45 protein-coding genes and 2 pseudogenes (1 of these 47 cut by a window edge) are annotated in these 50,817 nt (G+C 66.2%); 38 read left to right on the top strand and 9 right to left on the bottom strand.

Annotated elements, in window-relative coordinates; genetic code table 11:
- Nucleotides 1–206: pseudogene (locus tag ACQ3DC_RS09225) on the top strand (pyridoxal 5'-phosphate synthase lyase subunit PdxS); the annotation flags it as partial.
- 139 nt (nt 207–345) lie between these two features.
- Here the strand turns inward: ACQ3DC_RS09225 and ACQ3DC_RS09220 are convergent.
- Complete coding sequence (locus tag ACQ3DC_RS09220; RefSeq protein WP_430752049.1) at nt 346–2,358, bottom strand: M3 family metallopeptidase; 2,013 nt, start codon at nt 2,356–2,358, stop codon at nt 346–348.
- A gap of 75 nt (nt 2,359–2,433) precedes the next feature.
- On the opposite strand from ACQ3DC_RS09220, the gene ACQ3DC_RS09215 reads away from it, so the two are divergent.
- Both ACQ3DC_RS09215 and ACQ3DC_RS09210 read left to right on the top strand, forming a co-directional pair.
- Entirely contained in the window at nt 2,434–3,744 is a 1,311-nt protein-coding gene (locus tag ACQ3DC_RS09215; RefSeq protein ID WP_430752048.1) for a CapA family protein, read from the top strand.
- 33 nt (nt 3,745–3,777) lie between these two features.
- Nucleotides 3,778–5,115 (top strand): ferredoxin reductase family protein, encoded by a 1,338-nt coding sequence (locus ACQ3DC_RS09210; RefSeq protein WP_430752047.1) that lies wholly within the window; start codon nt 3,778–3,780, stop codon nt 5,113–5,115.
- Nucleotides 5,116–5,137: 22 nt separating this feature from the next.
- On the opposite strand, the gene ACQ3DC_RS09205 is transcribed toward ACQ3DC_RS09210, so the two are convergent.
- Both ACQ3DC_RS09205 and ACQ3DC_RS09200 read right to left on the bottom strand, forming a co-directional pair.
- Nucleotides 5,138–5,899 (bottom strand): type 1 glutamine amidotransferase, encoded by a 762-nt coding sequence (locus tag ACQ3DC_RS09205; protein ID WP_430752046.1) that lies wholly within the window; start codon nt 5,897–5,899, stop codon nt 5,138–5,140.
- Complete coding sequence (locus ACQ3DC_RS09200; protein ID WP_197432502.1) at nt 5,896–7,188, bottom strand: Mur ligase family protein; 1,293 nt, start codon at nt 7,186–7,188, stop codon at nt 5,896–5,898. The genes ACQ3DC_RS09205 and ACQ3DC_RS09200 overlap by 4 nt, the downstream gene beginning before the upstream one ends.
- Before the next feature lie 90 nt (nt 7,189–7,278).
- On the opposite strand from ACQ3DC_RS09200, the gene pdxT reads away from it, so the two are divergent.
- The 9 genes from pdxT (at nt 7,279) to ACQ3DC_RS09155 (ending at nt 17,190) form a co-directional block, all read left to right on the top strand.
- Nucleotides 7,279–7,989: a pyridoxal 5'-phosphate synthase glutaminase subunit PdxT gene (pdxT, locus tag ACQ3DC_RS09195; RefSeq protein WP_157242055.1), complete on the top strand. Its 711-nt coding sequence runs from the start codon at nt 7,279–7,281 to the stop codon at nt 7,987–7,989.
- A gap of 3 nt (nt 7,990–7,992) precedes the next feature.
- Nucleotides 7,993–8,748: a YebC/PmpR family DNA-binding transcriptional regulator gene (locus ACQ3DC_RS09190; RefSeq protein ID WP_157242056.1), complete on the top strand. Its 756-nt coding sequence runs from the start codon at nt 7,993–7,995 to the stop codon at nt 8,746–8,748.
- 31 nt (nt 8,749–8,779) lie between these two features.
- Complete coding sequence (gene ruvC, locus ACQ3DC_RS09185; protein ID WP_321213637.1) at nt 8,780–9,367, top strand: crossover junction endodeoxyribonuclease RuvC; 588 nt, start codon at nt 8,780–8,782, stop codon at nt 9,365–9,367.
- Nucleotides 9,368–9,457: 90 nt separating this feature from the next.
- Entirely contained in the window at nt 9,458–10,102 is a 645-nt protein-coding gene (ruvA, locus tag ACQ3DC_RS09180) for a Holliday junction branch migration protein RuvA (protein ID WP_430752045.1), read from the top strand.
- Nucleotides 10,095–11,180: a Holliday junction branch migration DNA helicase RuvB gene (gene ruvB, locus ACQ3DC_RS09175; protein WP_321213635.1), complete on the top strand. Its 1,086-nt coding sequence runs from the start codon at nt 10,095–10,097 to the stop codon at nt 11,178–11,180. Before ruvA ends, ruvB begins: the two co-directional genes overlap by 8 nt.
- A 211-nt stretch (nt 11,181–11,391) precedes the next feature.
- The gene (gene yajC, locus ACQ3DC_RS09170) at nt 11,392–11,793 is read left to right on the top strand and encodes a preprotein translocase subunit YajC (protein WP_157242058.1); all 402 of its coding nucleotides are present in this window, start codon (nt 11,392–11,394) and stop codon (nt 11,791–11,793) included.
- A 99-nt stretch (nt 11,794–11,892) separates the two neighbouring features.
- The gene (secD, locus tag ACQ3DC_RS09165) at nt 11,893–13,650 is read left to right on the top strand and encodes a protein translocase subunit SecD (protein ID WP_430752044.1); all 1,758 of its coding nucleotides are present in this window, start codon (nt 11,893–11,895) and stop codon (nt 13,648–13,650) included.
- Entirely contained in the window at nt 13,650–14,663 is a 1,014-nt protein-coding gene (secF, locus tag ACQ3DC_RS09160; protein WP_430752043.1) for a protein translocase subunit SecF, read from the top strand. Before secD ends, secF begins: the two co-directional genes overlap by 1 nt.
- A 133-nt stretch (nt 14,664–14,796) precedes the next feature.
- On the top strand, nt 14,797–17,190 hold the full coding sequence (locus ACQ3DC_RS09155; RefSeq protein ID WP_157242061.1) for a RelA/SpoT family protein: 2,394 nt from the start codon (nt 14,797–14,799) through the stop codon (nt 17,188–17,190).
- On the opposite strand, the gene ACQ3DC_RS09150 is transcribed toward ACQ3DC_RS09155, so the two are convergent.
- The 3 genes from ACQ3DC_RS09150 to ACQ3DC_RS09140 all read right to left on the bottom strand — a co-directional run bounded on the left by ACQ3DC_RS09150 (nt 17,071) and on the right by ACQ3DC_RS09140 (nt 20,354).
- Nucleotides 17,071–17,799, bottom strand: coding sequence for a hypothetical protein (locus ACQ3DC_RS09150; protein ID WP_430752042.1), 729 nt, complete (start codon nt 17,797–17,799; stop codon nt 17,071–17,073). The two genes, ACQ3DC_RS09155 and ACQ3DC_RS09150, sit on opposite strands and share 120 nt — an antisense overlap.
- Nucleotides 17,800–17,893: 94 nt before the next feature.
- Nucleotides 17,894–19,468, bottom strand: a complete 1,575-nt coding sequence (locus tag ACQ3DC_RS09145) for a DUF349 domain-containing protein (protein ID WP_430752041.1) — start codon at nt 19,466–19,468, stop codon at nt 17,894–17,896.
- 67 nt (nt 19,469–19,535) lie between these two features.
- Nucleotides 19,536–20,354, bottom strand: coding sequence for a peptidylprolyl isomerase (locus tag ACQ3DC_RS09140; protein ID WP_430752040.1), 819 nt, complete (start codon nt 20,352–20,354; stop codon nt 19,536–19,538).
- A gap of 232 nt (nt 20,355–20,586) precedes the next feature.
- On the opposite strand from ACQ3DC_RS09140, the gene hisS reads away from it, so the two are divergent.
- Nucleotides 20,587–21,957 carry a histidine--tRNA ligase gene (gene hisS / locus ACQ3DC_RS09135; protein WP_430752039.1) on the top strand — a complete coding sequence of 457 codons (1,371 nt, stop codon included), beginning with the start codon at nt 20,587–20,589 and terminating at the stop codon, nt 21,955–21,957.
- Here the strand turns inward: hisS and ACQ3DC_RS09130 are convergent.
- On the bottom strand, nt 21,954–23,198 hold the full coding sequence (locus ACQ3DC_RS09130; protein WP_430752038.1) for an APC family permease: 1,245 nt from the start codon (nt 23,196–23,198) through the stop codon (nt 21,954–21,956). The genes hisS and ACQ3DC_RS09130 overlap by 4 nt on opposite strands.
- 109 nt (nt 23,199–23,307) lie before the next feature.
- Between ACQ3DC_RS09130 and aspS the strand changes: the two genes are divergently transcribed.
- Together aspS and ACQ3DC_RS09120 are read left to right on the top strand one after the other, a co-directional pair.
- Nucleotides 23,308–25,086, top strand: a complete 1,779-nt coding sequence (aspS, locus tag ACQ3DC_RS09125) for an aspartate--tRNA ligase (protein ID WP_321213631.1) — start codon at nt 23,308–23,310, stop codon at nt 25,084–25,086.
- Nucleotides 25,087–25,208: 122 nt separating this feature from the next.
- Entirely contained in the window at nt 25,209–25,943 is a 735-nt protein-coding gene (locus ACQ3DC_RS09120; protein WP_430752054.1) for a GNAT family N-acetyltransferase, read from the top strand.
- Here the strand turns inward: ACQ3DC_RS09120 and ACQ3DC_RS09115 are convergent, their stop codons facing one another.
- Nucleotides 25,944–26,612: an acVLRF1 family peptidyl-tRNA hydrolase gene (locus tag ACQ3DC_RS09115; protein ID WP_157242065.1), complete on the bottom strand. Its 669-nt coding sequence runs from the start codon at nt 26,610–26,612 to the stop codon at nt 25,944–25,946. It lies immediately after the preceding gene.
- A gap of 70 nt (nt 26,613–26,682) precedes the next feature.
- Between ACQ3DC_RS09115 and ACQ3DC_RS09110 the strand changes: the two genes are divergently transcribed.
- From ACQ3DC_RS09110 to ACQ3DC_RS09005, 22 genes and pseudogenes are all read left to right on the top strand, one after another.
- On the top strand, nt 26,683–28,107 hold the full coding sequence (locus tag ACQ3DC_RS09110) for a replication-associated recombination protein A (protein ID WP_430752037.1): 1,425 nt from the start codon (nt 26,683–26,685) through the stop codon (nt 28,105–28,107).
- Between the two features lie 170 nt (nt 28,108–28,277).
- Nucleotides 28,278–28,904 carry a 30S ribosomal protein S4 gene (gene rpsD / locus ACQ3DC_RS09105; protein ID WP_066276228.1) on the top strand — a complete coding sequence of 209 codons (627 nt, stop codon included), beginning with the start codon at nt 28,278–28,280 and terminating at the stop codon, nt 28,902–28,904.
- Between the two features lie 147 nt (nt 28,905–29,051).
- Nucleotides 29,052–29,426, top strand: a complete 375-nt coding sequence (locus tag ACQ3DC_RS09100; RefSeq protein ID WP_157242066.1) for a DUF948 domain-containing protein — start codon at nt 29,052–29,054, stop codon at nt 29,424–29,426.
- A 17-nt stretch (nt 29,427–29,443) separates the two neighbouring features.
- Nucleotides 29,444–29,686: a hypothetical protein gene (locus tag ACQ3DC_RS09095; RefSeq protein WP_231754896.1), complete on the top strand. Its 243-nt coding sequence runs from the start codon at nt 29,444–29,446 to the stop codon at nt 29,684–29,686.
- 169 nt (nt 29,687–29,855) lie between these two features.
- Complete coding sequence (alaS, locus tag ACQ3DC_RS09090) at nt 29,856–32,534, top strand: alanine--tRNA ligase (protein WP_157242067.1); 2,679 nt, start codon at nt 29,856–29,858, stop codon at nt 32,532–32,534.
- Between the two features lie 6 nt (nt 32,535–32,540).
- Nucleotides 32,541–33,140: a Holliday junction resolvase RuvX gene (gene ruvX / locus ACQ3DC_RS09085; protein ID WP_430752036.1), complete on the top strand. Its 600-nt coding sequence runs from the start codon at nt 32,541–32,543 to the stop codon at nt 33,138–33,140.
- A complete protein-coding gene (gene mltG / locus ACQ3DC_RS09080) occupies nt 33,137–34,855 on the top strand; it encodes an endolytic transglycosylase MltG (RefSeq protein ID WP_430752035.1) in 1,719 nt (572 codons plus the stop codon). Before ruvX ends, mltG begins: the two co-directional genes overlap by 4 nt.
- Nucleotides 34,852–35,712: a shikimate dehydrogenase gene (locus ACQ3DC_RS09075; protein ID WP_157242069.1), complete on the top strand. Its 861-nt coding sequence runs from the start codon at nt 34,852–34,854 to the stop codon at nt 35,710–35,712. Before mltG ends, ACQ3DC_RS09075 begins: the two co-directional genes overlap by 4 nt.
- A gap of 26 nt (nt 35,713–35,738) precedes the next feature.
- The gene (aroC, locus tag ACQ3DC_RS09070) at nt 35,739–36,938 is read left to right on the top strand and encodes a chorismate synthase (protein WP_157242070.1); all 1,200 of its coding nucleotides are present in this window, start codon (nt 35,739–35,741) and stop codon (nt 36,936–36,938) included.
- Complete coding sequence (locus ACQ3DC_RS09065) at nt 36,939–37,505, top strand: shikimate kinase (RefSeq protein WP_321213627.1); 567 nt, start codon at nt 36,939–36,941, stop codon at nt 37,503–37,505.
- Nucleotides 37,502–38,593 carry a 3-dehydroquinate synthase gene (aroB, locus tag ACQ3DC_RS09060; protein ID WP_370460707.1) on the top strand — a complete coding sequence of 364 codons (1,092 nt, stop codon included), beginning with the start codon at nt 37,502–37,504 and terminating at the stop codon, nt 38,591–38,593. Before ACQ3DC_RS09065 ends, aroB begins: the two co-directional genes overlap by 4 nt.
- The gene (locus ACQ3DC_RS09055) at nt 38,593–39,111 is read left to right on the top strand and encodes a tetratricopeptide repeat protein (protein WP_321213625.1); all 519 of its coding nucleotides are present in this window, start codon (nt 38,593–38,595) and stop codon (nt 39,109–39,111) included. Before aroB ends, ACQ3DC_RS09055 begins: the two co-directional genes overlap by 1 nt.
- A 200-nt stretch (nt 39,112–39,311) precedes the next feature.
- Complete coding sequence (gene efp, locus ACQ3DC_RS09050; RefSeq protein WP_321213624.1) at nt 39,312–39,875, top strand: elongation factor P; 564 nt, start codon at nt 39,312–39,314, stop codon at nt 39,873–39,875.
- Entirely contained in the window at nt 39,875–40,285 is a 411-nt protein-coding gene (gene nusB, locus ACQ3DC_RS09045; RefSeq protein WP_311217652.1) for a transcription antitermination factor NusB, read from the top strand. The genes efp and nusB overlap by 1 nt, the downstream gene beginning before the upstream one ends.
- Nucleotides 40,286–40,443: 158 nt before the next feature.
- A pseudogene (locus ACQ3DC_RS09040) lies at nt 40,444–41,121 on the top strand (GntR family transcriptional regulator); the annotation flags it as partial.
- Between the two features lie 171 nt (nt 41,122–41,292).
- On the top strand, nt 41,293–42,294 hold the full coding sequence (locus tag ACQ3DC_RS09035) for a sugar phosphate isomerase/epimerase family protein (protein WP_430752034.1): 1,002 nt from the start codon (nt 41,293–41,295) through the stop codon (nt 42,292–42,294).
- A gap of 97 nt (nt 42,295–42,391) precedes the next feature.
- Nucleotides 42,392–44,170, top strand: coding sequence for a dihydroxyacetone kinase subunit DhaL (dhaL, locus tag ACQ3DC_RS09030; RefSeq protein WP_430752033.1), 1,779 nt, complete (start codon nt 42,392–42,394; stop codon nt 44,168–44,170).
- Nucleotides 44,167–44,685 (top strand): ribose-5-phosphate isomerase, encoded by a 519-nt coding sequence (locus ACQ3DC_RS09025; RefSeq protein ID WP_430752032.1) that lies wholly within the window; start codon nt 44,167–44,169, stop codon nt 44,683–44,685. Before dhaL ends, ACQ3DC_RS09025 begins: the two co-directional genes overlap by 4 nt.
- 2 nt (nt 44,686–44,687) lie before the next feature.
- Complete coding sequence (locus tag ACQ3DC_RS09020; protein ID WP_430752031.1) at nt 44,688–45,680, top strand: 3-hydroxyacyl-CoA dehydrogenase family protein; 993 nt, start codon at nt 44,688–44,690, stop codon at nt 45,678–45,680.
- Between the two features lie 28 nt (nt 45,681–45,708).
- Nucleotides 45,709–46,476, top strand: a complete 768-nt coding sequence (locus ACQ3DC_RS09015) for an SDR family NAD(P)-dependent oxidoreductase (RefSeq protein WP_157242076.1) — start codon at nt 45,709–45,711, stop codon at nt 46,474–46,476.
- Nucleotides 46,477–46,636: 160 nt separating this feature from the next.
- Nucleotides 46,637–47,989, top strand: a complete 1,353-nt coding sequence (locus tag ACQ3DC_RS09010) for an MFS transporter (RefSeq protein ID WP_430752030.1) — start codon at nt 46,637–46,639, stop codon at nt 47,987–47,989.
- A gap of 8 nt (nt 47,990–47,997) precedes the next feature.
- On the top strand, nt 47,998–48,807 hold the full coding sequence (locus ACQ3DC_RS09005) for a triose-phosphate isomerase family protein (protein WP_430752029.1): 810 nt from the start codon (nt 47,998–48,000) through the stop codon (nt 48,805–48,807).
- Between the two features lie 12 nt (nt 48,808–48,819).
- Here the strand turns inward: ACQ3DC_RS09005 and ACQ3DC_RS09000 are convergent, their stop codons facing one another.
- Complete coding sequence (locus tag ACQ3DC_RS09000) at nt 48,820–50,097, bottom strand: PrsW family intramembrane metalloprotease (RefSeq protein ID WP_157242079.1); 1,278 nt, start codon at nt 50,095–50,097, stop codon at nt 48,820–48,822.
- A gap of 189 nt (nt 50,098–50,286) precedes the next feature.
- Between ACQ3DC_RS09000 and pyrR the strand changes: the two genes are divergently transcribed.
- A protein-coding gene (gene pyrR, locus ACQ3DC_RS08995; protein WP_321213616.1) for a bifunctional pyr operon transcriptional regulator/uracil phosphoribosyltransferase PyrR crosses the window boundary here: on the top strand, nt 50,287–50,817 show its 5' portion. Its footprint extends 57 nt past the window's final position; 531 of the gene's 588 nt are visible here — the first part of the coding sequence; the start codon lies at nt 50,287–50,289; its stop codon lies beyond the right edge, outside the window.

Raw genomic sequence — 50,817 nt, 5'->3', positions numbered from 1 at the left:
TCGGCGCTGACGGCGTGTTCGTCGGCTCGGGCATCTTCAAGTCCGGCAACCCGGCCCAGCGCGCCGCCGCCGTCGTGAAGGCCACCACCTTCTTCGATGACCCCGACGTCATCGCCAAGGCCTCCCGGGGCCTCGGCGAAGCCATGGTGGGCATCAACGTCGACGAGATCCCCCAGCCCCACCGCCTCGCCGAGCGCGGCTGGTAACAGCTTCAAAAGCAGTACGACGGCGGCGGGTCACCCGGGAAGGTGACCCGCCGCCGTCGTTCGTTTATCCCAAGTAGGTAGCGCTAAGTGTCGTTTTGGAGGTTCAAAACGACACTTAGCGCTACCTACTTGGAAACCCTTATTCCAGGCCGCGGCGCTTCAGCAGCGGTTCCAGGCGGGCGTCGCGGCCGCGGAGGCTGCGGAAGGATTCCAGGGGGTCCCGGCTGTTACCTCGTGACAGCAGCTCCTGGCGGAAGCGCTGGCCGTTCGCGCGTGTCAGGCCGCCGTTTTCGGTGAACCAGTCCACCGTTTCCGCGTCCAGGACCTCGCTCCAGATGTAGGAGTAGTAGCCTGCTGCGTACCCTGCGCCTGCGAAGACGTGCTGGAAGTAGCCGGTGCGGTAGCGCGGCGGAATCAGGGCGTGGGCGATTCCCGCGGCAGCGAGGGCCTTGTCTTCGAAAGCCAGGGCGTCTTCCGGAACATCGCCGGCCCCGAGGACATGCCAGGCAAGGTCCAGCAAGGCCGCGCCCAGGTACTCGGTGGTGGCAAAACCCTCGCCCCACAGCCGGGATTCGTTGAGCTTTTCCACGACGGCGGCCGGCAGCGGCTCACCGGTGGCGTGGTGGCGCGCATAATTTTCCAGGACTTCGGGCCACATGATCCACATTTCATTGACTTGGGACGGGTACTCAACGAAGTCGCGGGGAACTGACGTGCCGGAAAACCGCGGGTACGTAACGTTGGAGAAGAGCCCGTGCAGGGCGTGGCCGAATTCGTGGAACGTGGTCCGCAGCTCGTCCAGGGTCAGCAGGGTTGGCTCGCCGGCCGGCGGCTTGGAGATGTTCAGGTTGTTGATGACAACAGGCTTGGTTCCCAGCAGCGCCGACTGTTCAACCAGGGAATTCATCCAGGCCCCGCCACGCTTTGACTCGCGGGTGTAGTAGTCGCCCAGGAACAGGCCCAGTCCCTCACCGTCCTCGTCCCGGACCTCCCAAATGCGTACATCAGGGTGGTAGCCGGAGAGGTCGTCCCGCTCGTGGAACGTGATGCCGTACAGGGATGTGGCGGCGAAGAAAACCCCGTCGGCCAGGACCCGGTCAAGTTCGAAATAGGGACGCAGTGCCTGTTCGTCCACCGCATACTTCCCGCGGCGGACCCTGGCGGAGTAGAAGGCCCAGTCCCAGGCCTCCAGCGGATGGCCCGCAGCCTCGGCCAGCGCCGCCGCTTCGGCGTCCGCGTTCCGCACCGCTGCCGGGGCCATGCGGCTAAGCATGGCCTGGACCGATTCGAAGTCCGGAGCAGTTTGGCGGTCCACCACCAGCTCGGCGTAGTTGGCAAAGCCGAGCAGCGATGCCTTCTCGGCGCGGAGCCGCGCCATTGATGTTGCCAGGTCCAGCACGTCGAGGCTGCCGCCGCTGCTGCCCCGGGCTACGGAGGCTTCGAAGAGCCGACGGCGGACGTCGCGGTTTTCGAGGGCGGCCAGGGCGGGCTGGTTGCTGGGCTGGATCAGCGTCAGCAGGAACTTCCCGTCATGGCCGGCCGCGCGGGCGGCCTCGGCAGCGCTGGCAATGTCATCCGCCGGCAGGCCGGCCAGATCCCCGGCATGGTCAAGCAGGATGGCGGCCGACTTCATTCCGTCCTTGACCCGCTGTCCGAACTCCGTGCCCAGCTGTGAGAGTTCGGCGTTGATAGCGCGGAGCCTCTCCTGGCCCGGGCCGTCAAGCTGGATGCCGGACTGCCGGAATTCCCTGAGGTATTCCTCCACCAGCCGGGTGGACTCGGCATCACATTGGGCCGTATCGATGGCGGCAAAGCGCTCGAAAAGTCCGCGGTTCAGGAAGATCTCGTCCTGGTGGGCTGAGAAGAGCGGGGAAAGTTTCGTTTCGAGGTCCCGGATCCGGTCCGACGCGTCCGCTGACACCAGTGTGAAGAAGGACGCGGCGGCCCGGTCCAGCAGGCGGCCGGAGCGCTCCATCGCCAGCGCCGTGTTGTCGAAGGTGGCCGGTGCCGGGGTGTCCACGATTCCCTGGATCTCGGCCAGGTGTTCGGCGAGGCCCGCTTCGATGGCTTGCTCGTAGTGGGCGGGTTCGATCCCGGCGAAGGGCGGAAGCCCGTACGGTAGGGGACTGGGCGCCAGAAGGGGGTTGGTCATGAACTAAAACCTTTCACAGCAGGCCACGCTTCTCAATGTGCGCCACGCCACGCCGCCGTCCCTACAATGGCAGCTATGGGGACCATATCCGGCAGGGGGCCGGTGCATATCCGCGCCCATGCTTCCGCTTCGGCCTTGGCCGTTTCGGTGCTCCTGGCAGGGGCCGTGGCAGGCTGCGGCCTGTTGGCGGAGCAGGACGGGTCCACGGCCCGGGCGGGAAACTCCGCTTCCGCCGGGGCGGGTCCGGCAGCGGGCGGTTCCGGCAGTTCTGGTCCCGTGACGGCCACAACCCCTGCTCCGCCGTCCACACCGACACCCACCCCGACCCCCGGCAAAGGGCCTGCCTGCCCCGTGCTCCGCTGCACTTCGGTGCTGGTCACCGGAGACATGCTGGTGCACGCGCAGCTGTGGCAGCAGGGACAGCACGACGCGGCGGCCGCAGGCAAGCCGGGAATGGACTTCGTGCCGCTCCTGGAAGGCCAGCGCAGGTACATCAACAACAGCGACCTCGCCATCTGCCACCTGGAAACTCCCGTATCCGGTCCGGACGGCCCGTTCTCGGCCTATCCCTCCTTCAACGTTCCGCCGCAGATCATTACCGCCTCAAAAGAGGTCGGCTACCAGGCCTGCACAACGGGCAGCAACCACACCATCGACCGCGGGACGGACGGACTGCTGCGAACCCTGGATACCCTGGACGCCACCGGCCTCAAACACACAGGCTCCTACCGGACCGAAACCGAGTCCCAAAAGATCCTCATTATGCAGACGGCGGCGGCAAAGATCGCTGTTGTCCAGGGAACCTATGGGCTGAACGGGCTGGTTCCGGACCATCCCTGGCAGGTGGACATGCTCGATGCCCCCACCATGATCGCCAAGGCGGAGAAAGCGCGGGCGCAGGGGGCGGACATCGTGCTGGCGGCCATGCATGCGGGGGACGAATACGCCAGTGAACCCAACGTCCAGCAGCGGGAGGTGGCGCGTGCCCTGGCGGACAGCGGCCAGTTCAACCTGGTCTACGGACACCACGCGCACGCCGTGCAGCCCATTGAAAATTACAAGGGCACCTGGATCGTGTACGGGCTGGGCAACGCCATCACGGAACTTTCCCCGTGGTATGTGGTCAACAATGAGGGCCTGCTGGTCAGGGTACAGTTCGGCCAGGACACGTCGGGCAGGTGGTCAGCCACGGACCTGGCCTGGGCTCCTTCGGTTATTGTCCGGGATCCCTACCGCTGGTGTTCGGTGGCCTCCGACGCGCCGCAGGGGCCCTGTGCCGGGCCGGAAGCCGACGCCGCGACCAGGGAGCGTACTCTGGGGGTGGTCGAGTCCATGGACGCCCCGTCCGCCGGCGCCCACGAACTCCTGGTAACGAAGGAGCCGTGATCCGTGGTGAACCCGCAGCCGGAGTCAGGAAGAGTGGCCGGGCATCCTGGCCTCCCCGTGCGGTGGACCGGGCCCGCCGGCATTATGGGCTTTTCCGCGGCCTATGCAGTCCTTTGGTACCTGATGCGGCCCGGAGGGGAGGCTGTGCCGGGCTACCTGGGACAACTCTTTGGTGGCGAGTCCATCCTGCTCTTTTCCATAGCGTTGGTCCTGATCAGTACGCTTCCGCAGGTGGAGCACATCTTCGGTGGCATTGACCACGCCGCCATCTGGCACCGCCGCCTTGCGATTACCGGAAGCCTGCTCCTGGTGCCCCACATCCAACTTGCCGCCAACCCCGCTGCCACCAGCGTGGGCAAGGCGCTGGCCGTCATCGCCGCAACCGGGCTTGCCGCCCTGGTGGTCTGGGCCGTCCTGCCTCGCTGGCGCACCATGCTGCCTGCCCCTGTCCGGCGGATGGTGCTCGACTTCCGCGAAGCCTGGCCTGTGCGGCTTCTTCGGCGCCTGCTTGGAGGCTATGAACGGTGGCGCGGCTTCCACCGCCTGACAGGACTTTTTGTCGCTGCCGGCTTTCTGCATGGCCTTTTGGACGCCAGCGCCTTCGATGCGGTACCAGGATTGCGCTGGAGCTACGTGGCCATCGGCGGCACGGGACTTGCCTTCTACGCCTACCGGGAACTCCTGGCGCGGCACTTCCTGCCCCACCACGATTACCAGGTGGAACGCGTCGACATCGTGGCGCCGGGCCTGGTGGAGGTTAGCCTCCTGCCACTGGGAAGGCCGCTGAAGTTCAAACCAGGCCAGTTCGCCATGATCTATCTGGAGACGAAGCAAGGATGGCAGCGGCATCCATTTTCGATCTCGGGCTCCGTCCGGGAGCGCCGGATACGCATCACGGTCAAGGCCCTGGGTGATCACACCGCCGGCATGCCCGACGCGGTGCTCCCCGGCATGCCGGCGGTAGTCAGCGGACCCTATGGCCGCTTCGACCGCGACGCCGGGACCGGGCACCAGGTCTGGATAGCAGGAGGCGTGGGGATCACCCCGTTCCTTAGCTGGCTGCGTTCCCTGGAAGGAAAGCTGGAGGGCACCGTCGATCTGTTCGTCACCTCATCAGGCACGTCGCCCTTTGCCCAAGAAATCGCAGGTATCGCCAGGGCCCACCCTGGCCTTACGGTCCATTTCGTGGACACGGATACGGACGGGAGGCTGACTCCTGAGATGGTCCTTGGCTCCGTAGCCGTGGAACCTCGCCGCTTGTCTGTCTTCATGGGAGGTCCGGACAAGATGCTCCGCCAGTTTGGGAAGGCTTTTCGCGCCGCCGGTGTCCGCCGGGCGAACATACACCGTGAGTACTTTAACTGGCGCTGAGCGCTGACTGTCCCGCCCCGGGTCAGCGAGGGCGCCGCGCCGCGTGTTCCCTGGCCAGTTCCGCGTAGTGGTCATCCGGATGGCCCGGAACAAAGCTGCCGTACTTGCGCTCCGCTGCCGTGCGGATCAGGAAGTCCGCGATGGCCGGATTCTTGGGCAGGAGGGAGCCGTGCAGGTAGCTGGCCACTATATTGCGGTAGCGGGCACCCTCGTGGCCGTCACTGCTGTTGTTGCCCATACCCTTCGGGGTGGAGCCCAAAGGCCGCACGCCGCTGCCAAGGGTGGTCTGGCCGCTGTGGTTCTCATAACCCAGGACTTCGCCGAACTCCGGGGTGGAGACCTTGACGTTGCCGATCAGGCGTTCGTCCGTCCCGTGGGTTTCCACGTCCAGGATGCCGATGCCCGGGATCACGGCGCCTGTGCGGGTCTTGAAGAAGTGTCCGAAGAGCTGGTACAGCCCACAGATGACAAGCATCGGCGCACCGTCCTCAGCCAGGTCCTTCAGTACTCCGGCCCGCGACTGCAGGTCGTCCTGGATCACCAGCTGGCCGCTGTCCTGGCCGCCGCCGCCCACGATAATGTCCACGCCGTCGGGGAACGGATCCCCCACGTTGTACTCGACCAGCTCCGGAGTGTAGCCGTGCCACCTGATCCGCTGCTGCAGGACCAGGGCATTGCCCCAGTCGCCGTAGATGTTCATGTCCCGCGGGTAGAGCTGCACCACGCGGAGGGTGCCCTTGCTCTCAGAGTTCTCCCGTGCGGGGTCCGCACCTGCCTGGCTCAAGAGACAACCTCCACGGTGGTGATTTTGGACAGTTCACGGCGGATGGCCAGCATGGCGGTGTAGGTGCAGAAGATGCGCTTCGGCTTTCCCCGGGCTTCCCGGATGAAGGCTGCAAGGGCCGGCGCAATGTCCGTCTGCACACTGCCGACGGGGACGTCGTCGTATTGCAGCCGGAGGGCCATGTCATAGGCGCGGGACCCGGTCAGCTGGTCCACCCCGCCTTCCCGCAGGGAATCGAACTCAACATCCCACAGCCACGACATATCCCGGCCGTCCGCATAGTTGTCATTGATGGCGATCATGGTGGCGTAGCCTCCGGCCGGGAAGGACTTCAGGCCGAGCCGGAAGCCGCTCGGGTTCTTGACCAGGACCAGGTCCAGGGGCTGGCCGTCCACGGTAAGGCTTTCCCCGCGTCCGAATGCCGGTGCCACGTGGGACAGCGCATCCAACAGGGTCTCATGGTTGGCCGTGGCGGCGCCGCTGCCGCAGATGCTCCGCGCGAGCGTCAGCGCCGCGGCCGCATTAAAGATGTTGTAGACACCCCGAAGCTTCATGCCTGTGCTGACCGTGACGCCGTCGTACTCGAACTCGGCCGTGTCCGCGCCCACCTTGCGAAGGACGACGTCGGCAGCGGGCTTCTCCGGCAGGCCCGCCGGGGCGGGACTGCCGGGAGCGGCCCGCATATCATCGTCGTTGGGGAAGGTGCCCAGGAGCGAATCGTCCAGGCCGAAGTATTTGACGTCCTGGCCGGTCAGCGTTTCGGCGATCCGGGCCACCCTGGGATCCTCACGGTTCAGCACCACCGTCCCGGTGGTCTTGGCAGCGATGTGCTGGAGCAGTTGGGCCGTCTTGTCGATTTCACCAAAGCGGTCCAGCTGGTCGCGGAGGACGTTCAGCAGCAGGCAGTAGCGCGGCGGCACGCTGTTGACGAAGTGCACGGCGTGGGCTTCGTCGAGTTCCAGGACCGCGACGTCGGCGTCGAGCCGGCCGCGCCAATCCACCTCGCCCAGCAGGGCTGCGGCCACACCGCGGGTGAAGTTGCTCCCCGTGCGGTTGGTGAAGACCTTGAGGCCCTGGCTTTCCAGCAGCTCCACCACCATTTTGGTGGTGGTGGTCTTGCCGTTGGTGCCGCTGACGACGGCGACGCCGTGGGGGAGCGTGGTGAGCGTCCGCCGCATGAAGCCGGGGTCGATTTTTTCAACCACCAGCCCCGGCAGGGCGGACCCGCCACCCCTGAGCCGGGAGACGCGGCGGACCAGCTTGCCGAGCGGAACACTGAAGTAGAGCATGTTTTGAATATATCCCAGCAACGGCATGCAACCTCCGCCAGGCGCCTGCTAGGAGCCAGGCAGGATGGTTTGGGCGCTTATGCTGGGTGGATGGCAAATTCCCCTTCAGCTGATTCTGCGCGCCCGGGCGCCGGCCTTCGGATCGGTGTGCTGGCGCTCCAGGGCGACTTCCGCGAGCACCTCCGTGCGATCGAACGGACGGGTGCCCAGGCTGTGGGCGTCCGCCGCCCGAAGGAACTGGACGGGTTGGACGGGCTGGTGATTCCGGGCGGCGAGTCCACTGCAATCGACAAGCTGGCGCGCGCCTTTGATCTGGCCGAACCGCTGCGGGAACGCATCGCCGAAGGCCTGCCCGTCTATGGCTCATGTGCGGGGATGATCCTGCTTGCCGACGACATTGCCGATCCCGCGACGGACCTGTCCGGGGCACCGCAGCAGACCTTCGGCGGCCTGGACATCACCGTCCGCCGCAACGCCTTCGGCCGGCAGCGCGAGTCCTTCGAGACGGACCTGGAGTTCAAAGGCCTTGAATTCAGCGCAACGGAAGACGGCGTCCCGCCCGTCCATGCCGTGTTCATCCGGGGGCCCTGGGTGGAGAGGGTGGGTCCCGGCGTCGAAATCCTTGCCCAGGTTGAGCCGGCCGACCCGGAACACGCGTCCCACGCGGTCCCGCTGCCCGGGACGGCTAGAATTGTTGCAGTGCGTTCCGGCCAGTTGCTGGCCACCTCCTTCCACCCGGAAGTGACTGGGGAGAAACGCGTACACGAACTTTTTATCCGCATGATCAGAGGAGAAGCGTAGAGCATGTCAGGCCACTCCAAATGGGCAACGACCAAGCACAAGAAGGCCATCCTCGATAGCCGGCGCGCCAAGTCGTTTGCCAAGCTGATCAAGAATATTGAAGTTGCCGCGCGCATGGGCGGCCCTGACCTGCAAGGCAACCCGGGCTTGGAACTCGCCGTCACCAAAGCGAAGAAGACGTCTGTCCCGGCCGACAACATCGACCGTGCCATCAAGCGCGGGGCCGGGCTCACCGGTGAAGTGGTCGATTACACAGAGATCATGTACGAATGCCGCGGCCCGCAGGGTTCCGCCCTGCTGATCGAATGCCTCACGGACAACAAGAACCGCGCCGCCTCCGAGGTCCGCCTCGCGATCTCCCGCAACGGCGGCACCATTGCCGATCCCGGCTCGGTAAGCTACCTGTTCAGCCGCAAGGGCGTGGTGACGCTGCCCAAGAAGGACCTGACCGAGGACGACGTCCTGATGGCTGTCCTGGACGCCGGAGCCGAGGAAGTCAAGGACAACGGCGAAACCTTCGAGATCCACTCAGACCCCAAGGACCTTCAGGCCGTCCGCGACGCCCTGAAGGAGGCCGGCATCGAGTACGACACTGATGAGGCTGAGTTCGTTCCGTCCATGGAAGTTCCCCTGGATCTGGAAGCAGCCAGGAAGTTCATGAAGCTCGTTGACGCGCTGGAAGACCTCGACGACGTCCAGAACGTCTACAGCAACGCCGACCTCAGCGACGACGTCCAGGCCGCCCTGGAATCTGAGTGACGTACCGCCCGCCCGCCGCACCCGCCCAACCGTGACGCTGCGCGTCCTCGGGGTGGACCCGGGCCTGACCCGATGCGGGATCGGCGTGGTGGACGTGGAACGGAACCGGCGGGCCACCATGGTTGCGGTGGGCGTCGTGGGCACCTCGCCCGACGAAAGCCTCGACCAGCGGCTCCTGGTCATAGCCACCTCGATCGATGAATGGCTGGACCGTTATGAACCGCAGGTCCTCGCCGTCGAGCGCGTCTTTTCCCAACTGAACGTCAGCACGGTGATGGGCGTGGCCCAGGCGTCGGGCGTGGTGATCGCCGCCGCTGCCCGACGGGGGATCCCGGTGGCCCTGCATACGCCGTCGGAGGTCAAGGCGGCCGTCACCGGCAGCGGTTCCGCCAACAAGGATGCCGTGACGAAGCTGGTCACCAAGATCCTTCGCCTCGATGCGCCGCCACGGCCTGCGGATGCGGCCGACGCCCTGGCGCTGGCCATCACCCACGCCTGGCGGTCAGGCAGCGGCACCTCCAACAAGGGTGCAGTCACCACCGGACCCGGCAGTTCATCGCTCACTTCCGCCCAGCGGGCCTGGGCCGAGGCGGAAGCAAAGGCGCGCCGCGCACGCTGATTGTCCCGGCGGCTTGCTAGGGTATTCGTAGATATGTTCGGATAGCCGGTCCTGCTCCCTGGAGCCCGGCAATACACCAGGAGCCCGGCCTTGATCAGTTTCCTACGCGGGACGGTAGCGCACGTGGGTCTTTCCACGGCTGTCATTGACCTCAACGGTGCGGGCATGAGCGTCAACGCCACCCCGCAAACCCTGAGCCGGCTTCGGGCCGGGGAAGAGGGCCAGCTCTTCACCTCGTTGATTGTGCGGGAGGATTCGCTCACCCTTTTCGGTTTCGCGTCCGACGACGAGCGTGAGGTTTTCGATGTCCTGCTCAGCGTGAGCGGGGTTGGCCCCCGGCTGGCGCTGGCTGTCCTGGCCGTGCACGAACCGGAGGGCATCCGGGTGGCCGCGCACACCGGGGACAGCAAGACGTTCACCAAGGTGCCGGGCATCGGTCCCAAGGTGGCCGGGCGGATCGTGCTGGAGCTGGCCGGAAAACTTGTGCCGCACGGCACCGCGGGTGCCGCCGCGGCGTCCACGGCAGCTGAGGCCGCCTGGAAACCGCAGGTGGTAGCCGCGATGACGAGCCTGGGCTGGTCCGAGAAGGACGCCTCGGCAAGCATCGACAGAGCCCTGGCGGACGAGCCCGAGGTTTCCTTCCGCGGCAACGTGCCGGAGATCCTGCGCACTACCCTCCGGTGGCTGGGCCAGGACGGCGCGCGCGCCGGCAACCGGGTAGGCAGCCGTGGCTGAACCGTCCCTCGTGGCCGCGGGCGAGGAACCTGAGGAGCGGGCCATTGAGGCAGCGCTCAGGCCCAAGAACCTCGATGACTTCGTGGGCCAGCACCGGGTGCGGAAACAGCTGTCCCTGGTGCTGAAGGCGTCACGGATGCGCGGCCGCAGCGCGGACCACGTGCTGTTCTCGGGCCCGCCAGGCCTGGGTAAAACGACCCTCGCCATGATCGTTGCGTCCGAAATGAGCGCCCCGCTGCGGATCAGCAGCGGTCCCGCTATCCAGCACGCTGGAGACCTCGCCGCCATACTGTCCTCCCTTTCCGAGGGCGAGGTCTTGTTCCTGGACGAGATCCACCGCATGTCCCGGCCGGCGGAAGAGATGCTGTACATGGCCATGGAGGATTTCCGGGTGGACATCGTGGTGGGCAAGGGCGCAGGTGCCACCGCAATCCCGCTCGAGCTGCCGCCTTTCACCCTGGTGGGCGCCACCACCCGCGCCGGCCTGCTGCCCGGGCCCTTGCGCGACCGGTTCGGATTCACCGGCCACCTGGAGTTCTACTCCGTCCCCGAGCTCGAACTCGTGCTGCGCCGCTCTGCCGGCCTGCTGGACCTCAAAGTCAATTCCGCCGGTTTCAGCGAAATAGCGGGACGATCCCGGGGCACCCCCCGTATTGCCAACAGGTTGCTGCGGCGAGTGCGGGACTGGGCCCTGGTCCACGGAATTGAGCAGATTGACGCGCGGGCGGCGTCCGCTGCCCTGGACATGTACGAGGTGGACAAGAAGGGCCTGGACCGGCTTGACCGCGCCGTCCTTGAAGCACTCATCACCAAATTCGGCGGCGGGCCCGTGGGGCTGTCCACGCTCGCGATCGCCGTCGGCGAAGAAACCGAAACAGTGGAAACGGTCGCGGAGCCCTTCCTGGTACGGGAAGGACTCCTGGGCCGCACCCCCCGGGGCAGGATAGCCATGGCTCCCGCCTGGACGCACCTCGGCTATGCCATTCCGTCAGGAGTCTTCGCGCAGGAGCAGCTGGACCTGTTCGAACCGGCCGGGGACGCCGAACCCGCGGGCGGCTGGGCCCCGGAGGGCCCATAGGCAGGCTGCGTTCAGCTTTTCCCTTTAGACTGGTATGACGCTCGGCACGTTCGGGTCTTTGTTTCGTGGGCGGCCACCGGCCTCCTGCGTCGCTGGGGAAGGGAACCCGACAGGCTTTTGCCTGCCTTACTGTCCTGCCCCGGCCGGAGCGAAGCCGAAGTTGCTGGAAAATCAGCTATGTAAATAAAGGACGGAATTCCCCTTGGATCCAATGTCAATTCTCCTGTTCGTCATGCTCGGCGTCTTCATCTTCATGATGTTCCGCCGCAACAAGAAGACGCAGCAGCAGCAGGCGGAGCTCCAGTCGAAGTTCGGCCCGGGCGTGGAGGTAATGACCAGCTTCGGCCTGTTCGGCCGCATCGTGGCCATCGACGAGGAGGAAAACAAGGTCACCCTGGAACTGTCGCCGGGCAACCTCGCAACCGTGCACCGCCAGGCCGTCACCAAGATTGTGGAACCCGCGGTGGCAGCCGAGCCCGAGGTTGTTTCCCCGGCCGTGCCGGACGATGCTTCCTCCCTGACGGCGTCCGAAGGCGGCAGCACCGCTGCGACGGCGGAGACACCGGACGAAACCCCGCAGCGCCTCAATGACGAGGGCAAGAAGGACAGCTAGTCCCCGCTGCTTCCCAACAACCTCTACCGCTGCGGACCGCCGCCGGTGCAAGCACGGCAGGCACCGGCGGTTCCTCCGTGAATAAGAGAAAGATCGACAATGGCACGAACTGGCCCCAAAAAACCAGGCCTCCGGGTCCTGGTCTGGCTCGGTGTAATCCTCGCCGCACTAACTGCCGTCCTGGCCGGAGGCACCCTTGCCGGACAGGCAAGCTGGGCACCCAAACTGGCCCTGGACCTCGAAGGCGGCACCCAGATGATCCTGGCGCCGAAGGTCGAGGGCGGCTCGGACATCAATGAGGAACAGCTCAACCAGGCCGTGGCGATCATCCGCCAGCGTGTTGACGGTTCAGGTGTTGCCGAGGCTGAGATCAGCACCCAGTCCGGGCGCAACGTGGTGGTCAGCCTTCCCGGCACCCCCTCGAGCCAGACCCGAGACCTGATCCAGGCCTCGGCGGACATGAACTTCCGCCCCGTCCTGCTCGCCGGAGCAGGTGCACCGGTGCCGGAGGAGCAGCGGGCGCCCGAGGACCAGCTGCCAAAGCCGACGGCGGAACCTGCCAACAGCAGCGACACGAACTGGATCACCCCTGAGGTCTACCGCCAGTTCGAGACGCTGGACTGCGACAACCCTGCCCAGGACAAGCAGGAACGCTCGGACCCGGCCAAGCCGCTGGTGACTTGCGAGCCTGCCACCGACTCCACCCCTGCCATCAAGTACATCCTCGGCCCGGTGGAGGTCAAGGGCAGCAACATCGTCACGTCCTCCTTCCAGCTCCAGCAGGGTGCGCAGGGTGCCGTCACGAACGACTGGGCGGTCAATATCCAGTTCGACGACGAGGGAACAGCCAAGTTCAAGGAGGTCACGGAACGCCTGAACCAGTTCTACGTGGCCGCCGGCGGTGACGCAGGCAACGACCCCAAGGCCCAGTTCGCCATTGTTCTTGATGACCAGGTCATTTCCGCGCCCCGGTCCCTTGCGGTCATCACCGACGGACGCCCGCAGATCACCGGAGGGTTCACCGAACAAAGTGCCAAGGCCCTGTCCGACCAACTCCGGTTCGGCGCCCTGCCCATCAGTTTCGAAATCCAAAGCGAACAGCAGATTTCCGCCACCCTGGGCGGGGAACAGCTGCGGATGGGCCTCCTCGCGGGCCTTATCGGACTCCTGCTCGTGGTGGTCTACTCCCTGTTCCAGTACCGGGCGCTGGGCTTCGTGACCATCGCGTCGCTGGTGGTGGCCGGCATCCTCACGTACCTCGCCATCGCCATCCTGGGCTGGACGGAGAACTACCGCCTGTCCCTGGCCGGCGTGGCGGGCATCATCGTGGCCATCGGCCAGACGGCCGACTCGTTCATCGTCTACTTCGAGCGGATCAGGGATGAGCTCCGTGAAGGCCGCGGCCTGGTTTCCGCCGTCGAAAACGGCTGGAAGCGGGCCAAGCGGACCGTCCTGGCCTCCAAGGCCGTCAACCTGCTGGCAGCCCTGGTCCTGTACTTCGTGGCCGTGGGCAACGTGCGCGGGTTCGCCTTCACCCTCGGCCTGACGGCCATCGCCGACCTCATCGTCGTGTTCATGTTCACCCACCCCACGCTGCAGCTCCTGGCCCGCACCAGGTTCTTCGGCGAGGGCCACCCGCTGTCCGGCCTCGATCCCAAGCGCCTCGGTGCCGTCCCGCTCTACCGCGGTGCCGGGCGTGTCCGTACCCCGGACGCCAAGCCGGCCCTGGTCCGCACCAAGAACGCCGGCGCGGCAGCGGAAGCCGAACGCAGGATGACCATTGCGGAACGCCGACTGGCGGAGAAGCAGGAGCAGCTTGCAGGCTCCTCGAAGTCCGCAGCGAAGGAGAACAAGTAATGTCAGGCTTCGCCAACTTCGGCAACGAGCTCTACACCGGCAAACGCTCCTACAACTTTGTCGGCGCCAAGAAACTCTGGTTCATCATTGCGGCGGTGGCTGTTGCGCTGTCCATTCTCATCCCGGTGGCCAAGGGCGGCTTCAACCTTGGCATCGAGTTCCGCGGCGGATCGGAGTTCACGGTCTCCAACGTGCAGACCACGGATGCAGCCGTGGGGGAGAAGGCCGTCACCGATGTGGTGCCCGGCAGTGTCCCGCGCGTGGCGAACGTCGCCGGCACCACCATGCGGATCCAAACGGACAAACTCACCGATGATGAGACGCTTCGCATCAAGGAGGGACTCACCGGCGCGTACGGTGTCACCGAGAACGAGGTGACGTCCACCTTCGTCGGTCCCACCTGGGGCGCCGATGTCACCAAGCAGGCGCTGATCGGCCTGGTGGTCTTCGTGCTCCTCGCGGCCGTGCTGATGGCCCTGTACTTCCGCACGTGGAAGATGTCGCTCTCGGCAATTGCCGGCATGGCGGTGACGATGTTCATCACTGCCGGCGTCTACGCCCTCAGCGACTTCGAGGTTACCCCTTCGGCCATCATCGGTTTCCTGACCGTCCTCAGCTACTCCCTCTACGACACGGTGGTGGTGTTCGACAAGATCCGCGAGAACACCGCGGACCTGGACGCCTCGACCCGCCGGACGTTCGCCGAGGAGGTCAACCTCGCCGTCAACCAGACCCTGGTCCGCTCGATCAACACCATGATGGTGGCAATCCTCCCCGTGGGGGCCATCCTCTTCATCGGCGCCGGACTCCTGGGCGCCGGTACCCTGCGCGACCTTTCCCTTGCGCTGTTCGTCGGAATCCTCATCGGAACGGCGGCCACGATCTTCGTGGCGGCCCCGATGTACGCCTGGCTGCGGCAGGATGAGCCTGACCTCGTCAGGCAGGCCAAGCGCGTTGAGCAGAGGCGTGCCACCGCCGGGCGGAACGCGGCTGCGGAGCCCGCCCAGGCCTGACTTTTCAGCAGGGGCCGGACGGCGCCAGGAACCTGGCGTTGTCCGGCCCGTCGGCGTTTAAGGGGCCGGTTATAAAAGTCACCGCCGCGGGGAATAGACTGAAGTAATTAAAACGGTGGTGAGGGGTACTTCATTGGAAGAACGTTCGGCGTCGGCGCCAACGGCACAAGGAGACAAAAGTCCTGCCCCCGGCATGCAGACCGGGGTGGCCGCCTCCGCGCGCCCCGGGCCGCTCGTTCCGGTCGACAACTCCGGGTCCCGTCCCACATTCCCCGGCCGCAGGGAGCGCACCCGCTCCAGGCTCGCCCGGCTGACGGGGCGCAGCACGGCCACGTACTCACCCATTCTTGAACCACTGTTGAGGACCGTCCGGGCCAACAATCCCAAAGAGGACTTCGACCTTATCCAGCGGGCGTTCGACGTCGCTGAGCAGAGCCACCGCGGGCAGAAGCGCAAAAGCGGCGATCCTTACATCACGCATCCGGTGGCCGTGGCCACCATCCTCGCCGAACTGGGCCTGAGCGGCACAACGCTTGCCGCCGCCCTGCTCCATGACACGGTGGAGGACACCCCCTACACCCTCGCCGACCTCAAGCGGGACTTCGGGCCCGAAGTTGCCATGCTGGTGGACGGCGTGACCAAGCTGGACAAAGTAAGCTTCGGCGAGGCGGCGCAGTCCGAAACCGTCCGCAAGATGGTTGTGGCGATGGCCAAGGACATCCGCGTGCTGATGATCAAACTGGCCGACCGGCTGCACAACGCGCGGACCTGGCGCTTCGTGTCGGCCGAATCCTCAGCCCGCAAGGCCCGCGAAACCCTCGAAATTTTCGCCCCGCTGGCGCACCGGCTGGGCATGAACACCATTAAGTGGGAACTGGAGGATCTTTCCTTCGCCGCGCTGTATCCCAAGGTGTACGAAGAAATTGTCCGCATGGTGGGGGACCGGACCCCCGAGCGGGAGAAGAGCCTGAGCGTCATCCGGGACCAGATCACCGAAGACCTGCGCGCCGCGAAGATCAAGGCGACCATCACTGGCCGTCCGAAGCACTACTATTCCATCTACCAGAAGATGATCGTCCGCGATAAGGACTTCGACGACATCAACGACCTCATGGGTGTCCGGGTGCTGGTGGACTCGGTCAGGGACTGTTACGCCGCGCTGGGCACCATGCATTCGCGCTGGAACCCGCTGCCCGGCAGGTTCAAGGACTACATCGCGATGCCCAAGTTCAACATGTACCAGTCGCTGCACACCACGGTGATCGGGCCCGGCGGCAAACCCGTGGAAATCCAGATCCGCACCCATGAAATGCACCGCCGGGCTGAATACGGCGTCGCTGCACACTGGAAGTACAAGGACCAGCCCAACCGCACGGCCGTCGGCCCGGGCAGCCCCCGCGACGGGGACATGGGCTGGCTGCGTTCCCTGGTGGACTGGCAGCAGGAAACCTCCGATCCCGGCGAGTTCCTTGATTCGCTCCGCTTCGAAATCAACGCCCGGGAGGTCTTTGTCTTCACCCCCAAGGGCGAGGTCATGGCACTGCCGGCGGGATCCACCCCCGTGGACTTTGCCTACGCCGTGCACACCGAGGTGGGCCACCGCACCATCGGCGCCAGGGTCAACGGCAAGCTGGTTCCGCTCAACAGTGAACTGAACCACGGTGACTGGGTGGAGATCTTCACCTCGAAGGCTGAGGGGGCAGGGCCGAGCCAGGACTGGCAGCACTTCGTCAAGAGCGCCAGGGCCCGGAACAAGATCCGCCAGTGGTTCAGCAAGGAACGCCGCGAAGAAGCCATTGATCGCGGCAAGGAACTGCTGACCCGTGCAATGCGGAAGCAGAACCTTCCCCTGCAGCGGCTCATGACCCACGAGGCCCTCGCAGCGGTGGCGGAGGAATTCAAGTACGTCGACATCTCCGGCCTGTACGCCGGCGTCGGTGACGGCCACACGTCCGCGCAGTCGGTCATGGAGAAGCTGGTCGAGAGCCTCGGCGGCAATGAAAGCACCGACGACGATATTGCCGAAGTCAGCATTCCCACCCAGGTCACCAAGGCCCGCTTCTCCGACTCGGGCGTGGTGGTCCGTGGCGTGGGCGACGTCTGGGTGAAGCTGGCCCGCTGCTGCACGCCGGTCCCGCCGGATCCCATCCTCGGTTTCGTCACCCGGGGCTCGGGAGTCTCCGTGCACAGGACCGACTGCACCAACATCTCCGACCTGAAGGACCAGCCGGACAGGATTGTTGACGTGGACTGGGCCCCGACGCAGTCCAGCGTCTTCCTGGTGGAGATCCAGGTGGAGGCACTGGACCGCAAGTCCCTGCTGTCCGACGTCACCCGGGTCCTGTCCGAGAACCACGTGAACATCTTGGCAGCCAGTGTGCACACCTCCACGGACAGGGTGGCCATCTCAAAGTTTGCCTTTGAGATGGGGGACCCCAAGTACCTGAGCCACGTCCTCAGTGCAGTCCGCAGGATCGACGGGGTGTTTGACGTCTACCGGACCACCGGCAACAAGCGCCGGAGCTAGTGCAGCGAGTTTTTCCAGGGCAGCCTTTTTGTGGGGCACCCGCGGCGTGGCTTCTATTGCCAGGACCAGCAGGCGCAGGCGGACGTCGTTCTGGGGCCGCGCCAGCAGTCTTTCCAGGGTGGGGATGGCGCGCTCGGCGTCCACGTGCAAGGCGATGTCCAGGGCGGTCCGCAACGGGCTTGAGACCATCAGGCCACCGAGGCTGACAACATCGAACGGCCCGAGCCTTACCTCATGCAGGGTGCATCCCCTTGTGGTCCGGAGGCTGGAGACCCTCCGCGTCGCATCCACAAGGAGGGCCAGCCTGTCCGGCTCACTGGCACAGCCGTAGATCCAGGCGGCCGTCATCCGGCCGGCAACCACCCTTTGGCGGACCGAAGCGGGCACCGCCCCCGCCGCCGCCCGTGCCCGCAGCTGCGGAGAGGCCGGGAGCCCTGGCAGTGTATAGCCGCGGTGGTGGATCCTGTCCAGCAGCCCGTCCGCCGCGAGGGACTGCAGCTCGGGCCAGGCGAAGGGCATGTCCGGGGAATAGAGTTCGGGAAAGCGGGGCGCCAAAGCGTCTGCCGCAGCTGCATGATCGGGGCCCGGAGGAGCCGGTGGAATCACCATTCGTCCATCCTGCACCGGGGGCCGTTAACTGGCACAGGCCCGGTTCAGGTTATGTGGATAACCGGAACCGGGCCCGCTGGTCAGGGCAGGTGTATCAGGAAAGCTCGCTGGCCGAGCGCTGGATCTGGTCCAGCCATGCCTGGCGTGCTTCGAGGGCCTCCCGGGCCGTCTTGATCCTGCGCTGGTCGCCGCTCTTCTCCGCCTTGGCGAGATCATCCTGCAGGCCGGCGATCGCGGATTCCAGCTGGGAGAGGGCGCTGTTGGTCCGCGCCTTCCGCTCCGGGTTGGAGCGCTGCCACTGTTCGTCCTCGGCGCTGCGGACGGCGTCTTCGACCTTGCGCAGGCCAGCCTCGATGCGTCCCATGTCGGCCCGCGGAACCTTGCCCGCTTCTTCCCACCGGTCGCGGACGGACTGCAGTGCCTTCTTTGCCGCCGCGAGGTCCTTCACCGGAAGGATGGCGTTGGCCTCTGCCAGGAGCGCTTCCTTGACGGTGAGGTTGGCGGCGTATTCCTGGTCGATTTCGTCGTTGGCGGCCTGGCGGTTCGTGAAGAACACATCCTGCGCCGCACGGAAACGGGCCCACAGCGCGTCATCGTCCTTGCGGCTGGCGCGCGGTGACGCCTTCCACTGATCCATCAGCCTGCGGTACTCGCCGGCGGCGAAACCCCAGTCGGTGGAGCTGGACAGCGCTTCGGCTTCAGCGATCAGCTTTTCCTTGGCCGACTTGGCAGCGGAATTGTTGCTGTCCAGCTGGGAGAAGTAGGCGCGGCGGTGGCGGTCGAAAACCGTGCGGGCGGCGCGGAACCTCTTCCACAGGGCGTCCTCGTTGCTCCGGCCCAGGCGTACGCCGCTCTTCTGGGCTGTTTTCCAGCTCTCAAAGAGTTCGTTCATCCTGGCGCTGGAGGTCTTCCACTGAGTCTGTGCCGGGTCCTGGCCGGAGATTTGCTCGGCCTCCGCCACGATAGCCTCGCGGGCCGCCAGTTCAGAGGCGCGGACGGCGTCGTGCTCTGCCTTCTCGGCTTTCTCCAGCTCAACTATCTGTTCGGAGAGCTTGTCCAGCCGGGCCTCCGCAGAACGCAGGTCGCCCACCATGTTGCGCTCCGCAAGCTGCTCCCGCAGGTGTGTCACGGTCTTCTGCATATCAGTGCTGGGCGCCTTTGAGCTGACGCGCTGTTCGAGCAGCACAATCTGGGCCACGACGTCGTCGTATTTCCGTGCGAAGTACGCGAGGGCTTCGTCGTCGCTCACGCCCGGGTACTGCCCGACGGCGTGCTCGCTGGCGTCAATGGTCAGGAAGACGTACCCGTCGCCTTCAACCCGACCCCACTTCGAGGCTTCCGCAAGGGAAGTGGTTGGGGCTGCCGGTACTGCTGCTGCGGCCGGGGCCGCGGCAGCAGGCTTGGGGCGGGAAGCAAACGCGGCCGGAGACGGCGCTACTGACCTTGGAGATGGCGCAGGTGCAGGTGCAGGTGCAGGTGCGGGTGCAGCGTCAGCCGGCGTTTCGGCCGCTGGAGCCTCGCCGGCGGCTGGTTCTTCTGCAGCGGCCCCGGTTTCGGTTGCCTCCGCAGCGGGGGTGCCGGCCGCTTCAGTGGCCTCACCGCCGGCTGCGGGTGCCGCCGCTTCGGCCAGGTCTGTTGCTGTTTCGTCGGATTTCTGACTGTCTGTCACCGCTAAAAGTCTTTCGCTTGGAGGGAAATACGCACGTACTGCACCGCGGCCGCGCCGGCCGGGCTTCCTACTTCAGAGAAAACGAGTCTATCGTGACTGGTTCAACGGGCGCGCCGTCTGTGACACTGCTGCCCGGGGTGACCCCTGCAGCGGCCACTTTCGACACCAGGTCCAGCCCCGACGTCACCTTTCCGACCACCGTGTAGCCTCCGGCGCTGTCTGCCGGGATCACGGTGTCCTTGTAGACGATGAAGAACTGGGTGCCGTTCCCGTAGGCGTTGTTGCCCGTCCGGGCTACAGCGATGGTTCCCGCCGGATAGCTGTTGTCCGCCGGCGTGTTTTCGAGCGGCCCCCACGTGTAATTCGGGTCTCCCTGCCCGTCGCCCGTGGCCGAGCCGCATTGCAGGACGCCGAATGCCTCACCGGTGGTCAACCGGTGGCAGTTCTTGCCGTTGTAGAAGCCCTCATCGCTGAGGGACTTGAAGACCGCGGCGGCCTGCGGCGCGCTGGTCCCATCCAGCTCCACACCGAGCGGGCTGCCGTTGAGGACGAGTTCGCCCGTGAAGGTCTTGCCGGCGGCGATGCCGGCCGCAGGAATGTTGGGACCGTTCGTTGCCTGGGCCGACGGCGCCGCCGAAGGGCTGGCGGTGGCGGGCGGGCTGGACAACCCGGCTTGCGCCGCAGCGAATTCATCCTCGGTCGGGTTGCCGGCGAAGGCAGTGAGCTGGAGTACGACGGCGAGGGCCACTGCGGTTGCCCCGGCACCGGCGGCGATCAGGTTGTCACGCTTGCGCCGGCCCTCCTGGTCCCGCCGCAGGGCACGCTTGGCTTCCATCTGCTGAATGCGCCGTTTGGTTTCGCGGGCACTGCGTGAACTGGCCGCCAAGGGTCCTCCTTATAGTCGGGCTGCTGCAGGCGCGGCTTTGGGGCCGCGTCAGCAGTTGTTGGCGGCCAAGCCCTGCCGCTCCGCTGCATTAGAGATGCCGGCGGATGACGCATAAACTGACTGCCGCACATAGTTTATGCATGACTGGCTGGACTGCCGCCGTCGCAAGCCCGTTTCGGGCCGATTGCCACGCAGGTTCCGGCAACCGTTCACCAAGAGGAGAAACTCCACCATGGCACGCACCGCCTCCCTGTCCGGATTCCCCGAGTGGCTTCCCGAGGAGCGGCTGGTGGAGCTCCATGTGCTGGATACGCTGCGCCGCGTTTTTGAACTGCACGGGTTTTCCTCCATTGAGACCCGCGCTGTGGAGACGGTGGGCCAGTTGCTGCGCAAGGGCGAAATCGACAAGGAAGTCTACGGGCTCAGCCGGCTGCAGGATGATGAGGGCGCCAGCCCCGTTAAGGAGGGCAAGGCCGATCCGCACGCACTTGCCCTGCACTTCGACCTCACCGTTCCGTTTGCCCGCTACGTCGTCGAAAACGCCGGCTACCTGGCGTTCCCCTTCCGGCGGTACCAGATCCAGAAGGTCTGGCGCGGCGAGCGTCCCCAGGAGGGACGCGCCCGCGAATTCACCCAGGCGGACATTGACGTGGTGGGTGACGGCGACCTGCCGTTCCGCTACGACGTAGAGATCGCGCTGGTGATCGCCGAGGCGCTCAGCGCCCTCCCCATCCCTGACTTCCGGCTGCGCATCAACAACAGGAAGCTCGCCGAAGGCTTTTACCGTGGTATCGGGCTGGACGACACCGCAGGGGTGCTGCGGAGCATCGACAAACTCGAAAAGATCGGGGCGGCGAAGGTTGCCGAACTGCTGAAGACGGAACTGGGCGCCACCGACGAGCAGGCCCGGAAGGCCCTGCAGTTGGCTGGAATCCGCACCGAGGACACCTCGTTCGTGGCACAGGTCCAGGCTTTGGGGGTCAGCAATGAACTCCTCGACGAAGGGCTGAGCGAGCTCGAACAGGTGATCGAGGCGGCTGTCCAGCGTGCCCCCGGCAAGGTGGTGGCTGACCTCAGCATTGCCCGCGGCCTCGACTATTACACCGGAACAGTGGTGGAAACCGTCCTGGTTGGCCACGAACAGCTCGGTTCCATCTGCTCCGGCGGCCGGTATGACGCGTTGGCGTCGAAGGGAAACCGGAAGTTCCCGGGCGTGGGTCTTTCGATCGGCGTCACCCGGCTGGTGTCCCGCATTTTGAGCCAGGACCTGGCGAGGGCGTCACGGTCGGTTCCCACCGCGGTGCTGGTGGCCCTCACCCACGATGGCAGCTGGGATGCCGCCCAGGACGTGGCCGCCCAGCTGCGCAGCCGGGGCATTCCTACCGAAGTGGCAGCCAAAGCGGAAAAGTTCGGCAAGCAGATCAAGTTTGCCGACCGCCGCGGCATCCCCTTTGTGTGGTTCACGGACGACGACGGAACACACCAGGTCAAGGACATCCGCACCGGCGAACAGGTGGTGGCAGCCCCGGAGACCTGGACGCCGCCGTCGGAAGACCTGGCAGTACAGGTGTTGACGGCGGCAGGGGCCGCCGCGTCCGTTTAGCGGCGCAGCCGAAGCATCAGCCACCGCCCCGCCACGCCGGCGGCCAGGACCCCGGCCATGGCCAGTACCGGGACCGGCGGCAGGGTGAAGGCCAGCAACAGGCAGGCCACGAAGCCGACGGCGTTGAGCCACTTGGGCGCATATGCCGGGTGCGTCGGCAACGTGTACGCCGATGCGTTCGCCACAGCGTAGTAGACCAGTACGCCAAAGCTGGAGAAGCCCACCACCGTCATAACGTCCGTGGTGGCAAGCAGCAGGATGACGACGGCGGCCACGGCGAGTTCTGCGGCGTACGGCACGGTGTGCTTTCCCCCGACCCGCGCAAGAAGTACAGGCAGGTCGCGTTCCCTGGCCATGGCGAGGGTGGTGCGACCGACGCCGGTGATGAGTGCCAGGAGCGCGCCCAGGCAGGCCGCCGCGGCTCCTGCCTGGACGGCGGGAGCCCCCGCCGCCAGCCCGGACTGCAGCACGGCGTCGAGCAGCGGCGTCCTGGCGGCAGCGAGCTGCCCGCCGGGAAGGTGGTTCAGCAGGAGCAGCGACAGGGTGAGGTAGATGGCGAAGGCACCCCCAAGGGCCGCAAGGATGGCACGCGGTATGGCGCGGGCAGGATCCTTGACCTCCTCGCCGAGGGTGGCAATCCGGGCGTAGCCGGCAAAGGCGAAAAACATCAGGCCTGCCGCGGGCAACACGCCCCCCGGGGAGGCCATGTCCGCGGATCCGGCAGGTCCCGCATCGGGGTGCGGCCCGACCGCTGCGGCAACAGCCACGAAGCTGAGGGTGGCCAGGACGACGCACAGCAGGACCCTGGTGAGCAGCGCCGTCCGCGTGATGCCCAGCAGGTTCACGCCGGTCAGGGACACCACGGCAGCCACGGCCACCGGCACGGCGTACTGCGGCGAGATGTAGCTGCCGAATGTCAGGGCCATGGCAGCGCAGGACGCCGTCTTGCCGGTCACAAAGCCCCAGCCGGCAAGGAATCCCGGCCACTTACCCAGCTGTTCGCGCCCATAAACGTACGTCCCCCCGCTGGTGGGGTACTTCGCGGCAAGGGCGGCTGAAGCCACGGCGTTGCAGTAGGCCACCGCCCCGGCGATGACCACCGACAGGGCCAGCAGCTGGCCGGCCAGCGCCGCCGCGGGGGCGAACACCACGAACACCCCTGCTCCCAGCATTGAGCCCAGCCCGATGGCGGTGGCGTCGAACGTGCCGAGCCTGCGTTGAAGTTGCTGGTGTGCGCTCATGCGGTGACAGTCCCTTGGCAGCGGGTAAACTCGAACGGAATCGTTCCTGCAACGATCCTATTGAACTTCCCGATCGACTTCCCGCTGTAACCCCGCAGAAAGGCGTGCTGTGCTGCGCACACATGACCTCGGATCCCTTCGTTCCGAGCACATTGGACAAACCGTAACCCTGGCCGGCTGGGTGGGCCGCCGTCGTGATCACGGTGGTGTGGCCTTCGTGGACCTGCGCGATGCTTCCGGCGTGGCCCAGGTTGTGGTCCGCGAGGAAGAAGTCTTCCACGGCCTGCGCAACGAGTATGTCCTGCAGGTCACCGGCACCGTCTCCAAGCGGCCCGAGGGCAACGAGAACCCTGCCCTGGCCACCGGCGGGATCGAGGTCATGGCGGACAAGGTGGTCATCCTCAACACCTCCGAGCCGCTCCCGTTCCAGATCGACGAGCATGTTGAAGTGGGCGAGGAAGCACGCCTGAAGCACCGTTACCTGGACCTGCGCCGGCCCGGTCCCGCCCGAAACCTCCGGCTGCGTTCCGAGGCAAACCGTGTGGCCCGCGACCTGCTGCACAAGGACGGCTTCGTGGAGGTTGAAACCCCCACCCTCACCCGGTCCACGCCCGAAGGCGCCCGCGACTTCGTGGTCCCGGCCCGCCTGGCGCCGGGTTCCTGGTATGCCCTTCCGCAGTCCCCGCAGTTGTTCAAACAGCTCCTGCAGGTGGGCGGCTTTGAGAAGTATTACCAGATTGCCCGCTGCTACCGCGATGAGGACTTCCGCGCCGACCGGCAGCCGGAGTTCACCCAGCTGGACATCGAAGCGAGCTTCGTGGACCAGGACGACATCATTGCCCTCGGCGAAAACATCCTCAAGGCCCTGTGGAAGCTGATCGACGTCGAGATCCCCACTCCCATCCAGCGGATCACCTACGCCGACGCCATGGCCCGGTACGGCTCGGATAAGCCCGACCTCCGTTTCGGCGTGGAGCTCACCGAACTGACCGGGTTCTTCAAGGACACCAACTTCGGTGTGTTCAAGGCGCCTTACGTCGGTGCCGTGGTGATGCCCGGCGGCGCCTCCCAGCCGCGCCGGACCTTGGATGGCTGGCAGGAATTCGCCAAGCAGCGCGGCCACAAGGGACTTGCCTATGTCCTGTTCAAGGAAGATGGCGAACTTGCCGGTCCAGTGGCCAAGAACCTGACCGACACGGAGCGCGCAGGCCTGGCAGACGCGGTCGGCGCCAAGCCCGGTGACTGCATCTTCTTCGCTGCCGGCGAGAAGCCTGCGGCACGGGCACTGCTCGGCGCTGCCCGGGTGGAAATCGGACATCGCACCGGCCTGATCGATCCCGCCGCCTGGGCCTTCTGCTGGGTGGTCGACGCGCCGATGTTCGAACCTGCGGCCGCGGCCGTTGCTTCAGGTGACGTGGCGGTGGGTGCAGGCAAGTGGACCGCCGTCCACCACGCCTTCACCTCGCCCAAGCCCGAGTTCCTGGAGACCTTTGACAAGGACCCGGAATCAGCGCTGTCGTACGCCTACGACATCGTCTGCAACGGCCACGAAATCGGCGGCGGATCCATCCGTATCCACGAGCGCGACGTCCAGGAACGGGTGTTCGAACTGATGGGCCTCGACCGGGAAGATGCCCAGACCAAGTTTGGGTTCCTGCTGGAGGGCTTCAAGTACGGTGCCCCTCCGCACGGCGGCATCGCCTTTGGCTGGGACCGCGTGGTGGCACTGCTGGCTGGGGTTGAGTCCATCCGCGACGTTATTGCCTTCCCCAAGACCGGCAACGGGTACGATCCCCTGACCGCCGCCCCCGCCCCGATCACGCCCCAGCAGCGCAAGGAAGCCGGTGTCGACTTCAAGCCGGAGTCCAAGCCGGCAGAGGGCAAGTAGGGCATTACCCCGTTTGGCCTGAAGGCCCTCCCGGATGGGAGGGCCTTCAGGCTTATCCGCAGACAGGAACCCCAGTGGTCCACAGCCTCCCGGGTCACCAGACCGGCGCCTTCGAGATACTCATGGATGCCGCCTGGCCTGCCGTTGAGCGCCGGGACACGGGGGAGTGGGTGCTCCGTGCTGCGGCCGGGGTCACCCAGAGGGCGAACTCGGTGTGGCCCCGGAACACTGCCGGGGAGCCCCTGGCAGCATTGCGCGAGGCGATGCAGTGGTACCGGGAGCGGCGGTTGCCGCTCATCTTCCAGATGACGGACACTCCCGCCAACGACGGGCTGAATGAGGTCCTGGACGCCCAAGGCTTCACCCGGCAGTCGGAAACGCTGATCATGTCCCGGCCTTCGGGGAACGGCTTCCCAGGTTCCGGAAGCGGACGGGTGGAGGTTCAGGACGCGCCGGACGAGGAGTGGCTGCACCTCTGGTGGAGCGTGGACGGCCGAGGCGGAGAGGGGGAGCGTGACACGGCGCGCGCCATCCTGACCGGATGCCCGTCGCTGTATGCCCTCGTAAGGGGCGACGACGGTGTCCCCGCCGCGGTAGGGCGCCTCGCCATGGTGCACGGCACGGGAGGAATCTATTGCATGGCCACATCCGCGTCGGGCCGCCGCCGGGGATATGCGACGGCGGTGCTCCAGGCCCTCCTTGCCGAGGGAGGCGCGCACGGAGTGGACAGGTTCTGGCTGCTGGTTACAGCCGCGAACCAAGCTGCCCGGCAGTTGTACAGCAAGGCGGGTTTTACGGAGTCGGGACGGTACATTTACCGCCAGCAGCGGCCGCGCAGGGCTCTCACAGGCTGTTAACTAGGACGGGTCTGAGACCTGGATCCGCACCGCACACGCATCGGCGGCGGTTTTCCTCAGCACCGAGGCCTTGGGATCCGGGACGTCGAGACAGGCCAGCCGGGGCAAGGCGGTATAGCCCTTCAGGGCCGGGTGCTCGAGGACAAGGCCGGCCAGGGTCCTGTCGCCCCCGGGAACCACGTATTCAAAAGATGCACTGCTGAACACGCGGCCGGCATGTTCGGCGACTGCCCCCACCAGAGCGTCTGCCTGGTTGCTCCGCCGGCGTGCGAAGCGCTGCTGCGACTGGCCGCCCGCGGCGGTCCGGGACTGCACATAGGTGGAGCCCACCTTGGAGGCCAGGACCACGCCCTCACTTACTACCGCTACGCCGTATCCTCCGCGCCGGACCAGCAGGAGGCCGAGCCTGCGCGGCTGGGACGCGAGGGACGCGAGCCGTTCAAGGGCATCCGCCCCACGGCCCGGCCTTCCGTCAACCGGCCACGGCGGCTGCAGCAATGCTTCGGTGCCGTCCGCGGCAATCAGCCGCAGTCCGTCGTCGTCATCCGTCATCCGGTACCCGCCGTGCGCAGCACCGAACCGCCCTGCCCATCCGGCCAGCCGGGCGCCGGGGACGAAAGCGGTCCGTACGGACGGCGGCCTGGCTCCGCCGGTGGCATGCACGGACATGGGTCAACCCTTCGCTGACGCGCGTGGCTTCCGGCGAAACCGGAAGGTGAACTGGAAGTAGCCTATCTATGTGGAAGATCTCTTCGGGCACGGGCCCGGCAATGATGACGACGACGGCGACAGTGCTGCACCTGCCGTCGGGCGGCCTGCCGGGGGAGGAGGCAGCGCTTCCCCCCGCGGCCCGCTCGCCGTCCGGATGCGTCCCCGCACCCTCGATGAGGTGGTGGGCCAGCAACACCTGCTGGGTCAGGGGTCACCCTTGCGCCAGCTCGCTGCCGGGGCGGGAGCGGACACAACCGGCCCGGCAGGACCCACGTCGCTCATCCTCTGGGGTCCTCCCGGGACCGGCAAGACCACCCTGGCGCACGTGATCGCCAGGGGACCGGGCCGGAAGTTCGTGGAACTCTCTGCCATCACTGCCGGCGTCAAGGACGTGCGGAGGGTGATGGACGACGCCCTCACCGCGAGGGACCTCTACAAGACCACCACCGTCCTGTTCCTCGACGAGATCCACCGCTTCAACAAAGCCCAGCAGGATGCCCTGCTGCCCGGCGTCGAAAACCGGTGGGTGGTCCTGGTGGCTGCCACCACCGAGAACCCCTCGTTTTCGGTCGTCTCGCCGCTTTTGTCCCGTTCCCTGCTGCTGACCCTCAAGCCACTGACCGATGCGGACATCGAGGGACTGATCCAGCGCGCCGTTGCAGATCCTCGCGGCCTGAACGGGAAAGTGGACCTCAATGAGGAAGCACTGGACCACCTCGTAAGGCTTTCCGGGGGTGATGCCCGCCGTGCCTTGACGGCCCTGGAAGCGGCAGCCGGGGTTGCGTTCGGGGATGCGGACGATGCAGCGGAAGGGCCTGTCGTCGTCGAACTCAAGCACACCGAGCGTGCCCTCGATGTTGCCGCCGTCCGTTACGACCGTGCCGGGGACCAGCACTACGACGTCATCAGTGCCTTCATCAAATCGATCCGCGGGTCTGACGTGGACGCAGCCCTCCACTACCTGGCGCGGATGCTGGAAGCGGGGGAGGACCCCCGCTTCGTGGCCCGAAGGATCGTGATCTCTGCGGCCGAGGACGTGGGGATGGCCGATCCCACTGCGCTGCAGACGGCAGTGGCAGCGGCCCAGGCCGTGCAGCTGATCGGGATGCCGGAGGGCCGCATCATCCTTGCCGAGGCCGTGGTGCACCTGGCCACCGCTCCGAAGTCCAACGCCGCCTACATGGGCATCAACAAGGCTATCGCCGACGTCCGGGCAGGCCTGGGGAACGGCATCCCCGCGCACCTGCGGGACGCGCACTATCCGGGTTCCAAACAGCTGGGCCACGGCGTGGGGTACAAATACGCCCACGATGCGCCGCACGGAGTAGCCGCCCAGCAGTATCCCCCGGACGACCTCGTGGGGAGGGACTACTACCAGCCCACGGCCAACGGCGCGGAGCGGGACATTGCGGTGCGCCTGGAGCGGCTGCGGAAGATTGTCCGGGGCAAGTAGCCGCCGTGGTAGGATAGATGTTTGTCTGGCAAGGCACGGACGCACAATCTCCCCAATTTACGTTGAGAAGGTTATGCCCTGTGCCCAGTAGCAAAAGGCAGCGGTTGGCCGATGCTCTCCATCGTGGAGGCCAGTAACACTGACACACCGCAGATATTGGAAGGACACAAGTGGCTAACAACACTCGTGCTCGCCGTCAGGCCCGCCTCTCGCGGTCCCTCGGCATCGCTCTGACCCCCAAGGCCGCCAAGTACATGGAGCGCCGCCCGTACGGCCCCGGTGAGCATGGCCGTGCCCGCAAGAAGCAGGACTCCGACTACGCCGTACGCCTCCGCGAAAAGCAGCGCCTGCGCGCCCAGTACGGCATCCGCGAAGCACAGATGACCCGTGCCTTCGAAGAGGCCCGCCGCACCAAGGGCCTGACCGGTGAAAACCTCATCGAACTGCTCGAAATGCGCCTTGACGCCCTGGTCCTGCGTGCCGGTTTCGCCCGCACCATCGCCCAGGCCCGCCAGCTGGTTGTGCACCGCCACATCATGGTTGACGGCGTCCGCGTTGACCGTCCGTCGTTCCGCGTCGGCGAGGGCCAGCTGGTCCACGTCCACAGCCGCAGCGAAACCATGGTCCCGCTCCAGGTTGCAGCAGCCGGCGCCCACCGCGACGTCCTGCCCGCCGTTCCGGCCTACCTGGACGTCAAGCTGGAGGCCCTGCAGGCACGCCTGGTCCGCCGCCCCAAGCGCTCCGAGGTCCCCGTGACCTGCGAAGAGCAGCTCGTCGTCGAATTCTACGCACGCTAAATTCCGGCAGCGTATCCAAAGAAGCCCGTGGCAAGCGCCGCGGGCTTCTTTGTATGTAAGGTACTTGGGGGACATCTGCGGAAACGCGTTTTGCTGACGCATCCGCTGATGACACGAACCACAGAATTTCGAGGAGATGAAACGTCTATGTCTGGTGGCGATATTGCCGGCCTGATCGCTGCCGGGGTGTTTGCGCTCCTGGTGCTGCTGCTCGCGGTGCCCATCGTGAAGCTGGGCAAGGTGTTTGACGAGGTGCGCACGGCCATCCGGTCCCTGAGCGACGGCGCCACGCCCCTGATGGACGAGGTCACGGCCACCGTGTCCACCACCAACCAGCAGCTGAAGAAAGTGGACGGTATCTCGTCCAACGTTTCGGACGCCTCGGCCAACCTGTCGGCGCTGTCCTCGCTGGTGGCCGCCACAGTCGGATCCCCGCTCATCAAGGTGGCCGCCTTCAGCTACGGTGTCCGCACCGCGTTTGCCAACCGCAAGAAACCCGCTGCCGGCCGCCGCAGCCGCTGAATTCCGGAGAACATAAAATGAAACGACTTGTCTGGATGGGAATCGGCGTGGCGATCGGAGTGATCGCCTTCCGCAAGGTGACCGAAGCGCAGGCCGGCATGCAGTCCGCGCTTGGCCCGGAGGGCCTCAACCGCGCGGTGAACCGGCTCGCTGACGGCGTCTACGACTTCGCCGATGCCGTCCGCGCAGGGATGCGTGAGCGCGAGACCGATCTTCGGGCCGCCCTCGGCGTCGAATCGGAAGACCTGGTCCGCCGCTGACCAGGCCCCGCAGGCCGGCACCACGCCGGCCCGCACCCTGCCGACCGCACGATGCGGCGGCACCAAACGTTATAACAACACCGGCGGGAACCGTACAGCTACGGGAACCGCACGCGAAAGAACCTCCGCGCCGGTCAGTGCGCGGAGCAAGAAGGGTACGTAACAGCTCATGAAGTCGCAGGAGATCACAAAGCGCTGGGTGGACTTTTTTGTCAGCAAGGGCCACACCGCGGTTCCCTCCGCATCGTTGGTTTCCAGCGACCCCTCGCTGCTGTTCACGGTTGCCGGCATGGTGCCGTTCATTCCCTACCTGACGGCCAGGGAGGAACCACCCTACTCACGTGCCGTCAGCGTGCAGAAATGCATCCGCACCGGCGATATCGAGGAAGTGGGCAAGACTGCCCGCCACGGAACCTTCTTCCAAATGTGCGGCAACTTCTCCTTCGGAGATTACTTCAAGGAAGATGCCATCAAATTCGCCTGGGAACTGCTCACCACGAGCGTTGACGACGGCGGCTACGGGCTTGCGCCGGAACGCCTCTGGGTGACCGTCTACGAAGAGGACGACGAAGCCAGGGAACTGTGGCTGAAGAACACCGGCGTCCCCGCGGAGCGCATCCAGAAAATGGGCAAGGCGGACAACTACTGGCACACCGGGCAGCCCGGCCCTGCCGGCCCCTGCTCCGAAATCTACTATGACCGCGGCCCCGCATACGGCGTCGAGGGCGGCCCGCTGGCGGACGAAACCCGCTACATCGAGATCTGGAACCTCGTGTTCATGCAGTACCAGATCGAAAACGTGCGTTCGAAGGAAGACTTCGACGTCGTGGGCGAGCTGCCCAAGCGCAACATCGACACCGGCCTGGGCATGGAGCGCCTGGCCATGATCCTGCAGGGCGTCGAGAACATGTACGAGACGGACCAGGTCCGCCCCGTCATCGACAAGGCCGCCGAACTTTCCGGCAGGGAGTACACCTCCGCCGAGTCCGACGACGACCCGCACCACACGGACGACGTGCGCATGCGCGTGGTCGCCGACCACGTCCGCTCGGCGCTGATGCTCATCTCCGACGGCGTGACCCCCTCCAACGAGGGCCGCGGCTACGTCCTGCGCCGGCTCATCCGCCGTGCCGTCCGCTCCATGCGCCTCCTTGGCGTGGAACAGGCATGCCTGCCTGAGCTCCTGCCGGCCTCCCGCGACGCCATGAAGGGCGTCTACCCCGTGGTTGACACCGACTTCGCCCGGATCAGCCGCATCGCCTACGCGGAGGAGAAGGCCTTCCTGCGCACCATCGCTTCCGGCACTGCCCGGCTTGAGGACGCCGTCAAGGTGTCCAAAGCGGCCAACAAGCCGCTGTCCGGCGAGGACGCCTTCACCCTGCACGACACCTACGGGTTCCCCATCGACCTGACCCTGGAAATGGCCGAAGAAGCCGGGCTCAAGGTGGATGAGGCAGCGTTCCGCAGCCTCATGCAGGAACAGCGCCAGCGCGCCCAGGCGGATGCCAAGGGCAAGAAGGGCGGCCACGCCGACCTCAGCGCCTTCCAGGACATCCTGGCCCAGGGCGAGACGGTCTTCACCGGCTACACGGAGCTCGACGGCGAATCCCGGGTCCGCGGCATCCTCACGGGCGGCCGCCCGGTCCAGCAGGCCTCCACGGGTGACGAGATCGAGCTGGTGCTCTCCGAGACCCCGTTCTACGCGGAAGCAGGCGGCCAGGCCGCAGACACGGGCCTCATCACCGGTGACGGATTCGTCGTCGAGGTCCTTGACGTGCAGCGGCCCCTGAAAGGCCTGAGCGTGCACAAGGCGATCGTGCGCGAAGGCGAAATCGGGTCCGACTCGCTGGTCCGCGCCGCCGTCGACCGTGAACGCCGGCACGCCGCCGAACAGGCCCACACCGGCACGCACATCGTGCACGCGGCGCTCCACCAGATCCTCGGCCCCGAAGCCACGCAGCGCGGTTCTTACAACAAGGCCGGCTACCTGCGCTTCGACTTCGCCTGGGGCGAAGGCCTGAGCACGGCCACCCGGTCCGAGATCGAGGAAGTCTCCAACCTGGCCATCCGGAACAATTTCCGGGTGGAGACCAAGGTGATGGGACTGGCGGAGGCCAAGGCCTTGGGCGCCATGGCACTGTTCGGTGAAAACTATGGCAGCGAAGTACGCGTGGTGGAGATTGACGGCGCCTGGTCCCGCGAGCTGTGCGGCGGCACCCACGTTCCCAACACTTCCCTGATCGGCAGCCTTTCGCTGCTGGGCGAGCAGTCCGTGGGGTCGGGAAACCGCCGCGTGGAGGCCTTCGTGGGCATGGATGCGTTCCGCCACCTGGCCGCCGAACGCGCCCTGGTGACCGAGCTGACCGAGCTCCTCAAAGTGCCCTCGGGCCAGTTGGCCGACCGGATTTCCGCCACCCTCGCCAAGCTCAAGGCCACGGAGAAGGAGCTGGACCGCCTCCGCAAGGAGCAGTTGGCCGCCTCGGCCGCACAGCTGGTCAGCAGCGCCAAGGATGCGGCCGGCGTGAGCGTCATCGCCCATGATGCCGGCCAGGTCAGTGGCGCGGACGATCTTCGCGGCCTGGCGCTGGACCTGCGCAACCGTCTCGGCTCGGCAGCGGCGACTGTGGCCGTTGCCGGCGTTGCCAACGACCGTCCCATGATCCTGGTGGCCACCAATGAAGCCGCCAGGGAGGCCGGGGTCAAGGCCGGCGCGCTTGTCCGCCTCGCCGCGGGTGTCCTCGGCGGCGGAGGCGGCGGCAAGGACGACGTCGCCCAGGGCGGCGGCACCGACGCCGGCAAGGTCGGCCCGGCACTGGCGGCGGTTGTTGACGCCATTACGCGGCGCTAACCACCCATGACCAGTCCTGCAGCTGCCGGCGCCTACCCCCAGGGCATCAAACTGGGGGTGGACGTCGGCACGGTCCGGGTGGGGGTTGCCATCTGCGACCGCGACTCGATCCTGGCAACGCCCTACAAAACACTGGACCGCAACGCCAGGAAAAACTCCGACATCAGGGTCATCGCAAACCTGGTCGAGGAGCTCGGCGCCGTGCAGGTGATCGTGGGGCTGCCCCGCACCCTCAAGGGTGAGGAAAGGGCGTCCGCCAAGATGGCCGTGGACTACGCCCGGCTGCTTGCCGGCGAACTGGCTGCCCGTGCTGTGGACGTCCCGGTTAACCTTGTGGACGAACGGTTGAGCAGCGTGACCGCGCACCGCAACCTGCATGAAGCTGGCATGAGCAGCAGGAATCACCGTAAAGTAGTTGATCAGGTCGCGGCGGCGGGTATCCTTCAGCACGCCATCGACATGCAGAAAGCCAGGGGAGCGGACGTCGGCTCACGCGTGACGCCGCCGCCCCCTTCCGTGGACCTGGGAGGCAGCGGGCAGAATGACACTGTGCGCGCCGCCCCCGGCGAAACGGCCCAATCTTCAGATAATGGAAGGCAACAGTGAGCCCTGCCAACATTGACGACGCTTCCAGCCCACTGGACGCCGGAGCAGCACGACCGCTGACCCGCAAGGAACTCCGTGCAAGGGAAAAAACCTTCAACACCGGAGGCCAGGACGCGGTGCCCGAGCAGGCCTACGAGACCGGCCACGACATTCCGCCGCAGCCTTCGGAACCTCCCGTGGCACCCGAGCCGCACCCCCTGCCTAAGGACGAAGCATTGCGGAACGAAGCTGGACCCCAGGAAGCGGCACCGCAGGAAACACCGGTAGAACAGCCCGTTCCTGCTGCTCCCCTCACTCCGCCGTCCATCCAGGACATCCCCCGGGAAGAGGCACATCACAACGAAGACTTCCGTGGGGACGCCAACTATGAAGAAGCCGGCCGGCATGACGGGCTTCATGCCCACGAGGCACCCGTTTTTTCAGGAGCGCCCGCCTTCGGAGCCCACCAGCACGGAACTGGAACGCATTACGACGACGAGCCGCACTTCCCGGACGGGGCCGCCTACCCTGCAGCGCACCACGCGGATCACTATCACGATGGCCACTACGACCAGGAGCACTACGGTGACGCCCACTACGCCGAGGGGCACGACGACGGCGCGCACCATCACGAATTCCTTCCCGCCCCGTCGACGGCAGCGGTAGTGGCCAAACCGTCCAAGAAGGTGCGCCGCCGCAGGCGGATGCTGGCACTGTTCCTTACCCTTGCTGTCTTCGTCACGGCCGTGGCAGTCGGCGCGCAGTTCCTGAAGCCGTTGCTTGGCAACGACAAGCCCGCCGACTTCCCGGGCCCGGGGACGGGCGAAGTCGTGGTGACCGTCGAGAACGGCGAAGGCACCCGGTCCGTCGCTGCGAAGCTGGAAAACGAACGCGTGGTGGCGAATGCGGACACCTTCCTCCAGAGCTTCAGCGCATCCGGGGGAACACTGGCTCCGGGGGACTACACGTTCAAGAACGAGATGAAGAATTCCGACGCCGTAAACGTCCTGCTGGGCAAGGACCAAACCAAGGTCATCTACTTCGCCCTCAGTGCCGGCCTGCGCGTGGGCGAGTCCCTGCAGGCGATCTCGCAAGGTTCCGGAATATCCATCCAGGACCTGCAGGCGCTCAGCAACCAGCCGGCCCAGTTCGGGCTGCCGGCCACCGCAAAAAACCTTGAGGGCTACCTGGCTCCGGGTGAACACCGTTTCCCCCTTGGTACCCCGGCAAAGGACATCCTCCAGGCCCTGGTCAAGATCACAACCGACGAACTTGTGTCGCAGGGCATCACGGACCCGGCCAAGCAGTACGAGGCCGTGATCGTGGCCAGCATTGTCCAAGCCGAAGGCGGCCAGGCGGAGTACGGGGACGTGGCAGGTGCCATCTACAACCGGCTCAAGCCCAACGACCAGACCGGAGGTTTCCTGCAGGTGGACTCGGCGGTGACGTACGGCCTGGGCACCAAGAGCTACAACTTCACGGACGAACAGCGCCAGGACAAGTCCAACCCGTACAACACCTATGCGAATCCCGGACTGCCCCCGGGACCCATCGGCTCTCCGGGAAAGACGGCCATTGATGCTGCCGCCAGGCCGAAGACGAACGACTACCTGTACTGGGTCACCATCAACCTGGACACCAAGGAGACCAAGTTCTCCAGGACGCTGGCCGAGCACAACGGGTACGTCGAGCAGTACAACGCCTGGTGCGCGGCGAACGCCGGACGCTGCACATGAGCCTTCGGGCTGCCGTCCTGGGCCACCCGATCAGCCACTCGAAGTCGCCGGCACTGCATCTTGCTGCCTACGGCCGGCTGGGCGTCGGCATCAGCTACACGGCGATTGACGTCACCGAGCAGTTGCTGCCGACGCTGATGCGGCAGATCCGCGACCAGCCGGGCTGGCGCGGCCTGTCCGTCACGATGCCCTTGAAGACGGCGATGCTCGGGCAGGTGGATGAGGTCCGCGGCGTTGCCGGGATCCTGGGTGTGGTCAACACGGTGTCCTTCGAGGACCACGACGGCGGCCGGAAGATCGTTGGATCGAACACCGATGTTGCCGGGATCGTCAACGCCCTGCGGCATGCCGGGACGGGGCCAGCCCCCGCCGCCGTCATCCTCGGCGGCGGGGGAACAGCGGCCTCTGCCATCGCGGCGCTGAAGGAGCTTGGGACCGGCCACGTCCAGGTCTTCGTCCGGGACACCTCCAGGACCGGGGAGGTCCGCTCCGCCGCCGCAAGCCTGGGCATGGACCTGGACATCCGCCGCCTGGCTGACGCGGTGCACCCAACGGCCGCCGCCGACGTCGTCATCTCCACCCTGCCACCGCGGGCCGCGGACGGGCTGGCGGCCGAAATAGCGGAGTTGAAAACCGCCACTACCGGCGTGCTGCTGGATGTTGCCTACGATCCCTGGCCCAGCCTGGTCGCCTCGGTGTGGCAGGCAGGCGGCGGCACCGTGGTGCCCGGCCTGGAGATGCTGCTGTACCAGGCAGTGGAACAGGTACGCCTTTTTACCCGTCGCGGCGATGACGTCAATGCCGCCGTCATAGATGTGATGTGCGCCTCAGTCGGCCTTCCCCGACGCGCTTTGTAACCGCCCCCCGTGGCAGGATGGAAGATATGTTGCGTTGGTTGACTGCCGGTGAATCCCATGGTCCGGCTCTGATGGGAATTATTGAAGGCGTCCCCGCCGGTGTGGAAATCACCAGCGGGCACATCGCAGACTCCTTGGCACGCCGCCGGCTGGGCTATGGCCGTGGCGCGCGCATGAAGTTCGAGCAGGACGTTGTCACCATCCTCGGCGGCGTCCGCCACGGCCTCACCCAGGGCGGCCCGGTGGCCATCCAGGTGGGCAATACAGAGTGGCCCAAGTGGGAACAGATCATGTCGGCGGATCCTGTGGATCCGGACCTGCTCGCGGACCAGGCACGCAACGCGCCGCTGACCCGCCCCCGGCCCGGCCACGCCGATTTCACCGGGATGCAGAAGTACGGCTTCGCTGAGGCACGTCCTGTCCTGGAGCGGGCAAGCGCGCGCGAGACCGCCACCCGCGTTGCCATGGGCACCGTTGCGGCACAATTCCTCAAGCACCTCGGCATCGAGCTGGTCAGCCATACAGTCAGCATTGCCACTGTCGCAGTCCCGGAAGGACGTCCCCTTCCGGTGCCCGCGGATGTCATTGCGCTGGACGCCGACCCGCTCCGCTGCTTCGACCGCGAAACCTCCGATGCGATGGTCGCCGAGGTGGACGCCGCCCACAAGGAAGGCGAAACCCTGGGCGGCGTGGTGGAAGTCCTCGCCTACGGACTCCCGCCAGGACTGGGCAGCTACGTGCACTGGGACCGGCGCCTGGATTCCCGCCTTGCCGCCGCACTGATGGGCATCCAGGCCATCAAGGGCGTGGAGGTCGGCGACGGCTTCCTGACGGCCGCGCGCCGCGGCTCCGCCGCCCATGACGAAATCGTCCGGGATGCTGACGGCCGCATTGTCCGCACCAGCAACCGTGCCGGCGGCATCGAGGGCGGCATGAGCATCGGAGACGTCCTGCGCGTCCGGGCCGCCATGAAGCCCATCGCCACGGTGCCGCGCGCCCTCAAGACCATCGACGTCAGCACCGGGGAGCCTGCAAAGGCGCACCACCAGCGTTCGGACGTCTGTGCGGTTCCGGCCGCCGGTGTGGTGGCAGAGGCAATGGTGGCGCTGGTCCTCGCCGAGGCCGTCACCGAAAAGTTCGGCGGCGACTCCGTCGCGGAGACCGCACGCAACATCAAGGGTTACCTGGACAACATTCCGGCGTCCCTGGACTCGATCGGCCAGTAAGTGCCCCACCGCAGCAAAACCGGACCCTCAGGCCGGCCCATTGTCCTGATCGGGCCCATGGCGGTGGGCAAGTCGGCCATCGGGCAGCAGCTTGCCCATCAGCTCGGCGTCCCGTTCGTGGACACCGACGCCGTGATCGTGGCCGGCCATGGATCGATTTCGGATATATTTGCCGGACGCGGTGAACATGCGTTCCGTGAGATCGAAGCACGGACGGTAGCCGACGTCGTCGAAGCGGCGGACCAGACCGTCGCGGTGATCTCCCTCGGCGGCGGCGCGGTACTGGACTCCGGCACTCAGCAGCTGATCAGCCGCTGTACCGTGGTGTACCTCGAATGCGACGCGCAAACAGTGGCCGGCCGCATCGCCCGGAACTCCGGGCGCCCGCTGCTGGCCGGGGACGCGATGGGCCGCTGGACCGCAATGTTCGCCACCCGCAAGCCAGTCTATGAGCGGCTGGCTGACCTCACCCTGGACGTGCGCCACGGCTCGGTTTCCGAGCTGGGCGCGCGGCTCGAAGCAGCACTGCGGGACTACGCAGCTGCCAAACAGGAAGTTGAAAAGTGACCACCGAATCAACAGTCATCAGTGTCACAGGCAGTTCCGCCGCCGAGAATTACGACGTCGTCGTGGGGCGGGGGCTGCTGGGTGACCTTCCGGGGCTGCTGGGGGAGCGGGTACGGCGCGTGCTGGTCATCCATCCGCGCGCCTTGCGGCTTACCGGCGACACCGTCCGCGACGAGCTGGCCGCCGCCGGTTTCACCTCCCTGACCGCGGAAATCCCGGACGCCGAAGAAGGCAAGCACATCCAGGTGGCCGCCTTCTGCTGGCAGGTCCTGGGGCAGAACGACTTCACCCGGTCCGACGCCATCGTTGCCGTCGGCGGAGGCGCGGTCACGGATGTCGCCGGCTTCGTTGCAGCCACCTGGCTGCGCGGCGTCAAGGTCATCCACATGCCCACCAGCCTGCTCGCCATGGTGGACGCCTCCGTGGGCGGGAAGACGGGGATCAACACCGCCGAAGGCAAGAACCTGGTGGGCGCATTCCATCCTCCCGCGGGCGTGCTGGCCGATCTGGACACCCTCAACACGCTGCCCCGCAACGAGATGGTTTCCGGCATGGCGGAGGTCATCAAGTGCGGTTTCATCGCCGATCCCGCCATCCTCGACCTCGTGGAAAAGGACCCGGCCGCTGTGGTGGATCCGCAGTCTGACGTCCTCCGGGAGTTGATCGAGCGGGCCATCGCCGTTAAGGCCAAGGTGGTTTCCGAGGACCTCAAGGAATCCGGTTTGCGGGAAATCCTGAACTACGGGCACACCCTCGGGCACGCCATCGAACTCGTCGAACGCTACTCGTGGCGTCACGGCGCCGCTGTCTCGGTTGGCATGATGTTCGCTGCCGAGCTCGCCCGCAGCGTGGGCCGCCTCAGCGATGCCGATGCCGACCGGCACCGGACCGTCCTTGAGAGCCTCGGCCTCCCGGTTACTTACCGGCGGGACCGTTGGCAAGCCCTCCTTGACGGAATGCGGCGCGACAAGAAGTCACGCGGTGACCTGCTGCGCTTTGTTGTTTTGGACGGCGTGGCAAAGCCCGGAATCCTTGACGTCCCGGACACCTCCCTGCTGTTCGCCGCATATCAGGAAATTGCTTCCTGATGCAGGGGGACATGCAAGGAACAGCAGACTGGCCCGAGGCCGGTTTTCCGGGTATCCGGATTAACCCGGAATCGCTGCTGCCGGAGATTGTGAACGAGGACGCCTGCCGGGAGGCGCTGGCGGTATCCAGCGATCCGGCAGACCATATTTTCGTTCTCCTGGTGGAAGGACACGCCTCCGAAGCCGCCGAACTGCTGGCCGAAGCCCGGTTCAAGGACCCCGAATCCTTCCGGCTGCGGACCTTCGAGGCTGAGGTGCTGCGGGTTTCAAACCGCCTTGACCGTGCCGTGGAGCTGTTCCGCCAGCTCCTGGCCGAAGTGCAGGGGACGCCGCGGGAGGCCCTCGTGTGGCAGTTCCTGGGAAAGACCCAGTACAGTGCCGGCCAGATGTCAGCAGCTGTTGAATCGTTCGCGCGCGCACTCGACCTGCGCGTGGCGCAGTCCGCCGATGCGGCCCAGATCTACTCGTCCACCGTGGCGTTGCAGCGTGCCCGGGATGTCCTGGACCTGGCCTGCTGACACCGGCAGCGGATCGGTGCAGCTGCCCTCCGGCAGCCGCCTGAAGCCGCAGCCGGGAAGCGCACCGGATTAACCCGGTAGAATGGTTCTTGAATTTTTAACCACCCGATTTTTGACAAACACGCGCCGGCAGTCCGTTTGGGTTGCCTGCCCGGCATACAACGTCTGACAACGCGACCAGACAGAGACCAGAGGAAACAGTGGCAACCACTAACGACATCAAGAACGGAACGGTCCTGAAGCTCGAGGGCCAGCTCTGGAACATCATCGAATTCCAGCACGTCAAGCCAGGCAAGGGCGGTGCGTTCGTGCGCACCAAGATGCGCAACGTGATGTCCGGCAAGGTCGTGGACAAGACGTTCAACGCCGGGCTCAAGATCGAGACCGCAACGGTTGACCGCCGTGACTACCAGTACCTGTACCAGGACGGCGCCGACTTCGTGTTCATGGACACCTCGGACTTCGACCAGATCACTGTCTCCGGCGCAACGGTAGGCGATGCCACCAACTTCATGCTCGAGAACCAGATGGTCAACATCGCCATTCACGAGGGCACCCCGCTGTACATCGAACTCCCGCCCAGCGTCGTGCTGGAAATCACCTACACCGAGCCGGGCCTGCAGGGCGACCGCTCCTCCGCAGGCACCAAGCCCGCAACCCTGGAAACCGGGTACGAGATCCAGGTTCCGCTGTTCATTGAAAACAACACCAAGGTCAAGGTAGACACCCGCGACGGCAGCTACCTGGGCCGGGTCACTGAGTAGTGAGCGCACGCGGTAAAGCCCGTAACAGGGCACTGGACGTTCTTTTCGAAGCTGAGCAGCGCTCGGTTTCGGCCTTTGACGTGATCCGCTCCCGGCGGGAAAAGACCGACCAGGTAATCAACCCGTACACCATCGAAATCGTTGAGGGCGTGCTGTCCCAGCAAACCGCCATCGACGAGTTCCTGGAGACGTACTCCCAGGGCTGGAGCCTTGAGCGGATGCCCTCGGTGGACCGCATCATCTTGCGCATCGGCACTTGGGAGCTCCTGTACAACGACGATATTCCGGACGGCGTGGCGGTGAGCGAAGCGGTGGCGTTGGCCAAGACGCTTTCCACTGACGAGTCGCCCCAATTCATCAACGGCCTCCTGGGCCGGCTTCAGCAGCTGAAGCCTTCCCTGCTCGCATAACCAAACTGACAAGCCCCGTCCCGGCAAGCCTGGACGGGGCTTTTCGGTGCCCGCCTGCCCGCGGGGCCGCGGCCGGGTGGCAGGTCCCGGATCGTTGGAACCTATAGGATCTGAACATGCAGAAAGCCCCCCAGGACAACGGGCCCCGGCCGGAGGACATGGCGACGGCCCGCCGGCCGGGCCGCGCTGTCAACCGCCAGGTGCTCGCCGACCACGTCTACGCGGAACTCCTGGCGTCCCTTATGGACGGCCGCCTGGCGCCGGGAGCCGTGGTCAGCATTGACGGCACCGCCCGGGACCTGGACGTTTCGCCCACGCCTGTCCGCGAGGCGCTGGCGAGGCTGGAGCACACGGGCATGGTCCGGAGGGTGGCCCTCAAGGGGTACCGGGTGGCTCCGGTCTTCACAAGGGAGGACTTCGCCGAGCTCATGGAGGCGCGGCTGGCTATCGAACCCGTGAACGCCAAGCTGGCCTGTGAACGGATCGGCCAGAAGGGCCTGGCCGAACTGGAAACGGCGGTGGAAGACCTGAAGGCCGCTCCACGGGGCCCGTCCTTCGCCGAGTTCAAGGACTACCTGGAAGCGGACGAGCGTTTTCACCAGCTCATCGCCCGGCACACCGGCAACCAGTTCATGGAAGCCGCCTATGCGTCCCTCGGCGGCCAGATCCAGCGGTTCAGGCTCTTCGGGGGAGTGGGAATTACCGACGCCGACAGTGCAATCGCCGAACACCAGGCTGTCCTGAAGGCCCTTGCATCGGGCAACCCCGGCACGGCGGAGGCCGCGATGGCCGAGCACATCCGGCAGGTCCGTGCGCGTGCCATGGCTGACGCCCCGCCTGGCTCACCCACCCCCCCCGCCAAACAAAGTCCCGCAATGTGTCGTTTTGAACCCCCAAAACGACACTTGGCGCTACTGAGTTGGGCCGTCCCGCCTCTGTGTGACCTTGACAACACCCCGTTAATAATAAATCCTATAGGAAAGAGGATCTAGCAAGGGAGCTACACCATGGCGTACACAGCCGACAACTGGCCCATCACTGCAGCACTGCTGCAGTTTCCGGCAACAGACGCCCGGGGTGTCCACGTGAACGACGCCGAAGCCTCCGTCTGGGCCGGTGTCCTGTCCGAGGTGAAGGAGGCCGGCTTCGCCAATGCCGACCTCACGGACAGCTGGGTCCGGCCGGGCGATCTGAGCCAAGGGCGCCTGGCCGAGTTCAAGGAGGCCGCGGCCGCTGTTGGAATCGGCGTACCGGTCATCTCGGCTATCCGCCGCAGCGTCATCGAAGAAGGCAGGTGGGAAGAAAACCTGGCCTACAGCCACCGCACCATTGACGCCGCAGCAGCGCTGGGCTGCGAGGTTGTCTCCTTTGGACTCCACCAGGCCATCACGGCGGAGCAGCAGAAGCAGCTGTGGTTCTGGACGGTGGAAGGCTACAAGGACCCCGAAGGCAACAGGGAAGCGTGGAACAACGCCGTGACGCGCCTCCGTGAACTGGGCCGGCACGCGGCCGAGGTGGGCGTCCTGCTGTCCCTGGAAATGTACGAGGACACGTACCTGGGCACCGCCGACTCCTCCGTGAAGATGGTCCAGGACATCGGCCTCGCCAACGTCGGCCTCAACCCGGACCTCGGCAACCTCATCCGGCTGCACCGGCCCGTCGAGGACTGGCGCGAGATGGTGGCCAAGACCCTGCCGTACTCCAACTACTGGCACATGAAGAACTACATCCGGGACGAGGACACGGCCCGCGACATGTATGTCGCCATGCCGGCACCCATGGAGAGCGGCCTCATCAACTACCGCGAGGCCTTCAAAGTCGCCTTGTCCGTGGGCTTCCAGGGCATCCTTTGCACCGAGCACTACGGCGGCGACGGACTGAGCGTCACCGCCAGCAACCAGGACTACCTCCGCCGCCACGTCCTCCCCAAGACCGACGGCTACGCACTCGGGCAGAGCCGGGTGGCGCAGGGGAGGCAGCTGCCCGCCCCGGAACTCAGCAGCGTCTGATCCATGGCGCCTGGTGCGGCCGGCGTGCATTCGGTGGCGGCCGCACCAATTCAGACTCCCGGCTTTACTTCTCCAACTCGGATTCAATGAGGAAACCATGACCCAGATCTTCGACAACCCCGCTGATTTCGCGGATGAGGCACTGGACGGCTTTGTGGCAGCCAACCGCGGGTACGTCGCCCGGGTGGACGGCGGCGTGGTCCGCTCCACCGAGGTGCCCGCCGGCCAAGTGGCCCTGGTGGTGGGCGGCGGATCCGGCCACTACCCGGCCTTCGCAGGCCTCGTGGGACCGGGCCTCGCCACGGGCTCCGCCTGCGGCAACATGTTCGCTTCCCCGGCAACCGGCCAGGTCTACCGGGTGGCCAAGGCCGCCAACGCGGGCGGGGGCGTGCTGCTGAGTTACGGCAACTACGCCGGCGACGTGCTCCACTTCGGCCAGGCCCAGCTGCGGCTCAACGCCGAAGGCATCGAAACCCGCACCGTCCTGGTCACGGACGACATCGCCAGCGCTCCGCTGGACCAGATCGAGAAGCGCCGCGGCATTGCCGGGGACCTGACGGTCTTCAAGATTGCCGGCGCCGCGGCCGAAGCAGGACTGGACCTCGGCGCCGTCGAACGCCTGGCCATCCGGACCAACTACCGCACCCGTTCCCTGGGCGTGGCCTTTGACGGCTGCACGCTGCCGGGAGCGGACGCGCCGCTGTTCCACGTGCCCGCCGGGCAGATGTCGCTGGGCCTCGGCATCCACGGCGAGCCGGGCATCTCCGAACACCCCATGCCCACCGCCTCCGAACTCGCCGAACTGCTGGTCTTCAGGCTCCTGGCGGACAAGCCCGACGACGCCGGGAACCGTGTGGTGGCCATCGTCAACGGCCTGGGCACGGTCAAGTACGACGAGCTGTTCCTGCTTTTCGGGAAGATCGAAAAGCTCCTCACCGCCGCCGGCCTGACGGTGGTGGAGCCCGAGTGCGGCGAGCTGGTCACCAGCCTGGACATGTCCGGACTCTCCCTCACCCTGCTCTGGCTGGACGACGAACTGGAGCGGTACTGGAACGCGCCTGCCGACACCCCCGCCTTCCGCAAGGGCAACCTGGCTCCGCGGGCCCGCCGTGAGCTGGCCGGACCGGAAGACGCCGTGGCCGGTGAAGCGGAGAACACGACGGCGGCAGCAGCCGAGCTGGGCCGGCTGGCCGCCGCCGTGCTCGCCCAGGTGCAGGGCGTCGTCGTCGAGCATGAAGAGGAACTGGGGAACCTGGACGCCATCGCGGGCGACGGCGACCACGGCATCGGCATGCGCCGCGGCGTGGACGCGGCAGCGGCGGCCGCGGCTGAAGCAGCGGCAGCCGGAGTTTCCGTGGAGCGCGTGCTGACGTCGGCCGGGGAGGCCTGGAGTGAACGTGCCGGCGGCACCTCCGGTGCGTTGTGGGGATCAGCCGTGATTGCGGCCGGGCTCGCGCTCGGCAACAAGGACTCGTACCGCGGCGGCGACGCGGCCGCTGCCGTGGCCGCGTTCGTGGATGCCATCACCGGACTGGGCGGGGCTGAACCTGGCGACAAAACCATGGTGGACGCGCTGCTTCCCTATCAGGAGGCTTTCCGGGCAGCGTTCGACGGCGGCACGCAGGTCAAGGGGGCACTGGCGGCGGCGGCCGCTGCTGCCCGGGAGGCGGCCGATGCCACGGCTTCCCTCCGTCCGCTCAAGGGCCGTGCCCGGCCCCTGGCGGAGAAGAGCCTGGGGCATCCCGACCCCGGAGCCGTATCCTTCGGCCTCATCGCCTCCCGCATAGCACGCTATGCCGAATCCGGCACAGCCGACAACCCACTGACTGATTCCCGGCTGGCCGCTTCCGCGGCCGGAAATGGAGCACAAGAATGAGCGCAGGACAGAACACAGGACAGAATTCCGGACAGGGCGCGGCAGCAGGGTGGCGCATCGTCATTGGCAACGATGAAGCCGGGGTCGAGTACAAGAATGCCCTGAGGGCGCTGCTCGAGGCAGACAGCCGCGTGGCGTCCGTCGTCGACATCGGCGTAGGGGCGAACGACTCGACCGCGTACCCGCACGTGGCCGTGGACGCCGCCCGCAAGGTGGCAGACGGTGAGGCAGACCGCGCCCTGCTGATCTGCGGTACCGGCCTGGGGGTGGCCATCGCGGCCAACAAGGTCCCGGGCGTCCGTGCGGTTACGGCCCACGACGGCTACTCCGTGGAACGTTCGGTCCTGAGCAACAACGCCCAGGTCCTCACCATGGGCCAGCGCGTCATCGGCCTCGAACTGGCCAAGAAGCTGGTGGGCGAATGGCTCGACTACCGCTTCGATGAGACTTCAGCCTCCGCCGCCAAGGTGGACGCCATCTGCTCCTATGAGCCCGACTACACGAAGGCAGTCTGACCATGACCGAAACAGCAAGCACCCCGACTCCAACGGACGCCAACAGCGCGCGGAAGATCGCCGTCGTCGGCTCCGGCTACATGGGCGGCGGCATCGCCCAGGTCCTGGCGCTCGGCGGAGCGCGCGTGGCACTGGCGGACGTGTCCGCCGAAGTGGCCCGGGGCAACTACGACCGCCTGCTGGCCGAATCGGACCAGTTCGTGGCCGACGGCCTTTTCCCCGCCGGTTCCACAGAGATCCTGAAGCAGAACCTCTGGGCCGCCAAGGACATCGAGGAAGCGGTGGCGGACGCTGACTTCATCGAAGAAGCCGTCCCCGAGGTCATCGCCATCAAGCATCAGACGCTGGCCCGCATCAGCGCAGCGGCGCGGCCGGATGCCATCATCGGCTCCAACACCTCCACCATTTCCATCGCCGAACTGTCCGGGCCGGTCATCAACCCGGAGCGCTTCCTGGGCGTCCACTTCTCCAACCCGTCGCCGTTCATCCCCGGTGTGGAAATCATTCCCCACGCCGGCACGTCCGCATCAACAGTGGGGACAGCCCGCGACCTGGTCCACGCCGCCGGCAAGCAGACAGCAGTGGTCAAGGACGTCACAGGCTTCGTGCTCAACCGCCTGCAGTATGCGCTGTTCCACGAAGCTGCCCAGCTGGTGGAGCAGGGGATTGCGACGGCGGACGACGTCGACACACTGGTCCGCACCACCTTTGGTTTCCGGCTGCCGTTCTTTGGGCCCTTCGCCATCGCGGACATGGCCGGGCTGGATGTCTACAACTTCTGCTACAAGTCCCTGCAGACCGACTTCCCGGAGAGGTTTGCCACGCCCAGGATCCTCAGCGACCTGGTGGAGACCGGGAAGCTCGGCACGAAGACCGGCGCCGGCTTCCTCAATGTCCCGGCCGAACGCACGCCCGAGCTCATCGCCTACCGCAACAAGGCCTACGTGGCCATGCAGAAACTGCTTGAAGACCTCGGCCCGGCACCCATCGGCTGACCATCCCTTCCTACTCCCAGGAGCAACCATGAGTGTTTTCCCTGCACGACGCACCGCCATCGTCACCGGGGCGGTCTCTGAGCGCGGCATCGGCCGGGCCACCGCCAACTACCTTGCGGCCCAGGGCTGGAACATCGGCATCATCGACCTCGACGACGCACTGTGCAAGGCCACGGCCAAGGAACTGGCATCCCGCTACGGCGTGCAGGCCCATGGCGCCGGTGCCGATGTGGCTGACGAAGGCTCCGTCCGCGCCGCGGTCGACTCAATCGAAGCCGAGCTGCCGCAGGTGGTGGCCCTGGCCAATATTGCCGGCGTCAGCTCCCCGGTTCCGTACCTGGACCTTGACGCGGCCGAGTGGGACCGCGTGCTGAACATCAACCTGAACGGCGTCCACTACGCCACCCGCCGGGTCGCGGAGTCAATGGTTAAGAACCGGATCGGGCGGATCGTCAATATCTCTTCGGTGTCCGCCCAGCGGGGCGGCGGAACGTTCTCCAAAACGCCCTACTCGGTGGCGAAGGCCGGCGTGATCGGGCTGACCCGCTCCACCGCCCGCGAACTGGGGGAGTACGACATCACCGTGAACGCCATCTCCCCGGGCCCGATCGATACCGACATCATGGGCGGCACCCTCAGCGAGGAACGCAAGGAAGAACTCACCAGGGACCTGGTGGTCAACCGGGTGGGATCCCCCCGCGACATCGCTGCCGCCATCGCCTTCCTCATCAGCGAGGACGCCGGCTACATCTCCGGCCAGACGCTGAATGTGGACGGCGGCCTCTACATGCACTAGGAAAGGACCCCCCATGGGCGCCTGGACCAAGGAACGACGGATCTTCCTGGCAATCGGCGTGCTCGCCTGCCTGGCGGGCGTGGTTCTCATCGCCTTCCCGCTGTAACCGGGCATCAACGTGCACCGATTTCCACGCTTACATACTCAAAGAGGAGTTTAGATGTCCCTAACAGCAGCATCCACCAAGGAGCTCCTGGACTCGCCGGTCCTTAAGTCGGCGATCTCCAAGGCCTCCTTCCGGCTCATGCCGATGCTCGTCATCCTGTACATCGTTGCGTTCCTGGACCGTACCAACGTGGGCTTCGCGGAGGCGGCGCTCGGGGTGGACCGCGGGGTCACCGCGGGGGCCTACGCCCTTGGCGCCGGTATCTTCTTCATCGGCTACGCACTGTTCGAAATTCCCAGCAACCTGCTCCTGACCAAGTTCGGCGCAAAGGTGTGGCTGGCCCGCATCGCCATCACCTGGGGCATCGTGTCCGCCTGCTTCGCCTTCGTCCAGGGCGAGACTTCCTTCATCATCCTGCGTTTCCTGCTGGGTGTAACCGAAGCAGGCCTGTTCCCCGGCGTCATCATGTTCCTCGCTGCCTGGTTCCCCAACAAGGTGCGCGTGAAAATGTTCGCCATCTTCTACCTCGCGCAGCCGTTCTCGCAGATGATGGGTGCCCCGCTGTCCGGCTGGCTGATAAACATCGGCGACCAGGTTCCCGGCGTGGCCGGCTGGCAGGTCATGTTCTTCGTGGAAGGCATGCTCGCCGTTGTGGCCGGCATCGCCGCCTACTTCTTCCTGATCAACAGCCCCCAGGACGCCAAATTCCTGAACCCCGGGGAAAAACAGGCCCTGCTGGATGTCATGGCGCTGGAGGACACCGTCAAGGAAGAAACCGGCCCCCGAGGCGTCGTCGCCGCCATGAAGAACCGCAAGGTCTGGTACTTCACGGCCATCTACTTCTGCCTCCAGGTGGCTGTGTATGGCGTGACGTTCTACCTGCCGCAGCAGGTGTCCCAGCTGACCGGCCAAAAGGTCGGACTGATGGTGGGCCTGCTGGCAGCGATCCCGTGGTTCTTTGGCATCTTCGCCTGCTACTTCATCGGCCGGGCCGCCAACACCATAGTCCGCCGCCGTGTCTGGGGCACCGGCCTGTTCCTCTCCACCGGCCTGTGCATCTTCGGCTCTGCCTGGGCGGGAGCAAACCATATCCCGGCCCTGGGCATCCTCTTCATCACCCTGGCGGTGTGCAGCTTCCTGTCCATCGGCCCCATCGCCTGGTCCTACCCCACGGCCTTCCTCACCGGAACGGCAGCCGCCGCGGGCATTGGCCTGATCAACTCGCTGGGCAACCTGGGCGGCTTCGTGGCCCCGATCCTGCGCACAACGGTCAATCAGGTCACGGCGTCGGACACCGGCACCATGGGGGTCTACGCGCTGGGCGTCCTGCCGTTCGTGGCCGCCATCATGATGTACGCCACCAAGCGGTTCCGCAACAAGGCGGACGACCTGCTCGACCACAAGTGATCGAACCCATGCCCGACTGCAGCACAACGGACCGCCAGGGCACCGAAACGGTGTACGTCGGCGTCAGCACCAAAATGTACCTGGGCTACGCCGACTCCCTTGAGTGGCTCACCGGCATCCGGCACGAAGTGGACACCCGTCCGGCCCTTGCGGCCGGGCGGGTGGTCCCGTTCGTCGTCCCCAGTTTTCCGGTACTGCCCGCCGCCGTCCGGATCCTCGAAGGGTCGCCGGTCCGCCTCGGCGCGCAGAACTGCGGCTGGGCGGACGGGCCCTGGACGGGGGAAGTGGCTCCGTCCATGCTGGCTGATCTGGGCGTCCTCCTGGTGGAGATCGGCCACGCCGAACGCCGCGCCCACTTCGGCGAAACTGACGGCATTGTGGCGCTCAAGGTCCGGGCAGCGGACGACGCCGGGCTGACGCCGCTGCTCTGCGTGGGAGAAGACTCCTTGGGGGAAGGCTCCCCCCGTGACGCCGCCGTCGTTGTGTACAGGCAGATCCGGGCGGCCGTTGGCGGCGACTGGGCGCTGGCCGCCCGGGTCATCGTGGCCTACGAACCTGTCTGGGCCATCGGGGCAGCAGAGCCGGCGGACACCGGGTACGTGTCCGACGTCGTCAGCCACCTCCGCGCGCTGCTCGCCGGGCATGGGCTAGTGGGGCTCCCGGTCATCTACGGCGGGTCAGCCAAGCCCGGCGTGCTGCCCAGGCTCAGCGGCGTTTCCGGGCTGTTCCTGGGCCGCTTTGCCCACGATGCCGCGAACTTCGGGAAGGTACTGGACGAGGCGCTGGCACTGACTTCGAGGGCGTACCCCGCGAGGTGAGCGGGCGGGGCGTCAGCCGGCCACGGCGGCCCGCAGGGCCAGGATGCGCTGCAGCTGCTGGCGCTCCTCAGCCTGGTGCAGCTGGACATCGCGGCCGCTCAGGATGCGCTGCCGGGTATTCGCCAGATGCGTGGCGGCCTTCAGGAACTCCCTCATCTGCCTTTTCCTGCCATAGCTGCCGGCCCAGTTCAACGCCGTCCGCCGTCCGCCCACGGTGGCCAGGAGCTCCACCTCAGCGGGAGTGAACCAGCCTGCCGCCGAGTACTCGAGCAGCCGCTGCCGGGTCAGCCTCTTCTCCGCGACGCGCAGCAGGATGATGCCGCCTACAGCGAGGAGGAAGATGGGCACCTGGACCAGGATGTAGTCCGCCAGGAAGCCCTGCCCCATGCTGTTCCAGCGGTTGTGCAGGAACATGGCAGGCAGCAGCCCCACCAGGAAAGCGGCCACCGAGGCGCCGGTATGCCAGCGCCGGGCGGCGAACCCCATGACCAGCCCGGTGGTGCCCGTGAAGATCGCATGCGCAAAGGGCGACATGACCCCGCGGAGGAAAAAGACCTGGGCGAAGTCGCCTGCGGGATCTGCCGACTCCGCGATGGCCCTGCCGAAGTACAGGATGTTCTCGGTGAAAGCGAAACCCCCGGCGATGGTGAACGCGAAGACCACGCCGTCCACCGGCCCGTCAAAGTGTTTCCTCGCCAGCAGGAGCAGTATCAGCAGCCCCAGGGATTTGGCGAACTCCTCCACGACGGGCGCCTGCACCGTGGCCATGTAGGTTCGGAGGTCCGCCTCGTCAGAAAACTGGAACGCCAGGACGAAAAACGGCTGGATGAGCAGGGTCACCGCAATGGATACGGCGGCGCCCCACGTGAAGGCGAAGTACAGCAGCCGCTTTGGCTCGGGCTCCCACTTGTCGATGATGTGCACGGCCAGGAGCACCACGGACAGGGGGATCAATGATGCGAGGAACCCCACAACGAACCCGGCCGCCCCCGTGCTGGACAGCAGGAACGGCACCACCAGGAAAAGGCTCAGGAGGGCCAGGACACTGACGCCGACGGTCAAACCCAGCAGGCCGCTGCGGGACCTGGCCGCCTTCACCATGGTTCCCTGGTCCTGCGGCGGCACCACAGTTCCAACCGGTGCCCCCTCATGCCCGGGCGCCGGACGGTAGTTCCCGGGCTGCACGTGCCCCATCCAGCTGGGGTTGGCCTGGGCGGGCAGCGGCGCCGTTCCCCGCCCCCAGGGGTCTTCCGGCCGGCCGGACGCAGGGTTGCTCGGATGCATCGACATACCGAAAAGCCTAGGTGTGAGTCGCCCGGACGCCTAAGACCACGCCTTGCCGGTTCCACTAAGCCGCCTGGGTGTGACCATCACCGCGTCCTCCCGACGCATGTCCAGGGAGGCCGCTGTGGTAATTTTGAGACGCACATGATCCTTTTTTAATTCCGTCCCGTGAGGCGGGGAAAGGGGAGACGAGCGTTGACTTCTGTCACCAGCGCACCGGTTCCAGCCAGGGTTGTCCTCAGCCAGGCGGACATTGACCGGGCGCTCACTCGTATCGCCCATGAGATCCTTGAGGCCAACAAGGGATCGCAGGACCTCGTCCTGCTGGGCATCCCGCGCCGCGGTTTCCCGCTGGCTGTCCGGCTCGCCGAAAAAATCGCCGCCGCGGATCCCACCGTTGACGCAGCGGCCATCGTCGGCCAGCTGGACGTCACCATGTTCCGCGACGACCTCTCCCACCAGGGCACCCGGCCGCCGTACCCCACCAAGCTGCCGCGTACGGGCATCGACAACAAGGTGGTGGTCCTGATCGACGACGTCCTCTACTCCGGCCGCACCATCCGCGCCGCCCTGGACGCCCTCGTGGACCTCGGCCGCCCCCGCATCGTCCGGCTCGCCGTCCTGATCGACCGGGGCCACCGGGAGCTTCCCATCCGGGCCGACCACGTCGGCAAGAACCTGCCGACGTCATCCGCGGAAAAGGTCAGGGTCCGGCTGGAGGAAACC

It is taken from the genome of Paenarthrobacter sp. NEAU-H11, from assembly GCF_050573415.1.
Taxonomy (GTDB): Bacteria; Actinomycetota; Actinomycetes; order Actinomycetales; family Micrococcaceae; genus Arthrobacter.
This window is presented reverse-complemented; position numbering and strand designations above follow the sequence as displayed.

What these genes read in the sequence shown, in the direction of transcription:
- ACQ3DC_RS09220 (WP_430752049.1), bottom strand. Translation starts at nt 2,358, where the DNA reads ATGACCAACCCCCTTCTGGCGCCCAGTCCCCTACCGTACGGGCTTCCG.
- ACQ3DC_RS09215 (WP_430752048.1), top strand. Translation starts at nt 2,434, where the DNA reads ATGGGGACCATATCCGGCAGGGGGCCGGTGCATATCCGCGCCCATGCT.
- ACQ3DC_RS09200 (WP_197432502.1), bottom strand. Translation starts at nt 7,188, where the DNA reads ATGCTCTACTTCAGTGTTCCGCTCGGCAAGCTGGTCCGCCGCGTCTCC.
- pdxT (WP_157242055.1), top strand. Translation starts at nt 7,279, where the DNA reads ATGGCAAATTCCCCTTCAGCTGATTCTGCGCGCCCGGGCGCCGGCCTT.
- ACQ3DC_RS09190 (WP_157242056.1), top strand. Translation starts at nt 7,993, where the DNA reads ATGTCAGGCCACTCCAAATGGGCAACGACCAAGCACAAGAAGGCCATC.
- yajC (WP_157242058.1), top strand. Translation starts at nt 11,392, where the DNA reads ATGTCAATTCTCCTGTTCGTCATGCTCGGCGTCTTCATCTTCATGATG.
- secD (WP_430752044.1), top strand. Translation starts at nt 11,893, where the DNA reads ATGGCACGAACTGGCCCCAAAAAACCAGGCCTCCGGGTCCTGGTCTGG.
- secF (WP_430752043.1), top strand. Translation starts at nt 13,650, where the DNA reads ATGTCAGGCTTCGCCAACTTCGGCAACGAGCTCTACACCGGCAAACGC.
- ACQ3DC_RS09150 (WP_430752042.1), bottom strand. Translation starts at nt 17,799, where the DNA reads ATGGTGATTCCACCGGCTCCTCCGGGCCCCGATCATGCAGCTGCGGCA.
- hisS (WP_430752039.1), top strand. Translation starts at nt 20,587, where the DNA reads ATGGCACGCACCGCCTCCCTGTCCGGATTCCCCGAGTGGCTTCCCGAG.
- ACQ3DC_RS09130 (WP_430752038.1), bottom strand. Translation starts at nt 23,198, where the DNA reads ATGAGCGCACACCAGCAACTTCAACGCAGGCTCGGCACGTTCGACGCC.
- ACQ3DC_RS09120 (WP_430752054.1), top strand. Translation starts at nt 25,209, where the DNA reads ATGGATGCCGCCTGGCCTGCCGTTGAGCGCCGGGACACGGGGGAGTGG.
- ACQ3DC_RS09115 (WP_157242065.1), bottom strand. Translation starts at nt 26,612, where the DNA reads ATGTCCGTGCATGCCACCGGCGGAGCCAGGCCGCCGTCCGTACGGACC.
- ACQ3DC_RS09100 (WP_157242066.1), top strand. Translation starts at nt 29,052, where the DNA reads ATGTCTGGTGGCGATATTGCCGGCCTGATCGCTGCCGGGGTGTTTGCG.
- ACQ3DC_RS09095 (WP_231754896.1), top strand. Translation starts at nt 29,444, where the DNA reads ATGAAACGACTTGTCTGGATGGGAATCGGCGTGGCGATCGGAGTGATC.
- alaS (WP_157242067.1), top strand. Translation starts at nt 29,856, where the DNA reads ATGAAGTCGCAGGAGATCACAAAGCGCTGGGTGGACTTTTTTGTCAGC.
- ruvX (WP_430752036.1), top strand. Translation starts at nt 32,541, where the DNA reads ATGACCAGTCCTGCAGCTGCCGGCGCCTACCCCCAGGGCATCAAACTG.
- ACQ3DC_RS09075 (WP_157242069.1), top strand. Translation starts at nt 34,852, where the DNA reads ATGAGCCTTCGGGCTGCCGTCCTGGGCCACCCGATCAGCCACTCGAAG.
- aroC (WP_157242070.1), top strand. Translation starts at nt 35,739, where the DNA reads ATGTTGCGTTGGTTGACTGCCGGTGAATCCCATGGTCCGGCTCTGATG.
- ACQ3DC_RS09055 (WP_321213625.1), top strand. Translation starts at nt 38,593, where the DNA reads ATGCAGGGGGACATGCAAGGAACAGCAGACTGGCCCGAGGCCGGTTTT.
- ACQ3DC_RS09035 (WP_430752034.1), top strand. Translation starts at nt 41,293, where the DNA reads ATGGCGTACACAGCCGACAACTGGCCCATCACTGCAGCACTGCTGCAG.
- dhaL (WP_430752033.1), top strand. Translation starts at nt 42,392, where the DNA reads ATGACCCAGATCTTCGACAACCCCGCTGATTTCGCGGATGAGGCACTG.
- ACQ3DC_RS09025 (WP_430752032.1), top strand. Translation starts at nt 44,167, where the DNA reads ATGAGCGCAGGACAGAACACAGGACAGAATTCCGGACAGGGCGCGGCA.
- ACQ3DC_RS09020 (WP_430752031.1), top strand. Translation starts at nt 44,688, where the DNA reads ATGACCGAAACAGCAAGCACCCCGACTCCAACGGACGCCAACAGCGCG.
- ACQ3DC_RS09015 (WP_157242076.1), top strand. Translation starts at nt 45,709, where the DNA reads ATGAGTGTTTTCCCTGCACGACGCACCGCCATCGTCACCGGGGCGGTC.
- ACQ3DC_RS09010 (WP_430752030.1), top strand. Translation starts at nt 46,637, where the DNA reads ATGTCCCTAACAGCAGCATCCACCAAGGAGCTCCTGGACTCGCCGGTC.
- ACQ3DC_RS09005 (WP_430752029.1), top strand. Translation starts at nt 47,998, where the DNA reads ATGCCCGACTGCAGCACAACGGACCGCCAGGGCACCGAAACGGTGTAC.
- ACQ3DC_RS09000 (WP_157242079.1), bottom strand. Translation starts at nt 50,097, where the DNA reads ATGTCGATGCATCCGAGCAACCCTGCGTCCGGCCGGCCGGAAGACCCC.